This is a genomic window from Pseudidiomarina sp. WS423, from assembly GCF_050750165.1.
In the GTDB taxonomy this organism is placed as follows: Bacteria; Pseudomonadota; Gammaproteobacteria; order Enterobacterales; family Alteromonadaceae; genus Pseudidiomarina; species Pseudidiomarina fusca.
On sequence record NZ_JBOJLN010000006.1, the window covers coordinates 1 to 55,257 of the forward strand.

At 49.2% G+C, this 55,257-nt stretch carries 60 protein-coding genes and 1 other RNA gene (1 of these 61 only partly in view); 43 read left to right on the top strand and 18 right to left on the bottom strand.

Annotated features, from left to right (window positions below; genetic code table 11):
- Nucleotides 1-99 precede the first annotated feature (99 nt).
- Nucleotides 100-1,767, bottom strand: a complete 1,668-nt coding sequence (gene ettA / locus ACQ661_RS06825) for an energy-dependent translational throttle protein EttA (RefSeq protein WP_153826708.1) — start codon at nt 1,765-1,767, stop codon at nt 100-102.
- Between the two features lie 148 nt (nt 1,768-1,915).
- Here ettA and glyA point away from each other — a divergent pair, with 148 nt between their 5' ends.
- The 4 genes from glyA (at nt 1,916) to ribBA (ending at nt 5,953) form a co-directional block, all read left to right on the top strand.
- Nucleotides 1,916-3,172 carry a serine hydroxymethyltransferase gene (gene glyA / locus ACQ661_RS06830; protein ID WP_110074737.1) on the top strand — a complete coding sequence of 419 codons (1,257 nt, stop codon included), beginning with the start codon at nt 1,916-1,918 and terminating at the stop codon, nt 3,170-3,172.
- Between the two features lie 60 nt (nt 3,173-3,232).
- Nucleotides 3,233-3,682 carry a transcriptional regulator NrdR gene (gene nrdR, locus ACQ661_RS06835; protein ID WP_110074736.1) on the top strand — a complete coding sequence of 150 codons (450 nt, stop codon included), beginning with the start codon at nt 3,233-3,235 and terminating at the stop codon, nt 3,680-3,682.
- Nucleotides 3,675-4,808: a bifunctional diaminohydroxyphosphoribosylaminopyrimidine deaminase/5-amino-6-(5-phosphoribosylamino)uracil reductase RibD gene (gene ribD, locus ACQ661_RS06840; RefSeq protein WP_153826707.1), complete on the top strand. Its 1,134-nt coding sequence runs from the start codon at nt 3,675-3,677 to the stop codon at nt 4,806-4,808. The genes nrdR and ribD overlap by 8 nt, the downstream gene beginning before the upstream one ends.
- 71 nt (nt 4,809-4,879) lie before the next feature.
- Nucleotides 4,880-5,953: a bifunctional 3,4-dihydroxy-2-butanone-4-phosphate synthase/GTP cyclohydrolase II gene (ribBA, locus tag ACQ661_RS06845; protein ID WP_418055301.1), complete on the top strand. Its 1,074-nt coding sequence runs from the start codon at nt 4,880-4,882 to the stop codon at nt 5,951-5,953.
- Here the strand turns inward: ribBA and ACQ661_RS06850 are convergent.
- The 4 genes from ACQ661_RS06850 to ACQ661_RS06865 are packed head-to-tail and all read right to left on the bottom strand — an operon-like array spanning nt 5,925 to nt 9,958.
- Entirely contained in the window at nt 5,925-6,839 is a 915-nt protein-coding gene (locus tag ACQ661_RS06850; protein WP_431667998.1) for a ketopantoate reductase family protein, read from the bottom strand. The genes ribBA and ACQ661_RS06850 overlap by 29 nt on opposite strands.
- 1 nt (nt 6,840) lies before the next feature.
- Nucleotides 6,841-8,166: an AmpG family muropeptide MFS transporter gene (locus tag ACQ661_RS06855; protein WP_110074732.1), complete on the bottom strand. Its 1,326-nt coding sequence runs from the start codon at nt 8,164-8,166 to the stop codon at nt 6,841-6,843.
- Nucleotides 8,166-8,768, bottom strand: a complete 603-nt coding sequence (locus ACQ661_RS06860) for a peptidylprolyl isomerase (protein ID WP_110074731.1) — start codon at nt 8,766-8,768, stop codon at nt 8,166-8,168. The genes ACQ661_RS06855 and ACQ661_RS06860 overlap by 1 nt, the downstream gene beginning before the upstream one ends.
- A 2-nt stretch (nt 8,769-8,770) precedes the next feature.
- Nucleotides 8,771-9,958: a methyltransferase gene (locus ACQ661_RS06865; protein WP_431667999.1), complete on the bottom strand. Its 1,188-nt coding sequence runs from the start codon at nt 9,956-9,958 to the stop codon at nt 8,771-8,773.
- Between the two features lie 86 nt (nt 9,959-10,044).
- Between ACQ661_RS06865 and ACQ661_RS06870 the strand changes: the two genes are divergently transcribed.
- The 4 genes from ACQ661_RS06870 (at nt 10,045) to ACQ661_RS06885 (ending at nt 13,269) form a co-directional block, all read left to right on the top strand.
- Nucleotides 10,045-11,136 (top strand): ketoacyl-ACP synthase III, encoded by a 1,092-nt coding sequence (locus ACQ661_RS06870; protein WP_313932680.1) that lies wholly within the window; start codon nt 10,045-10,047, stop codon nt 11,134-11,136.
- A complete protein-coding gene (locus ACQ661_RS06875) occupies nt 11,129-11,887 on the top strand; it encodes an enoyl-CoA hydratase (RefSeq protein ID WP_431668000.1) in 759 nt (252 codons plus the stop codon). Before ACQ661_RS06870 ends, ACQ661_RS06875 begins: the two co-directional genes overlap by 8 nt.
- Nucleotides 11,888-11,975: 88 nt before the next feature.
- An RNA gene (gene ffs / locus ACQ661_RS06880) (signal recognition particle sRNA small type) lies at nt 11,976-12,073 on the top strand.
- A 92-nt stretch (nt 12,074-12,165) separates the two neighbouring features.
- Nucleotides 12,166-13,269: a tryptophan 2,3-dioxygenase family protein gene (locus ACQ661_RS06885; protein WP_431668076.1), complete on the top strand. Its 1,104-nt coding sequence runs from the start codon at nt 12,166-12,168 to the stop codon at nt 13,267-13,269.
- On the opposite strand, the gene priC is transcribed toward ACQ661_RS06885, so the two are convergent.
- Nucleotides 13,239-13,559 (bottom strand): primosomal replication protein PriC, encoded by a 321-nt coding sequence (gene priC / locus ACQ661_RS06890; protein WP_431668001.1) that lies wholly within the window; start codon nt 13,557-13,559, stop codon nt 13,239-13,241. The two genes, ACQ661_RS06885 and priC, sit on opposite strands and share 31 nt — an antisense overlap.
- Before the next feature lie 361 nt (nt 13,560-13,920).
- Between priC and ACQ661_RS06895 the strand changes: the two genes are divergently transcribed.
- From ACQ661_RS06895 to ACQ661_RS06995, 21 genes are all read left to right on the top strand, one after another.
- Complete coding sequence (locus ACQ661_RS06895) at nt 13,921-14,703, top strand: DUF3450 domain-containing protein (RefSeq protein WP_110074726.1); 783 nt, start codon at nt 13,921-13,923, stop codon at nt 14,701-14,703.
- The gene (locus ACQ661_RS06900) at nt 14,700-16,061 is read left to right on the top strand and encodes a MotA/TolQ/ExbB proton channel family protein (protein WP_110074725.1); all 1,362 of its coding nucleotides are present in this window, start codon (nt 14,700-14,702) and stop codon (nt 16,059-16,061) included. The genes ACQ661_RS06895 and ACQ661_RS06900 overlap by 4 nt, the downstream gene beginning before the upstream one ends.
- A gap of 4 nt (nt 16,062-16,065) precedes the next feature.
- A complete protein-coding gene (locus ACQ661_RS06905; RefSeq protein ID WP_110074724.1) occupies nt 16,066-16,590 on the top strand; it encodes a MotA/TolQ/ExbB proton channel family protein in 525 nt (174 codons plus the stop codon).
- A gap of 12 nt (nt 16,591-16,602) precedes the next feature.
- Complete coding sequence (locus ACQ661_RS06910) at nt 16,603-17,004, top strand: ExbD/TolR family protein (RefSeq protein WP_092855554.1); 402 nt, start codon at nt 16,603-16,605, stop codon at nt 17,002-17,004.
- A 2-nt stretch (nt 17,005-17,006) separates the two neighbouring features.
- On the top strand, nt 17,007-17,621 hold the full coding sequence (locus ACQ661_RS06915; RefSeq protein WP_431668002.1) for an energy transducer TonB: 615 nt from the start codon (nt 17,007-17,009) through the stop codon (nt 17,619-17,621).
- A gap of 2 nt (nt 17,622-17,623) precedes the next feature.
- Nucleotides 17,624-18,919, top strand: a complete 1,296-nt coding sequence (locus ACQ661_RS06920) for a hypothetical protein (protein WP_258306500.1) — start codon at nt 17,624-17,626, stop codon at nt 18,917-18,919.
- Between the two features lie 157 nt (nt 18,920-19,076).
- Nucleotides 19,077-19,475 (top strand): HvfA family oxazolone/thioamide-modified RiPP metallophore, encoded by a 399-nt coding sequence (locus tag ACQ661_RS06925; protein ID WP_313932677.1) that lies wholly within the window; start codon nt 19,077-19,079, stop codon nt 19,473-19,475.
- Nucleotides 19,442-20,308, top strand: coding sequence for an HvfB family MNIO-type RiPP peptide maturase (locus ACQ661_RS06930; RefSeq protein WP_431668003.1), 867 nt, complete (start codon nt 19,442-19,444; stop codon nt 20,306-20,308). The genes ACQ661_RS06925 and ACQ661_RS06930 overlap by 34 nt, the downstream gene beginning before the upstream one ends.
- Entirely contained in the window at nt 20,298-21,101 is an 804-nt protein-coding gene (locus ACQ661_RS06935; protein ID WP_431668004.1) for an HvfC family RiPP maturation protein, read from the top strand. Before ACQ661_RS06930 ends, ACQ661_RS06935 begins: the two co-directional genes overlap by 11 nt.
- Before the next feature lie 45 nt (nt 21,102-21,146).
- Entirely contained in the window at nt 21,147-21,272 is a 126-nt protein-coding gene (locus ACQ661_RS06940) for a hypothetical protein (protein ID WP_257119975.1), read from the top strand.
- 24 nt (nt 21,273-21,296) lie between these two features.
- Entirely contained in the window at nt 21,297-21,692 is a 396-nt protein-coding gene (locus ACQ661_RS06945) for a response regulator (RefSeq protein WP_431668005.1), read from the top strand.
- A gap of 57 nt (nt 21,693-21,749) precedes the next feature.
- The gene (apt, locus tag ACQ661_RS06950) at nt 21,750-22,268 is read left to right on the top strand and encodes an adenine phosphoribosyltransferase (protein WP_431668006.1); all 519 of its coding nucleotides are present in this window, start codon (nt 21,750-21,752) and stop codon (nt 22,266-22,268) included.
- A 57-nt stretch (nt 22,269-22,325) separates the two neighbouring features.
- Nucleotides 22,326-24,662, top strand: a complete 2,337-nt coding sequence (gene dnaX, locus ACQ661_RS06955; RefSeq protein ID WP_431668007.1) for a DNA polymerase III subunit gamma/tau — start codon at nt 22,326-22,328, stop codon at nt 24,660-24,662.
- Between the two features lie 18 nt (nt 24,663-24,680).
- On the top strand, nt 24,681-25,013 hold the full coding sequence (locus ACQ661_RS06960; protein ID WP_153826693.1) for a YbaB/EbfC family nucleoid-associated protein: 333 nt from the start codon (nt 24,681-24,683) through the stop codon (nt 25,011-25,013).
- Between the two features lie 15 nt (nt 25,014-25,028).
- Nucleotides 25,029-25,637 (top strand): recombination mediator RecR, encoded by a 609-nt coding sequence (recR, locus tag ACQ661_RS06965; RefSeq protein WP_431668008.1) that lies wholly within the window; start codon nt 25,029-25,031, stop codon nt 25,635-25,637.
- 77 nt (nt 25,638-25,714) lie between these two features.
- The gene (gene htpG, locus ACQ661_RS06970; protein ID WP_431668009.1) at nt 25,715-27,604 is read left to right on the top strand and encodes a molecular chaperone HtpG; all 1,890 of its coding nucleotides are present in this window, start codon (nt 25,715-25,717) and stop codon (nt 27,602-27,604) included.
- Nucleotides 27,605-27,729: 125 nt separating this feature from the next.
- Entirely contained in the window at nt 27,730-28,374 is a 645-nt protein-coding gene (gene adk, locus ACQ661_RS06975) for an adenylate kinase (RefSeq protein WP_110074712.1), read from the top strand.
- A 73-nt stretch (nt 28,375-28,447) separates the two neighbouring features.
- Nucleotides 28,448-28,852, top strand: coding sequence for an MAPEG family protein (locus tag ACQ661_RS06980; RefSeq protein WP_431668010.1), 405 nt, complete (start codon nt 28,448-28,450; stop codon nt 28,850-28,852).
- Nucleotides 28,849-29,643, top strand: coding sequence for an alpha/beta fold hydrolase (locus tag ACQ661_RS06985; RefSeq protein ID WP_431668011.1), 795 nt, complete (start codon nt 28,849-28,851; stop codon nt 29,641-29,643). Before ACQ661_RS06980 ends, ACQ661_RS06985 begins: the two co-directional genes overlap by 4 nt.
- A 6-nt stretch (nt 29,644-29,649) precedes the next feature.
- Nucleotides 29,650-30,849, top strand: coding sequence for an aminotransferase class V-fold PLP-dependent enzyme (locus tag ACQ661_RS06990; RefSeq protein ID WP_431668012.1), 1,200 nt, complete (start codon nt 29,650-29,652; stop codon nt 30,847-30,849).
- 66 nt (nt 30,850-30,915) lie between these two features.
- Entirely contained in the window at nt 30,916-32,322 is a 1,407-nt protein-coding gene (locus ACQ661_RS06995) for an MATE family efflux transporter (RefSeq protein WP_258306499.1), read from the top strand.
- Nucleotides 32,323-32,380: 58 nt separating this feature from the next.
- Here the strand turns inward: ACQ661_RS06995 and hisIE are convergent, their stop codons facing one another.
- Genes hisIE through hisG form a run of 8 tightly spaced genes read right to left on the bottom strand, consistent with a single transcriptional unit; the run spans nt 32,381 to nt 39,530 of the window.
- On the bottom strand, nt 32,381-33,013 hold the full coding sequence (hisIE, locus tag ACQ661_RS07000; RefSeq protein WP_431668013.1) for a bifunctional phosphoribosyl-AMP cyclohydrolase/phosphoribosyl-ATP diphosphatase HisIE: 633 nt from the start codon (nt 33,011-33,013) through the stop codon (nt 32,381-32,383).
- Nucleotides 33,014-33,053: 40 nt separating this feature from the next.
- On the bottom strand, nt 33,054-33,827 hold the full coding sequence (gene hisF / locus ACQ661_RS07005) for an imidazole glycerol phosphate synthase subunit HisF (RefSeq protein WP_110074707.1): 774 nt from the start codon (nt 33,825-33,827) through the stop codon (nt 33,054-33,056).
- Nucleotides 33,797-34,546: a 1-(5-phosphoribosyl)-5-[(5-phosphoribosylamino)methylideneamino]imidazole-4-carboxamide isomerase gene (gene hisA, locus ACQ661_RS07010; protein WP_431668014.1), complete on the bottom strand. Its 750-nt coding sequence runs from the start codon at nt 34,544-34,546 to the stop codon at nt 33,797-33,799. The genes hisF and hisA overlap by 31 nt, the downstream gene beginning before the upstream one ends.
- Complete coding sequence (gene hisH / locus ACQ661_RS07015) at nt 34,527-35,144, bottom strand: imidazole glycerol phosphate synthase subunit HisH (protein ID WP_431668015.1); 618 nt, start codon at nt 35,142-35,144, stop codon at nt 34,527-34,529. The genes hisA and hisH overlap by 20 nt, the downstream gene beginning before the upstream one ends.
- Nucleotides 35,141-36,223, bottom strand: coding sequence for a bifunctional histidinol-phosphatase/imidazoleglycerol-phosphate dehydratase HisB (gene hisB, locus ACQ661_RS07020; RefSeq protein WP_431668016.1), 1,083 nt, complete (start codon nt 36,221-36,223; stop codon nt 35,141-35,143). The genes hisH and hisB overlap by 4 nt, the downstream gene beginning before the upstream one ends.
- Nucleotides 36,220-37,314 carry a histidinol-phosphate transaminase gene (hisC, locus tag ACQ661_RS07025; protein WP_431668017.1) on the bottom strand — a complete coding sequence of 365 codons (1,095 nt, stop codon included), beginning with the start codon at nt 37,312-37,314 and terminating at the stop codon, nt 36,220-36,222. The genes hisB and hisC overlap by 4 nt, the downstream gene beginning before the upstream one ends.
- The gene (gene hisD / locus ACQ661_RS07030) at nt 37,311-38,618 is read right to left on the bottom strand and encodes a histidinol dehydrogenase (RefSeq protein WP_153826684.1); all 1,308 of its coding nucleotides are present in this window, start codon (nt 38,616-38,618) and stop codon (nt 37,311-37,313) included. The genes hisC and hisD overlap by 4 nt, the downstream gene beginning before the upstream one ends.
- Before the next feature lie 3 nt (nt 38,619-38,621).
- A complete protein-coding gene (hisG, locus tag ACQ661_RS07035) occupies nt 38,622-39,530 on the bottom strand; it encodes an ATP phosphoribosyltransferase (protein ID WP_153826683.1) in 909 nt (302 codons plus the stop codon).
- A 539-nt stretch (nt 39,531-40,069) separates the two neighbouring features.
- On the opposite strand from hisG, the gene ACQ661_RS07040 reads away from it, so the two are divergent.
- From ACQ661_RS07040 to ACQ661_RS07085, 10 genes are all read left to right on the top strand, one after another.
- Nucleotides 40,070-41,992 (top strand): ATP-dependent DNA helicase, encoded by a 1,923-nt coding sequence (locus ACQ661_RS07040; RefSeq protein ID WP_431668018.1) that lies wholly within the window; start codon nt 40,070-40,072, stop codon nt 41,990-41,992.
- Complete coding sequence (gene tsaB / locus ACQ661_RS07045) at nt 41,992-42,681, top strand: tRNA (adenosine(37)-N6)-threonylcarbamoyltransferase complex dimerization subunit type 1 TsaB (protein ID WP_431668019.1); 690 nt, start codon at nt 41,992-41,994, stop codon at nt 42,679-42,681. The genes ACQ661_RS07040 and tsaB overlap by 1 nt, the downstream gene beginning before the upstream one ends.
- A gap of 120 nt (nt 42,682-42,801) precedes the next feature.
- Entirely contained in the window at nt 42,802-43,389 is a 588-nt protein-coding gene (locus tag ACQ661_RS07050; RefSeq protein ID WP_431668020.1) for a Slp family lipoprotein, read from the top strand.
- Between the two features lie 2 nt (nt 43,390-43,391).
- Nucleotides 43,392-44,321, top strand: a complete 930-nt coding sequence (locus ACQ661_RS07055; RefSeq protein WP_431668021.1) for an alpha/beta fold hydrolase — start codon at nt 43,392-43,394, stop codon at nt 44,319-44,321.
- 73 nt (nt 44,322-44,394) lie between these two features.
- Nucleotides 44,395-46,071, top strand: a complete 1,677-nt coding sequence (gene fadD / locus ACQ661_RS07060) for a long-chain-fatty-acid--CoA ligase FadD (protein WP_431668022.1) — start codon at nt 44,395-44,397, stop codon at nt 46,069-46,071.
- A 3-nt stretch (nt 46,072-46,074) separates the two neighbouring features.
- Nucleotides 46,075-47,211 carry a ribonuclease D gene (gene rnd / locus ACQ661_RS07065; RefSeq protein WP_431668023.1) on the top strand — a complete coding sequence of 379 codons (1,137 nt, stop codon included), beginning with the start codon at nt 46,075-46,077 and terminating at the stop codon, nt 47,209-47,211.
- Nucleotides 47,212-47,231: 20 nt separating this feature from the next.
- Nucleotides 47,232-47,510, top strand: a complete 279-nt coding sequence (locus ACQ661_RS07070; protein WP_110074695.1) for a YcgL domain-containing protein — start codon at nt 47,232-47,234, stop codon at nt 47,508-47,510.
- Nucleotides 47,503-48,498 carry a lytic murein transglycosylase gene (locus ACQ661_RS07075; protein WP_418055300.1) on the top strand — a complete coding sequence of 332 codons (996 nt, stop codon included), beginning with the start codon at nt 47,503-47,505 and terminating at the stop codon, nt 48,496-48,498. The genes ACQ661_RS07070 and ACQ661_RS07075 overlap by 8 nt, the downstream gene beginning before the upstream one ends.
- A 5-nt stretch (nt 48,499-48,503) precedes the next feature.
- The gene (locus tag ACQ661_RS07080) at nt 48,504-49,178 is read left to right on the top strand and encodes a fumarylacetoacetate hydrolase family protein (protein ID WP_431668024.1); all 675 of its coding nucleotides are present in this window, start codon (nt 48,504-48,506) and stop codon (nt 49,176-49,178) included.
- Nucleotides 49,171-49,623 carry a YcgN family cysteine cluster protein gene (locus ACQ661_RS07085; RefSeq protein ID WP_431668025.1) on the top strand — a complete coding sequence of 151 codons (453 nt, stop codon included), beginning with the start codon at nt 49,171-49,173 and terminating at the stop codon, nt 49,621-49,623. Before ACQ661_RS07080 ends, ACQ661_RS07085 begins: the two co-directional genes overlap by 8 nt.
- 23 nt (nt 49,624-49,646) lie before the next feature.
- On the opposite strand, the gene dsbB is transcribed toward ACQ661_RS07085, so the two are convergent.
- On the bottom strand, nt 49,647-50,168 hold the full coding sequence (gene dsbB / locus ACQ661_RS07090; protein WP_110074691.1) for a disulfide bond formation protein DsbB: 522 nt from the start codon (nt 50,166-50,168) through the stop codon (nt 49,647-49,649).
- Between the two features lie 212 nt (nt 50,169-50,380).
- On the opposite strand from dsbB, the gene fadR reads away from it, so the two are divergent.
- Entirely contained in the window at nt 50,381-51,091 is a 711-nt protein-coding gene (gene fadR / locus ACQ661_RS07095) for a fatty acid metabolism transcriptional regulator FadR (RefSeq protein WP_431668077.1), read from the top strand.
- A 160-nt stretch (nt 51,092-51,251) separates the two neighbouring features.
- Here the strand turns inward: fadR and sodB are convergent, their stop codons facing one another.
- On the bottom strand, nt 51,252-51,833 hold the full coding sequence (gene sodB / locus ACQ661_RS07100) for a superoxide dismutase [Fe] (protein ID WP_110074689.1): 582 nt from the start codon (nt 51,831-51,833) through the stop codon (nt 51,252-51,254).
- Between the two features lie 242 nt (nt 51,834-52,075).
- Between sodB and ACQ661_RS07105 the strand changes: the two genes are divergently transcribed.
- Together ACQ661_RS07105 and ACQ661_RS07110 are read left to right on the top strand one after the other, a co-directional pair.
- The gene (locus ACQ661_RS07105; RefSeq protein ID WP_153826675.1) at nt 52,076-52,411 is read left to right on the top strand and encodes a Grx4 family monothiol glutaredoxin; all 336 of its coding nucleotides are present in this window, start codon (nt 52,076-52,078) and stop codon (nt 52,409-52,411) included.
- A gap of 26 nt (nt 52,412-52,437) precedes the next feature.
- Nucleotides 52,438-53,043, top strand: coding sequence for a peroxiredoxin (locus tag ACQ661_RS07110; protein ID WP_110074687.1), 606 nt, complete (start codon nt 52,438-52,440; stop codon nt 53,041-53,043).
- A gap of 107 nt (nt 53,044-53,150) precedes the next feature.
- Here the strand turns inward: ACQ661_RS07110 and dbpA are convergent, their stop codons facing one another.
- Complete coding sequence (gene dbpA, locus ACQ661_RS07115) at nt 53,151-54,560, bottom strand: ATP-dependent RNA helicase DbpA (protein ID WP_431668026.1); 1,410 nt, start codon at nt 54,558-54,560, stop codon at nt 53,151-53,153.
- Between the two features lie 118 nt (nt 54,561-54,678).
- Between dbpA and ACQ661_RS07120 the strand changes: the two genes are divergently transcribed.
- Nucleotides 54,679-55,116: a nucleoside deaminase gene (locus ACQ661_RS07120; protein WP_153826674.1), complete on the top strand. Its 438-nt coding sequence runs from the start codon at nt 54,679-54,681 to the stop codon at nt 55,114-55,116.
- On the opposite strand, the gene ACQ661_RS07125 is transcribed toward ACQ661_RS07120, so the two are convergent.
- Nucleotides 55,113-55,257, bottom strand: the final stretch of a protein-coding gene (locus ACQ661_RS07125) for a DUF2238 domain-containing protein (RefSeq protein WP_110074684.1). The gene runs 458 nt beyond the window's last position; only the last 145 of its 603 coding nucleotides appear in the window; the start codon falls outside the window, past its right edge — the gene reads right to left on this strand; the stop codon is at nt 55,113-55,115. The genes ACQ661_RS07120 and ACQ661_RS07125 overlap by 4 nt on opposite strands.

A 55,257-nucleotide genomic window follows, 5' to 3' on the forward strand; every position in this document is an offset into this window, starting at 1 on the left:
GGCTTACCCGTTTTAGTGATGGCTAGAAGCTTCTGAAAAAAACGCCCGCCAGTGTCATTCTGGCAGGCGTTGTGTTGGTTGAAGCTAACCTGATATAACTTACACCCCAATCGGCTTATAACGAGTACGATGCGGCTCCATAGCATGCTCACCATGGGTCTTTTTCATATACTCTTCGTAATCAGAATAGTTCCCTTCGTAGAAGTTCACCACGCCCTCATCACGATAATCAAGAATGTGGGTAGCTACCCGGTCTAAGAACCAACGGTCGTGCGAGATCACCATAGCTGAGCCAGGAAACTCTAATAAGGCTTCTTCTAGCGCACGTAGGGTTTCAACATCAAGGTCATTGGTCGGTTCGTCCAAGAGTAACAGGTTACCACCAGCTTTTAATAGCTTGGCTAAATGCACCCGATTACGTTCACCCCCTGATAACTCACCAATGTGTTTTTGTTGGTCGTTACCACGGAAGTTAAAGCGACCCACATAGGCGCGGCTATTAATTTCAAAATTACCGATGCGGAGAATATCTTGGCCATCGGAGATTTCTTTCCACACGGTATTTTTGTCATTCATGTCATCACGGAACTGATCGACACTGGCCAACTGCACGGTGTCACCTAATTCAAGGGTACCAGAATCGGGTTGCTCTTTACCGGTGATCATGCGGAATAGCGTTGATTTACCGGCACCGTTCGGACCTATGATGCCAACAATAGCCCCTTTAGGAACGCTAAAGCTTAAGTCATTGATCAGTACCCGACCATCGTAGGCCTTATGCAAGTGCTGAACTTCAAGTACCTTATCGCCCAAGCGTGGGCCTGGTGGAATAAATAGCTCGTTGGTTTCGTTGCGTTTTTGGTAATCACCGCTTTGCAGTTCTTCAAACCGAGCCATCCGCGCCTTGCTTTTTGCTTGACGCCCTTTAGGGTTTTGCCGCACCCACTCAAGTTCTTGTTTAATACTGCGTTGCCGAGCTTTTTCTTGTTTCTCTTCTTGCTCAAGACGTTGTTCTTTTTGTTCTAGCCAAGACGAGTAGTTGCCTTCCCAAGGGATGCCATAGCCACGGTCAAGCTCTAAAATCCAGCCCGCCACGTTATCTAAGAAATAACGGTCGTGGGTAATGGCAACCACGGTACCTTCGTAGTCGTGTAAGAAACGTTCTAACCAAGCGACCGATTCAGCATCCAAGTGGTTAGTTGGCTCATCTAATAGCAACATATCAGGTTTGCTCAGTAGCAAACGGCAAATGGCTACGCGGCGACGTTCACCACCCGATAATACTTTGATTTTGGTATCCCACGGCGGTAAGCGAAGCGAGTCAGCTGCACGCTCTAGCATATTGTCTAAGTTGTGACCGTCTTTAGCTTGCAGGATAGCCTCTAGCTGGCCTTGTTTTTTCGCTAAAGCATCAAAGTCAGCATCTTCTTCAGCGTAGGCTGCATAAACCTGATCGAGCTCAGCTAGCGCATTTTTCACGTCAGCCACGGCTTCTTCTACGGTTTCACGGACAGTTTTGTCTTCGTCTAATTGTGGTTCTTGTGGCAAATAGCCAATTTCAATACCAGCGAGCGGTCGGGCTTCGCCTTCAATTTCTTTATCGATACCTGCCATGATGCGTAACAGGGTGGATTTACCAGCGCCGTTTAAACCTAATACCCCAATCTTTGCGCCAGGAAAGAAAGATAACGAAATGTCTTTTAAAATCGTCTTTTTCGGCGGGACGACTTTACTGACCCGCGACATCGAATAGATATATTGTGCCATAACTGCCCATGTTCCTTGTGAGGGTGAAATCTTAATGGACTATTTTAACCCTTAAGTTGGCGCTAACCCAAGTATATTGGTAAACTAGCGCACAGATATTTCCAATAACCCGCTGTCACTCCGGCAGCTGCTGCAGTTAGGAGCCCTGATGTTAAAACATGAGATGAACATTGCTAGCTATGATGCTGAGTTGTGGCAAGCGATGACCGATGAAGTACAACGTCAAGAAGAGCATATCGAACTTATTGCGTCAGAAAATTACACCAGCCCACGCGTGTTACAAGCGCAAGGTTCGCAGTTAACCAATAAGTACGCAGAAGGCTATCCGCACAAACGTTACTACGGTGGTTGTGAATTTGTTGATGTGGTTGAAGATTTAGCCATTGAGCGAGCCAAGCAGTTGTTTGGCGCTTGCTATGCGAACGTGCAACCGCATGCTGGTTCACAGGCTAACTCAGCAGTGTTTTTAGCGCTCTTAAACGCTGGTGATACGGTATTGGGTATGAGCTTGGCCCATGGCGGCCACCTAACCCATGGTTCCCATGTGAACTTCTCTGGCAAACTCTACCATGCGGTGCAGTATGGTTTAGATGAAAGTACTGGCGAAATTAACTATGCCGAAGTGCGTGAGCTAGCCTTGCAGCACCAGCCTAAAATGATCGTGGCTGGTTTTTCTGCTTATTCAGGTATTGTCGATTGGGCTAAGTTCCGCGAAATTGCGGACGAAGTAGGCGCTTATTTGCTAGTGGATATGGCGCATGTGGCTGGGTTAGTGGCAGCAGGTCTCTATCCGAACCCGGTACCTTTTGCTGATGTAGTCACCACCACCACCCACAAAACCTTAGCTGGCCCGCGTAGTGGTTTGATTTTATCAGGTAAAGATGACCCTGAATTGCACAAAAAACTTAACGGTGGTGTGTTCCCAGGTAGCCAAGGTGGCCCTCTAATGCATGTGATTGCTGCTAAGGCAGTAGCGTTCAAAGAGGCGATGGAGCCAGAGTTTAAAGCGTACCAGCAGCAGGTGTTAACCAACGCCAATGCAATGGTGAAAGTGATGCAAGAACGCGGTTACAAGATTGTCTCTGGTGGCACCCAAAACCATTTGTTCTTAGTTGATTTAATTGATAAAGATATCACGGGTAAAGACGCTGATGCAGCTTTAGGTCGGGCCTATATTACGGTAAATAAAAACTCCGTACCCAACGACCCGCGTTCACCTTTTGTGACGTCAGGATTACGGCTAGGTACCCCAGCTATTACGCGTCGTGGCTTTAAGCAAGCAGAAGCTGAGCAAGTGGCACACTGGATTTGTGACGTGTTAGATAATATTAACGACGAAGCAGCCATCAGTGCCGTGCGTGACCAAGTAAAAGCCCTTTGTAAGCGCTTCCCGGTATACGGATAAGCAACTCTTTGGTCGAGAATTAGGGCGATGAGTTCATTAGGTTAGGCAAGGAAAGTTATTATGCATTGTCCTTTTTGTGGCACGCAAGATACCAAAGTCATCGATTCTCGGTTAGTTGCCGACGGCGCCTCAGTGCGGCGTCGGCGCGAATGCACCGAGTGTAAAGAGCGCTTTACGACGTTTGAGACGGCAGAGTTGATCATGCCTCGAGTTATAAAGTCCGATGGCACTCGCGAACCTTTTAACGAAGATAAATTGCGTAGTGGCTTATTACGCGCTTTAGAAAAACGTCCGGTTAGTCTCGAAGCCATTGAGCAAGCCATGCAGAATGTCAAATCGTCATTAAGGGCAACGGGCGAACGTGAAGTCACCAGCAAAATGATTGGTGGCTTAGTGATGGAAAACCTCAAAGCCTTGGATAAAGTCGCATACATCCGGTTTGCCTCGGTGTATCGCGCCTTTGATGATATTCGTGAATTTGGTGAAGAAATAGCTCGTCTCAATGACTAATACCCCAGTTAGGTGCCACCAATTCTATATGCAACGTGCCCTTGATTTAGCTGCGCAAGGGCGGTTTAGCGCTGCGCCAAATCCTATGGTGGGATGTGTGATTGTGCAGCACGGCCAGATCGTTGGCGAAGGCTGGCATCAACGAGCCGGTGAGCCTCATGCTGAAGTACATGCCTTAGCTGCCGCCGGCGCATCAGCCAAGCATGGCACTGCCTATGTGACGCTTGAACCATGTAGCCATTTCGGTCGTACTCCTCCATGCGCAGATGCACTCATCAAAGCCCAAGTGGCGCAAGTTGTGGTGGCGATGCAAGATCCGAATCCGCTGGTGAGTGGGCAAGGTATCGCACGTTTACGAGCAGCGGGTATTGAGGTGCTGGTTGGCGTGTTAGAAACCCAAGCGCGTGCCTTAAACTGCGGTTTTATCGCTCGGATGCAACGGCAACGGCCCTGGCTCAGACTGAAAATGGCAGCATCATTAGATGGCCAAACAGCCTTAGCAAATGGCGCCAGCCAATGGCTCACCAGCAGCGCAGCAAGAGCCGATGTGCATCGTTTTCGCGCCCAAAGTAGTGCCATTTTGAGTACTGCGACCACGGTGCTAGCTGACCAAGCCCGATTGACGGCGCGCGGCGAATGGGTACAACAACAGCCACTGCGCGTGATCATCGATAGTCAGGGAAAATTAAAGGGTGATGAGCCGCTCTTTACCGAAAGCACAGCAACCGCTGCGCCTATTTTATTGGTGCATAGTGCCGAACTGACGACGACCAGAACTTGGCCGGAGCAGGTAACAATTTTGCAGTTGCCAGTAACTAGCAGTGGCCAGATAGATTTAGCTGAGCTGTTACACCAGCTAGCCCAAACGTATCAGATTAATTCGGTTTGGACCGAATGTGGGGCGAACTTGGCCGGCGCATTGATTGCAGCCGGTTGGGTTGATGAACTTATTTTATATTTAGCCCCGAAATTATTAGGTGCAAGTGCGCAAGGTTTATTTGCTTTGCCGGTATGGCAGCAGCTCGCGCAAGCGCCCACCTTAACCTATCGAGATGTTCGCCAGGTGGGGGCCGATCTTCGTATTACCGCCACCATCAACGCGAACCAAGGAGACCTTTCATCGTGACCAGTTTGCCATCAACAACTAGCTCGTTACATAGTGCTGCCGATATTATTGCTGATATTAAGCAGGGTAAGATGGTTATTCTCATGGATGATGAAGACCGTGAAAACGAAGGGGATTTAATTCTGGCGGCAGAGTGTGTTACGCCAGCGGCAATCAATTTCATGGCACGTTACGGCAGGGGACTGATCTGCTTAACGCTGACCGAAGAACGCTGCGAGCAATTGCGTTTGCCGCTCATGGTGAATCAAAACAACGCCCCTTACGCCACTAATTTTACGGTCTCTATTGAAGCCGCAGAAGGGGTTACCACCGGGATTTCAGCGGCAGACCGAGCTCGTACGGTGCAAGCGGCGGTAGCAGCCGATGCTAAGCCAAGCGATTTGGTCATGCCAGGCCATATTTTCCCGTTGAAAGCCAAGCCAGGTGGGGTGCTGAATCGGGCTGGCCATACCGAAGCCGGCTGTGACTTAGCGAGATTGGCTGGGTTTGAGCCAGCGGCAGTGATCGTGGAAATCTTAAACGAAGATGGCAGCATGGCGCGGCGTCCTGACTTAGAAAAATTTGCCGCTGAGCATGATATCAAGATCGGTACTATTGCTGATCTCATTGAGTACCGCTCGTTAACCGAGAAAACCGTGCAGCGCCAGGCGCACTGTAAACTGCCCACCGCGTACGGTGAATTTGAGTTAATTGCGTATCAAGACACCATTGATAAACAAGCCCACTATGCCTTAGTTAAGGGTGACATTAATAGCTCTGAGCCGGTGAATGTACGAGTTCATTTGCAAGATACTTTTAATGACCTCTTTGCCACTGAGCGCGCTGCTAAGCGCAGCTGGCCGCTCGCTCATGCGATGGAATTTATTGGTGCCAACAGCGGTGTTCTAGTGGTTATTGGGCGGCATCAAGATAGTGCCGGCATGCTTGAGCAAATTGCTCATTTTGCGGCAGAAGATCGTGGCGAAAGAAAGCCAACGGCGGCCGCCTCTAATGCCTCTCGTAACGTCGGTATCGGATCACAAATCTTGGCTGATTTAGGCGTCCATCAAATGCGGTTGATGAGCTCTCCCAAGCGTTATTCAGCGCTGTCAGGGTTTGGCCTAGAAGTGGTTGATTTTATTGAAGACCCAAATAACCCTGCGTAATCTCTGTAAGTTGCTGCCACAGCTGGGTATTGGCTGGGGCAGCAAGACCTAACTGAGCACTTTGCTGAGCTACAAATCCATTCAAATAATCAATTTCAGTTGGTCGCTGTTGGCGCACATCACTGAGCATCGACGAGCGATTTGCCGCTGTTTTTTGCATCACTTGGCGCGCCTGTGCGAGTAGTTGCGGAGCATCGAGAGACACTTGTTCATGCTTAGCTAAGGCAACGATCTCAGTCGCCAGTTGCATTTGCAATTGCTGTACGGGTAGCTGTAAAAGATCGCCGTTCGGACAGTCGTAAATCACTGTCAACGCATTAATTAAACAGTTGGTGGCGAGCTTGTGCCAACGCACTAATTTAATCTCGTCACTCCAGGCTAATGGCGGCAAAGCAGCCGCTAATTGTTGTTGTATTTGCGGCACTAGCCAAGGGCTGGGGGGATTATTAGCCGTAGCCGCCTGCGGAACGCTGTAGCCCAGCCAGCTTTGCCCCACACCAGCGTGAACTAATAATGGCCCTTGCCGATAGGCGCCGTGAGTGGTGCTCCAAAAGAGACTATGCGCCGGTAACAACTGCTGTTCATGAGTGAGCATACCGTTATAACTTAAAATCAACGGGCAGCGCTCTAGCAATTGCGCTTGGGCTAACTGTACGAGTAGAGGCTGCACTTGATAGGCTTTTACTGCTGCAAAAATGCAGGTTCCAGGCTCAAGTTGCTCGAATGAAGTGGTCATTAACTGATAGTGCTGGTTTGAAAAACTCAGTTGCAGATGCCCAACAGCGGGTTGCTGGCGTGGGCACAGGCTCACTTGTAGCCCTTGTTGCTGGAGTTTGATGGCCACCAAACTACCCAGGGCACCGTTACCAACGACGGCCCAACGCATGTTAATTGGAATCCTGCTGGTAAGCTGCTTCTAAACGCAGTAATGGCTTACGGAGTGCTAATAGAATCAATAGGCTAGGAACCACCATCAAGGCGGTGAGCACAAAAAATAGCTGCCAATCTCCGTCAAGAGCATTTACCACGAAGCCACTGTAAGATGAGAGTAAGGTACGGCCAAGGTTACCCAGCGAGGCAAGCAGGGCGTATTGGGTAGCGGTGAAGGCGCGATTGCACAACAAGCTAATAAAGGCAACAAAGGCGACCGTAGACCAAGCTCCGGTAAAGCCATCGATGATTACCGCAGCTAACAGTAGGTTGGTATTAGGCCCCACCCCGGCTATCCATGCAAAGAGCAGATTAGAAGCGGCCATGGCTAAACCACCAATAAGGAGGCCGCGCACTATGCCAAGGCGTAAATTAACTAAGCTCCCCAAAATTGCGAAAACGATGGTGACCCACCAAGTGACTAATTTTGAGTAAATGGCAATGTCATCGTTGGTGAAACCGATTTCTTTATAGAACACAATCGACATTCGGCCTAAAAAGGCCTCGCCAATCTTAAACAAAAAGATAAAAGCCAACATGCTCAGGGCTAATCGCCAGCCGCTGCGTTTAAAAAATTCTGCAATGGGTGCAACCAGAGTATGGTGAAACCAACTTTGGCCAGCCTTTAATTGGGTGGTGACCGCTGAGTAGCGAGTGGAGTTTGGCGCCAGAATAACCCAAAAGATTTGCGCCACCACCACGAGGGTAAGCAGGCTGTAGGCTTGTTGCCAGTTCCAATGGGTGCCATCCACCAGAAAAAACGGAATGGCGCCAAGGCCGCTGTAACCAGTCCACCAACCAGCTGTCGCCATGGCGGCTCCAGCGGATTGGAGGCGCGCTTCGTGGGCACCGAAGCTTTCAATGCGGTAGGCATCAATAGCAATATCTTGGGTTGCTGATAAAAACGCGATAACCACAGCTAACAGTGCGATCCACCAAGTTTGTACAGTAACATCTAGCCAGCCCAAACCTGCGGTTGCTGCCAAAATACCCAGTAAACAGACCAGCAGCCAACTACGACGTTGTCCCAAGTGGCGGGCGAGCCAGGGTAGGCGTACTCGATCGATGAGAGGCGACCAAAGTGCATTGATGGAGTAAGCAATAAAGACAATACCAAATAAGCCGATATTGGCTCGATTTACTCCGGCTTCTTGCAGCCAAGCGGAGAGCATGGAGCCGATCAGCACCCACGGAAAACCACTGATCATGCCAAAACCAAAAATCACCCAGATCCTTGGCTCTCGGTAAACGGCGAAATCTTTATACCAAGGGGTAGCTGACATTAGAGCGCCGGCAGCACATCAATACGAATCAGCATGGGCGGCTCAAGCGGCACATCACCCCAACCGGTAGGCTCATGAAACACATGGGTCTCAGTTGCTGCTAGCTGCTCTAGCACCTCTTCACCTTCAACAACCCAGCCAAACACTGCGTAGCCCCAACGGCTGCTGCTCGGGTCCAGTTTCGTATTGTCGGCGACGTTAAAATAAAACTGGCGGGTTGCTGAGTGCGGGTCGCTCACTCGGGCCATGGCGATGGTGCCATAACTGTTGCTCAGCCCATTACCAGATTCATTGACAATAGCAGGGCGCTCTACTTTGGCTTTAAAGTCAGCATCGTAGCCACCACCTTGCACCACAAAACCGGGCACAATGCGGTGAAAAATTGTGTTGTTGTAACTCCCAATTTCAACGTACTCAAGAAAGTTTTTGACGGTGAGCGGGGCTTTAGCACGGTTTAATTCAACCACGATATCACCGGCACTGGTGACCATCTTCACTCGCGGAAACTGGTTGTTCGGTTGAATTTCTGCTGCTGCGGGCGCAAGCAAGGCGGTCAGCAGGAACGTACCTAAAATAAAATGAGAATAAAGCTGTTTCAGCATGATTAACCTCGAGCTCTCCAAATCACAAATTTGGCATTTTGTGCGTGTTGATCTACCTGTTTAAACAAACGCTTAAGGCTAGCATAATAAGGTAAGTGACGATTGGCGACCAGCCATAATTCACCGTTGGGTTGCAGTACACGCTTAGCATCACGGAACATCTGTCGGGCGATATGTTCGGTGACAGCATGTTCTTGATGGAATGGAGGATTACATAGAATCAAGTCAGCACTCGCACTTGGCTGTTGACTCAAACAATCGTCCACCCGAGTTTGATAAGCTTCAGAGTGAGGCAAATTCAAGTCGATATTGGTGCGGCAAGAAGCCATAGCCAAATAGGATTCATCGACCCAAGTCACTTGGCTGTGAGGCGATTGCTGTGCATAAACAATCCCCAGAATGCCATTACCGCAACCTAAATCGATAACCCGATTGGCGCCCGCAGCGGGCATGTGTTGCAGCATAAACCGAGCGCCAATATCAAGTGCATTACGGGCAAACACCCCTGCATGATGGCGCATTTCTAGGCCGTATTCAGGCAGTTGCCATGCATCAATAAAGTCGGCAGGTTCAGCGTCTGCAACCGCTTTCAGCTGCGCCTCTAAGGTGCGAGACTTTTTACTGGCAAGGGATACCGAGACATTATCGCAGTAACGTTCAAACAGTTGCCGCACGCTAGGAGTAAATAACTTACTTTTCGCCGCTGCTACTATGGGGGTGCCTGGTTTCAGTGTGGTAGCTAGCGTTGCTAATTGAAACTCCAGTAAGCTGATACTTTTCGGTATTTTCAAAAGCACAAGATCAATACTAGGTGGCAAGCTTTGCAGCGGCTGCAAGAGGTTTAAAGCCGATAGTTGCAGGTTCAGCTGATTTAGTTTGCTATTGTGTTGAAAGCCACGCTGGCTTACGTAAGAGTCGGTTAAGCTATGAACGACCGGTGGCGGAGTGAGTAACTCAGAGTGGCAAGCCATCAGTAGTGCACCAAAACTATCATTAATTAATAGCGGTGCCTGCCATTGCGGACGCTGCGTCGCTAGCCAACTATGTATAAGTTCATCAGCCGCATCCCAAGCCTGCAAAGGATCTTGCTTGCGCGCCGGAAAGCGTTGTAGGTGCCAACTACCAAGTTCGGTAGTGAAAGTGGTAGCAGCGCTAGGCGTGCCCGTACGTATTGATTGACGTGAGTTCATAAGCTGATTAAATGGTCGGACATTTCTCTTGTTAACAATCGTGCTATGATAGCGAAAAACGACAGGTGACTATAGGTTTATATAACGTGAAAATATACGCAGAAATTACCGGCTGGGGCAAATGCTTGCCGCCAGCTATTATGACCAACGACGATTTAGCTACTTTTTTAGATACCTCGGATGAGTGGATTCGCACCCGTACGGGTATTGAAGAACGTCGGGTAAGCTACGTCGGCACCTCCAAATTAGCCACAGTAGCGGCGCGCAATGCCCTGGCCGCAGCTGGCCTTGATGCCAATGATCTTGATTTAATCATTGTTGGTACCTGTACCCCAGACGAAATTATTCCCAATGTCGCCTCAGCCGTGCAGCGTGATTTGGGTGCCAAATATGCTGCGGCATTTGATCTTAATGCTGCCTGTAGCAGTTTTTTATATGGGATGCATTATGCAACGCAAGCGATTCGTACCGGCGCCCATAAAAAAGTACTGATCATTGGAGCTGAGCGCTTAACCCGCATTTTGGATTGGACCAAGCGTGAAAGCGCAGTGCTCTTTGGTGACGGCGCTGGTGCTATGGTGCTGGAAGCAACTACCGAAGAATGTGGCTTATTAGCCTCTCACGTCACTTGCGATGCTGATGCCCGCGATGTTCTGGCGTTAGAGTTTGGCATGAGTTTTGACCGCTTTGGCTTTGACGGCATCATGCCTTTTAACTTTGTTGGCCAAGAGATTTTCAAGCGGGCAGTGAAAGGCATGAACATGGCCGTTGAAAAGGTGTTTGCAGAAACCGGTTTGACGACCGATGACATAGACTCACTCATACCGCATCAGGCGAATAAGCGACTGATCGATTACTTGGCCAAGATGTGTCATGTGCCGGAAGAGAAAACCGTGATTAATATTCAAAAATACGGCAATACCTCTTCTGCTACCTTGCCTATCGCTTTTTGTGAAGCGGTTGAGCAGGGTATCGTTAAACCGGGTGATACTATTGTGTCAGCAGTTTTCGGTGGTGGCCTAACCTGTGGTGCCGGCATCATTAAATGGGGCCAACGAGTGACCCCAATTCGCGACAATAACGAAACGCTACCAAGTAATGGGCAAACCGCTTTAGATTTAATTTTGCCAGTGTACGAAGGCACGCGTAAAGCATGGGAAAAACGTGAACATGAGTAAGCACAGTTCAGGGTTTGTTAAACAAGAAGTAAAGCAAGGGGTGTTGTGGTTAACACTAACCCGAACCGATAAGAAGAATGCGTTAACGCAAACCATGTATCTTGAACTTAGCAAAGCGTTACAAGATGCTGATCGTGATAGCAGCATTTCAGCTGTGATCTTAACCGGTTCGGGCGACAGTTTTACTGCGGGCAATGACTTGCATGACTTCTTATCGATTGAAGATTTGGATGATAGCGCACCACCGTTTGAGTTTTTATACACCTTAAGTCGGCTTAGCGTGCCTTTGGTAGCCGGGGTTAATGGTTTATCCATTGGTATCGGAACCACCATTTTGCTGCATTGTGATTTGGTGTATGCCAGCGCTACCGCTACCTTTGCCCTACCTTTTATTAATTTAGGCTTGGTACCAGAGGCAGCATCGAGTTTGTTACTGCCTAAGTTAGTTGGGCACTTGCGTGCGTCTGAATTACTGTTATTAGGCGATAGCTTTGATGCTAGTGCGGCACTAGCTTATGGGCTGGTCAATAAAGTCGTAGCGCCAGAGCAACTAGCGGCCGAACTGGAGCAGGTTGCTGCAGCTTTGGCGAGTAAGCCTCGGGCTGGCTTACGCGCTGCCAAAAGATTGATCAAAGAACAGGATGAACCGGTAGCTGATAGAATTGAGCGCGAAGCCCATATCTTTATCAAAGCACTGAGTTCTGAAACAGCTCGTAAAGCCATTGCTGAGCGCTTACAGCGCAAAAAATAGTAAGGTTGCTGTAATAATAGGCAGTTGACACGGCAAGCCTTGCTACTCAACTGCCTTTGCGTAATAATGCGCGACGTTATGGTGGCCTCATTGGTCCCCCCGCAACACGAACTGGCGAACCCGGTCAGGCCCGGAAGGGAGCAGCCGTAGTTAGGGATGTGTGTGCCGGGGTGCTGGCTGGTGAGGCCGCCACCCAATAACAACAAAATCCTACTTGAGTTTCCCGCACGAAGAATTCACTATCTTAATTCACTTACAGTTAATGAATTGAGATGACCATGCCTAAAAATATCGAACCGGTTTATTACGGCGAGTATTTACAGCTCGATAAACTCCTAGATGCGCAAGCTCCGCATAGCCGCAAATACGGTGCAGAAGCACACGACGAAACCCTCTTTATTATTGTGCACCAAGTTTATGAGCTTTGGTTTAAACAAGTTCTGCACGAGTTGCGCTCTATTCATCAAGCTTTGCAAGCCGACCAATTAGATGACCGCACGCTCTATACGTTAGCCCACCGACTGAAACGTGTGCTGGCCATTCAAGACTTAATGAATGATCAGGTGGGGATTATCGAGACCATGACTCCGCAAGAGTTTTTGGCGTTTCGGGATTATTTGGTGCCAGCTTCTGGGTTCCAAAGTATTCAGTTCAAAGAACTGGAAATTCTGCTCGGGTTAACGCGCGGCCATCGTATCGCTTTTGATCAGCAATCCTTTTATAACCGCCTGAATGACACTGACCGTGCTTATCTTGAAGCGTTAGAACAGCAACCTAGTCTATTTGACCGAGTGGATGCTTGGTTGGCACGTATGCCTTTTTTAGAGTTTAACGACTTTAGTTTTTGGCAAACTTACCAACAAGCTGTGACTACTGCATTAGATCATGATGAAAAAATTATTCGTGAAACCGCGGCGACACCCGAGCAGTTGGCGACGGAACTGGCGTCATTACAGTCAAATCGGGATAATTTTGCCGCTCTTTTTGATAACAATCGTTATATTGAGTTGCAAAAAAATGGCCAGGTACGTCTATCGCAGCAGGCCATGTTAAGCGCTTTATTTATTACTCAGTACCGCGAAGAGCCAGCTTTTCACTTAGCACATCAGGTGATTACCGGATTAGCAGAAATGGACGAGAAGCTGACTATTTGGCGCTATAAGCACGCGATGATGGTGCAGCGTATGTTGGGGACTAAAATTGGTACCGGTGGTTCTTCTGGGCATGATTATCTGCGCCGCACCACGGAACAAAATCGGGTGTTCAAAGATTTCTTTGCGATGGCGACTTATTTGCTTCCTAAAGCCGCCTTGCCAGAGTTGCCAGCGCACGTGCAACAAGCGCTTGGCTTTTATTTCCGCTCAAACCATGCAACCGCTTGATGTAATGCTTGCAGTTGGTCGGCTATGCGCGCACTGAGCCACTCGGTGCGCTGTGGTTGGCGCTGTTGCACTAAGGCACGCAAATGCAGCCGTACTTCCGCCAAGTAGTCGGCGGGGCAGGTAGCATCGGCCCGAAACAATTGGGCGTCAAACCAATCGACGAATTGTTCTTCATCAATTTGCAAACGATCAATGCGTAATGCTAAAGCTGCTAATTGTTGCTCTACTTGGGATTGCAAATGAGCTAACTGATGCTTTAGTGTATGTACTGAGGATGCTGATGAGGCCATGCTCATTCCTTGCGCTGGTGGTTACTACCTAGATTGAGGTACTGTACTCCATCTGCAAGCCAAACCAAACCCTAAAATAGGGTAGTTTGGCGAGCCAGTGGAAGGCATTTACTAAAGTGCTTCATAGGCATCTGTTAAGATGCTGTAAACGTCATTATATAAGGTTTTGCTGTAAGCTATAACTGATATCGGTAGTTGACAGGATTACTTGTATCGTGGGAGTATTGAGTCATTATTACCTTAGTACTCCTAATGGTAATAGCTGCAAGTGTTGATTAAACTCTTTTCGTCACTCAAATAACTAGGAGGCTAACAGCATAAGGCTGTTACGCTTAAAGTTAAGTCAAATTGGTTGGGAACTATGACCAAAGTAATCAATAAAAGCAAAGTTGCTGCTGCCGTTATCGGTATGTTTGCAATTGCAGGTAGCGCGACAGTAGCTGCCCAAGACGTTTCTACGTTGCAAAACGAAGAAGCTAAAATCCACGCCGCAGATCAACGCTCTCAGCAAAAGATCAATTCTTTGTTTGAGCAAAGCCAAGATATGCTGTACGAATATCGCGGAATTGTAGACGAATATGAGAACTTAAAAGTCTACAACGACCACGTGCAACGTTTGGTTGATGACCAAAACGCATCACTGGCTTCTCTACAGCGCCAGATCGATGGCATCGAAGCAACGAAGCAAGGCGTTGTTCCTTTGATGTACAAAATGATCGACGCTTTGGAGCAGTTTGTGGAGCTGGACATTCCAATTCACAAAGAGCGCCGTTTGGCTCGAGTTGAACGTTTACGTGAAATCATGGGTGCATCTAACGTTGCTACCTCTGAGCAATTCCGTCAAATCACTGAAGCCTATCAAGCAGAAATGGACTACGGTTCAGGTCTGATTGCATACGAAGGCAAGTTGCAGTTCGAAGGTGAAGAAATCTCTGTAGACTTCTTCCACTTAGGCCGTGCAGCATTAATGGCACAATCGTTAGATTTGAAAAACGGTTGGATTTATAACGTCGAATCTGGCGCATGGGAAAAGCTTGATGATGCTTACTTAAGCTCATTAACCAAAGCTATTCGTATGGCGCGTAAGCAAACCGCCCCAGATCTGATCAAACTGCCAATTTATGCAGCGGAGCGTGCAGAATGAACAAACTAGTGAAATCTTTGCTGGTCGCAGCAGCATTCTCATTAACGGCTGGCGCAACTTCTGCTTATGCGCAAGAGCAAGCACAATCTCTTGAGCAGTTGCTTGAGCTGGTAAAACAAAACCGAGCTGCTTCACAGCAGATCAATAAAGAGCGTGAAGCTGAATTCACTGACGCTCGTGCTGATAAGCAAGCTTTATTAAACCGTGCGAAGAAACAATTAGCTGACGAGAAAGCTCGTGGCGAAAGTTTACAAACACAATTTGCTGAAAACGAAATTTCATTAGCTAACAAAGAGCAAGAGCTACAAAACGCCCTTGGTACTTTGGGTGAAATCGTGGGTGTTGCCCGTGGTGCAGCTAGTGAAACTATCGGTCGTATCGCCACTTCAATCGTAAGTGCACAGTATCCTGGTCGTGAAGACGTTCTAGAGTCTGTAGCTGAAGCGAAAGAAGTACCTACCATTGCTGAATTAGAAGAGCTTTGGTTGGCATGGTTAACCGAGATGCAACAGTCAGGTAAAGTTGTAACCTTCAACGCAGACGTTACTTTGCTTGATGGTTCTTCAGAAAACCGTGACGTTACTCGGATTGGTGTATTCAACCTGATCTCTAACGGTGAATACTTCAACTACAACGACTCAGCTGAAGAAATTCAACCCTTAGGTCGTCAGCCTGAAGGCTTCGTGTTATCTGCTGTTAGCGCATTTGAAAGTGCAACTACTGGCTACGAAGGTTTATACATTGACCCAGCTCGTGGTCAAATCTTGAACCTAGCTACCCAGAAAGCAACTCTTGAAGAGCGTTATCACCAAGGTGGCACCGTAGGTTACGTTATTACTGTAGCGTTAATCGTGGGCTTCTTGATTGCTATCTATAAGTTTGTAACCTTAGGCTTAGAAAGCGCGAAGATGCGTTCACAGTTGAAAAACACTGAGAATCCATCAAGCAAAAACGCCTTGGGCCGTATCTTGAAGGTTTATCAAGAGAACAAACACGCTGACACCGAAAACCTAGAATTGAAACTTGATGAAGCTATTCTGCGCGAGACTCCGAGCATTGAGAGCGGCGTTAACATCATCAAGATTTTGGCTGCGATTGCACCATTGCTAGGTCTATTAGGTACAGTTGTTGGTATGATCGGTACGTTCCAATCAATCACCTTGTTTGGTACCGGTGATCCGAAAATCATGGCAGGTGACATCTCAATGGCGTTGGTTACCACCGCATTGGGTCTGATTGCAGCATTGCCACTGATTCTTGTACATGCCATTGTGGCAGCGCGTGCTAAGTCTATTGTTCACGTATTAGACGAGCAAGCTGCAGGTATCGTCGCCGCTCACGCGGAGAAGAAGGAGTAATCCTATGGTATACCTGATGGAACTCTGGGAATCTATCAGGGATTTTCTGGGTACCGGTGGCGACGTCCTGTACGTCGTCATGGGAGCGCTCTTTCTCATGTGGGTACTCATGATAGAGCGCTACTGGTTCCTGACCGGTGTGTTTCCTAAAATCAAACAAGAAATTGTTGATAAATGGAACGCCCGAGAAGATACCACCTCGTGGTACGCTCATAAAATCCGTGAAGCATGGATTTCTGAAGCCGACGAAAAGCTAAACGCGCGCATTTTGTTGATTAAAACCTGCGTAGCGATTTGTCCGTTGATCGGACTACTAGGCACCGTAACCGGGATGATTGCAGTCTTTGAAATCATGGCGGTACAAGGTACTGGTAACCCACGTCTGATGGCGTCGGGTATTTCGATGGCTACCATCCCAACTATGGCGGGAATGGTTGCTGCATTGTCTGGTATGTTCTTCGCATCACGCTTAGAAGCGCGGGTACGTCGGGCCAAAGACAAGCTAATCGACAGTTTGCCACATCATTAAGAGAGAAGAATTATGGCACGTAAACGTTTTCGTGAAGAGGAAGATGCAGCGATCGATATGACGCCGATGCTAGACATCGTATTCATCATGTTGATCTTCTTCATCGTAACCACCTCTTTCGTTAAAGAAGCTGGTATTGACGTGAACAAGCCAGAAGCAAGTCAAGCAGAGAAAAAACCTTCTGCTAACATCTTTATCGCTATTCGTGCGAACGGCGAAGTATGGATGGACAAGCGTATGGTTGATGTTGAGCGTGTAGGCGCAAACATCGAGCGTCTTTTGGCCGAACAGCCAACTGATATCGTAGTGATTCAGGCGGACAAAGAAGCCAAACATGGCGTTGTCGTTAAGGTCATGGATCAAATCAAGGAAGCGGGTATTGACAAGATATCCATAGCCGCAGAGGACGATTAATTATGGTGCGCTTCATAGTATCAATACTATTAGGTGCTGCAGCTACGTTCCTTCTGTTCGCTTTCATGGCTTTTTTGATTAGCGGCGGTGAGGGACGTAACGAAGGTCCACCACCGACTGCACCGATTGAAATTGTGACGAATCCACCGGATTCGGATGTGGATCAGCGTCGTCGTACGCCTCCACCACCGCCTCCGCCGCCACAACAGCCGCCTGAGACGCCGCCTAACGAACCTGATACTTCAGATTCAGAAGGCTTAAATTTAGACTTAGGTTTTGATGTTGATGTTGGTGGTACGGATTCAGGTTTTGATGCCAGTGGTGCGATGATTCGCGATGGTGAAGCAACGCCGATTGTGCGAATCAACCCACGTTATCCGCCAGCGGCGCAACGTGATGGCATTGAAGGTTACGTAGTGCTTCGTTTCACTATCGATGAAACCGGTGGTGTGACTGATGTGGAGGTTATTGATTCGAACCCGCGTCGGGTATTCGATCAAGAAGCTCGCCGAGCACTATTACGCTGGAAGTACAAGCCGAAGGTAGTTGATGGTAAAGCTGTGCGTCAGCCTGGCCAAACTGTACAACTAGACTTCAATATGGGTGAGGAGGGATAACGATGATGCACAAGAAGCTCGTAGCCTTAGCTAGCGCTGGTGTATTGTTTGCGGCTTTAGCGGTAACCCCAGTTACTGCTTCAGCGCAAGACGTTAACTACAACTTGCCTACCGCTGAAGAAATTCAGAAACGCAAAGACTCGCGTCGTAACGAAGCGATTTCAGAGCGTATCGGTCGTCGCGTCATGGCGGCGGTTGAGTTGTACGAAGCAGGCGATGCCAATGGTGCGATTGCAGAACTTAAAGATTTATCGATTCGTTCTGATCTTGATCAAGCCTTTGTAAATCGCTTGTTAGGTAGCTTGTATGCGGGTAACGACCAGTTAGACGAAGCTCTGCCTTTGGTGAAAGCCGCGGCCGATGCTGATATCTTAGGCTGGAACGACCAAGCCACTGCATTAAAGCTAACAGCTGACTTGAGCCTGCAATTAGAGCAATACAACCAAGCGATTCAGTATTATGGCAAATGGTTGCAATTCTCTGGCGAAGCAGACCCGGATGTATTTTTACGTATTGCTAACGCTTACTACGAGATGAAGCAATTCGACAAAATCATTCAACCAGCTGATTTAGCTATTCGTAACTACGAAGAGCCTAATAAGAACCCTTATGTTCTTAAAGTAGCTTCTTATTACGAACGCAAAATGTACAGCGATGCAGTTAAAGTACTAGAAGCCGGTTTGAAAGTTATTCCTGACGAGAAAAACTGGTGGAATCAGTTAGGTATGATGTACTTGCTGGAAGAGAGAATCGACAAAGCTCTGCAAACTCTTGAGGTTGCATACTTAGCCGGTTATTTCGACAAAGAAAGCCAGTACAAAGCCTTGATTCAACTGTACGGTAACAACGAGATTCCATATAAAGCAGCAAGCTTAATGGAAAAACACCTAAACAATGGTGATCTCGAGCCGACTGCACGTTTGTGGCAAAATGCTGCGCAAAACTATGACCAAGCGCGTGAATATAAGCGTGCTGCGGCCCTATACGGTAAAGCGGCAGAGTTAGAAGAAACTAACGCTGACAAAGCAACCCAATATCGTCGCCAAGGTACTTCATATTTGCGTGCAGAAATGTACACTCAAGCAGCTGCTGCCTACAGTAAAGCATTAGACTTAGGCATTGAAGAACGCGGTGCTGTGTATATGTCATTAACTGAAGCTTATTTTTATCAGAATAAGTTCAGCCAAGCTTTGGCATCAGTTAAAGAAGCACAGAAGTTTGAAAACGAACGTCGCTCAGCACGTAGCTGGGAACAATACATTCGTTCTAAAGCCAGTAACCGTGGCGTTAAGCTGTAAGGCTTAAGCTTTCAGGTTCGTTAGATAATGAAAACCCCGCCTGGTGCGGGGTTTTTTTTGCTATGGCAATCTATTTCGAACTTTAACTCGCTATGCTAGTCTATACTCAGTAACAAGATTTTTTTTCAATCGTCATTAATCACTTGGAGTTATCCTTATGAAAGCACTACAAACGTCAGTTACTTTAGCTGTAGGAGCCTTGTTAGCAAGTGCTGCTGCACCCGCGGCGCAAGCTAATCCGTTTGGTTTTAGTGAATTGCCTAGTGGCTACCAGCAAGCAGCTCAGCAACAGCAAGAAATGCGTGGCGGTGGTAAAGACAAGGCTAATAAAAAAGCCGACAAAGAAATGAAATGCGGCGAAGGTAAATGTGGTGAAGCCGATCAAGAAAAGCGTGCTAAACATCAAGCTGAAGGTAAATGTGGTGAGGGCAAATGTGGCGAAGCCATGAGTGAGAAAATGCGCGAAAAAATGCGCGAAAAAATGGATGCCAAAAAGAAAGGTAAAACTGAGCAAGAAATGAAATGCGGCGAAGGCAAGTGCGGCGAGCAACGCTAACGCCTAACCCCATACCCTCCTTAGGATTAGGCTTACGGCGGGAATTTTTAGACCAGGTTTTGACGGAGCTACCCGCCGTGGCTCAATGGGAAATTGCACCAGAGAACTGGATGGGGCGCGGTAATTTGGCTGAATACCAGTTAGATTATCTGCGCGACCATTATCCCATCAGCAGCCATGGGTTATCGCTATCCATTGGCAGCCAAGATCCTTTAGATGAGACTTTTTTGCTGCGCCTCAAGGCGTTCTTAGATAGGTTTAGTATCAACCGCTACAGTGAACACCTGAGTTACTGCTCGGTCGGTGGCCATTTGTATGATCTGTTGCCGATCCCCTTTACCGAAGCCGCTGCCGAACACGTGATTGCGCGGGTGCGGCGGGTACAAGAAATTATTGAGCGACCGTTGGTACTCGAGAATATTTCGTATTACGCGAGTGCTGCTACGGAACTGGATGAATTGAGTTTTATTAAGCGCATTTTGCAAGGCGCAGATTGTGAGCTCTTGCTTGATGTTAACAACGTTTACGTTAATAGCATCAATCATGGTTACGATGCGCGCCAATTTATTCGTGGATTACCAAGCTCGCGCATTACCTATGGCCATATTGCCGGGCATCATGAAGAAGCTCCCGATTTACTCATAGATACCCACGGTGCTGCGGTAAAACCAGCAGTGGTGGAGTTATTGCAGTTAGCTCAGCAGGTTCATGGGCCGTTTGCGGTGGTACTAGAACGAGATTTCAATATTCCTCCCTTGGGAGAGCTTCTTAACGAGCTGTATGAGCTTGATCAACAGCTGCAACCCCTCGGTGAGGCGCTGCATGGCAACTAACAAACCGAGTCCTGATTGGCGTGAGCTGCAGCAACAGTGGGCGGCCGCTATTCGTGCTCCTAACCAAGGTAACCTTCCAGGCGTTGAACCTCGGCGTTTAGCTGTGTATCAGCGCTTGGTTTTTAATAACATAGATAGCTTTATCAGCCGTGGCTTCCCGGTATTGCGACAGTTGCACAATGAGCAGCAATGGCAACAGCTGATCTATCAGTTTATGCAGCAACACGCCGCGCAGTCGCCGCTGTTTGCCGATATCGGGCGTGAGTTTGTGGCGTTTGCGCAGCAAACGTTACCCGCGGTGTGGGCCCAGTTAGCGCAGTATGAGCGGATGGAAGTAGACGCTTTGTACGCCCAGGTGGATTATGAGGCGTTGCACCTTATTAACGCCCCGGCCGAACCTGCACCGAGCGCAAATGAGTTACTCGATAGAGTGCAATTCCGGGTGAATCCAAGTGTCCAATTGGGCGTGTTCCAGTACCCTGTGCAACAAGTGAGTGCGGCTAATCCACAACCGCCTGCCGCAGCTGAACCTGTGTGCTTGGTGGTTTATCGTGAGTTGACCTCGCAGCCTCATTGGCAGCAACACGAAGCTGTCAAATTTATGCAACTAACGCCGCTTACAATGGTGTTGTTGGAGACTCTCCAGCAGGCTAACGGCAGCACTTTGCGTGCTGCTTTGGCTAGCCTCCAGCCCTACGCCGTCGGCTATCAACCAGAGCAACTAGCGCAAGCCTTAGTGACAGTGGTTGAGGGGTTAATGCAGCGTTGTGTGTTGTTCCTCGCGCCCGAATGAAGTATGATCCGCCCCGCAAAATTTTAGTCAGTGAGGATGTATTTTATGGCACATAATGAAGATTTCCGAGACGAATCGGGCGTAAAAATGGGCTGGCTTGCGGTAATTACGTTTGTTGCCGTACCGGCTTTACCTGCGGTATTGGCGTGGTATAAATTTTTTGCAGCATAAGCTGTGACGATTGAAAGGCACGTTATGTCTCTTAAACTTTTGTTGGTTGAGGATAAACCAGCAACCCAGGCTCAGTTGCTACAGATTCTTGTACAGAGCCAATTCTCGGTGAGTTGCGCCAATGATGGCCTTGATGGGCTTAACCGAGTAAAGAATAAGCACTTTGACGTGATTTTAGTTGACCATAAAATGCCCCTCATGGATGGCATGGCGTTGATTAAAAATATTCGTCAACTTCCTGCCTATAAGCAAACCCCGGTGATCTTGATGACCACGCAAGATTTGAATCAGGTAGCCGGATTAGCTGAAAAAGCTGGGGCTAATTTGTGCTTGGCTAAACCGATCGCGGCTGACCGTTTATTGGGTTTATTGCAAGATTTAGCCAGTACCATCCACAACCCGAAACAGCTTACCGTATAAATTATCGCCTGCTAAGGCAGCATCAGCTGAGGGCAGGCGCATTAAGGGTAATTCACCATGCAATTAACCGATCACATTCGCGCCATCCCTGATTACCCTAAGCCGGGTATTGTGTTTCGTGACATCACGCCGTTATTGGCCGATGGGGCTGCATTCAAGCATACCGTAGATGCTTTGGTAGCACGTTATCGCGACCAAGGTATCACTAAGATTGTTGGGATTGAGGCTCGTGGCTTTATTTTTGCAACGGCGCTTGCCTATGCGCTGGGTGTTGGCTTTGTGCCTCTGCGTAAACCGGGCAAATTACCACGCCAAGTAGTGAGTCAGCGTTATGCGCTCGAATACGGTGAAGATGAGCTGCAACTGCACGCTGATGACATTACCGCTACCGACAAGGTGCTGATCATTGATGATTTGCTCGCCACGGGTGGTACCGTGCTAGCCGCGGTAGCCTTAGTGCAGGCCTTGGGAGCCGAAATTGTGGAATGTAGTTTCGTGATCACCCTGCACGATTTACCCGGTGCTGAACGGCTAAACCAAGCGCAGATTCCATACTATACCCTGTGCGAGTTTTAGGGTAACTTAGGGGCTTTAGTCATCGGCTTCTTTTAACCAGCGGACAAGCGAATAGACATGAGTTATCAGGTTTTAGCACGGAAATGGCGACCGCGTAATTTTGCTCAGGTAGTAGGGCAGCAGCATGTACTCAAACCCTTGTTTAACGCCCTTAAAACAGGGCGGTTGCACCATGCTTGGTTGTTAACCGGTACCCGTGGGGTAGGTAAAACAACCATAGCTCGTATTCTTGCCAAGAGTCTTAACTGCGAGCAAGGTATTACCGCTGAACCCTGCGGCACTTGTAGTGCTTGTGTGGCGATAGAACAAGGGCGTTTTGTCGATCTTCTAGAGATAGACGCGGCCTCACGTACCAAAGTTGAAGATACCCGCGAACTACTCGATAACGTGCAATATGCGCCTACTCAAGGGCGCTTTAAAGTGTACCTGATAGATGAAGTGCACATGCTCTCTCGGCATAGCTTTAATGCCTTGCTTAAAACCTTAGAAGAACCGCCTGAGCACGTGAAGTTTCTGCTTGCTACCACAGATCCGCAAAAGCTCCCCATTACGGTACTGTCACGTTGCCTGCAGTTTAACTTGAAGGCTTTGAGCCGCGATGAGATTGCCAACCATCTACAGCAGGTGCTTAGCGCCGAACAGATCCCGTTTGATGCCGATGCTATTCAAGCATTAGCGCGGGCTGCTCAAGGTAGTTTGCGTGATGCTCTTAGTTTAACTGACCAAGCTATAGCCCAGGGTGAACAAGCTGTTACTGTGGCTGGGGTACAACAAATGCTGGGTAGTGTGCCTGGCTATGAGGTGGCACAGCTGTTGCAACAAATAGTGGCGGGAGATGCTGCTGGGATGATGCAAACGCTAGATAATGTGGCCAGCCAAGTTCCAGACTTAGCCGGTTTACTGCCCGAATTACAGCAGACAGTGCAGCAAATGGCCCTGTTCCAAGTGGTACCTCATAGTGCTTGGGTCACCCAACTGGATGAACAAGCTCAGCAGCTCGCTGGGCAGCTAGCAGCTGAACTGCTGCAAGTTTTTTACGACATCCTCGTACAAGGGCGCCGTGATTTAGCACTCGCTGCCGATGTGCGCAGTGGTGTTGAAATGACCTTATTGCGGCTGCTAGCTTTTCGGCCGCAATCGTTAGAAGTGAATGAAACCCCAGCTGTGACGGGGGCTAGCGCGACTGTAAAAAAGCCCCAAGCGGCCAGCGCAACTGAGTCAGTGCAGGCTGATGCGGTGTATCAGCAAACGCCTCATGGTGCCGCCGATACCGAGCATCAAGTAACTGAAAGCGCCGCGCCGCCCGATAGCAAACCAGTCGCAGCTGAGCATCAGTCTGAGCAAACTCACGCGGCGCCGGTCACATCAGTTCAAGCGGCTGACGATGACGAGATACCAGCTTATTTAGGGGACGATGACGATGATGACGACGACCGTTTTGCTGATTTTGCGGAAGCGCCACGTGCAACTCATGCTGCAAACACAGCTGCAAGCAGTGCTACAAGCACAGCCCCGGTAGCAGCGCCATCAGTAGCAGCTGACGGCGCTACAGCGCAGCCAGCTGCGGGCCCTGCGGCAACGACGCCGGCAGCAACCAGCAAACCTGATTTAGCAGCTTTGATGGCCACTCGTGCGGCGCTGGTTGAAAAACAGCAAAGCTCTAAACAACCAGCGTCAGCCAGTGCAGCCGCGCCAGAGCTAGCGGCGCCAACCGAACTAGCCAGTGCAGCAGTAGAAGTACCAGCAACAGCGCCAGCAGAACAAGCCCGAGCAGTGGCGCCTGTAGCAACGCCAGCAGAACCAGCAACGCCAGCAGAATCAGCTCGTTCAGCAGCAGAAATACCAGCAGCAGAAGCGCTAGCAGCAGGAGCACCAGCGCCAGCACCAGAACCAGCAACGCCAACCGAACCCGTTACACCAGCGGCACCAGGACAACCAGCAAACACGAGTTTAGCGACGCCGGCTGTGAGTACCTTGCAATTAGATCAGCTGGAATTAGCGCCACAGGTGCGCTTGGCAGCTGAAATTGATGGTTGGGCGGCGATGATAGATCATTTAGAATTACATGGCTTGACCAGGCAGTTGGCTCGTAATGGTAATCTACAAAAGACCGCCCAAGGGCACGTGTTAGTTTGCCAGAAAAACTGGGCCTATCTCTTGAATGACGCAGCCATCGATACCATTAAACAGGGGATGTTGGCGCAATTTGATATTCAATTGTTAGATGTGGTGATTGGCGATACCCAGCAAGCTACGCCAGCAGAAATTCAACAGTACATAGATGCGCAGCGATTAGCGCGTGCAAAACAAACCTTGCAGCAAGATCCTGTAGCTCAACAATTAGCGCAAGTCTTTGGCGCAGAGTTACAAGAAGACTCGGTGCAACCCGAATAACCAAACGAAGAGGTAGTTATGTTTAAAGGTGGTGGTTTAGGAAACATGATGAAGCAGGCGCAGAAAATGCAAGAGCGCATGCAACAAGTGCAAGCTGAAATCGCGAGTATGGAAGTAGTAGGTGAAGCGGGCGCTGGTCTGGTTAAAGTAACCATGCTTGGCAATCATAACGTGCGCCGCGTTGCCATCGATCCTAGCTTGATGAGCGATGACGACCAAGAAATGTTGGAAGATCTGATTGCTGCGGCAGTAAACGACGCGGTGCGTCGGGTAGAGCAAACCAGCAAAGAAAAGATGGCTGAAGTAGCTGGCGGTATGAACTTGCCACCTGGCTTTAAGATGCCGTTTTAAGACACAGGTATTCAGATGCAATTAAGTCCGGCAATACAAGAGCTCATTCAAGCCTTAAAGGTGCTCCCTGGGGTCGGTCCGAAAAGTGCCCAGCGGATGGCGTTTCAGCTGTTGGAACGTCAACGCGAGGGTGCTCAGCGGTTGGCGCAAGCACTAACGCAGGCAGTCGAAAAAGTAGGTCATTGTAATGATTGTCGGACGTTAACAGAGTCGCCGCAGTGCGTGATTTGCGCCCACCCCGCACGGCAACAAAGTGGCATGTTATGCATTGTTGAAACCCCTGCCGATGTGCTGGCGATTGAGCAAACGGGGCAGTATCAAGGACGCTATTTTGTATTGATGGGACATTTGTCGCCGCTCGATGGGATTGGTCCGGAAGATATAGGTTTAGATGTGTTGGCACAACGGCTAAGTAGCGAATCCATCCAGGAAATCATTCTGGCGACAAATCCGACCGTCGAAGGTGAAGCTACAGCGCACTACATTGCTGAATTGGCGCGGCAAGCCCACATTAAGACGTCGCGCATCGCTCATGGGGTGCCGGTGGGTGGTGAACTTGAGTATGTTGACCAAGCTACCTTAGGTCATGCCTTTTCTGGGCGAAAAATTATCGAAGCAAACTAGCCAAAGGTGCTTGAAATCTCAAGCACCATCCCCATCTCTGCTGTAGTGTTTAACTAAATAGTGCAGGAGAAACCACTATGGCGGAGACCCGTCAAGCAGAAACCCACGGTTTTCAAACCGAAGTGAAGCAGTTGCTCCACTTAATGATTCATTCATTATATTCCAACAAAGAGATTTTTCTGCGGGAACTCGTTTCCAATGCATCGGATGCTGCGGATAAGTTGCGCTTTAAAGCGCTTAGCGATGGCAGCCTACTAGCCGACGACGGTGAGTTATGGGTGCGCGTGAGTGCCGACAAAGACGCAGGAACTATTACCATCAGCGATAACGGCATTGGCATGACTCGCGAAGAAGTGATGACCAATCTAGGCACCATTGCTAAATCTGGTACTGCAGACTTCTTCAGCCAATTATCTGGTGATCAAGCCAAAGATAGCCGCCTGATTGGGCAGTTTGGGGTAGGTTTCTACTCTGCTTTTATTGTCGCTGATAGCGTTACCGTACGGACCCGCGCAGCAGGCGCGAGCGCCGATGAAGGGGTGGAATGGACCTCGCGCGGTGAAGGCGAGTTTGATATTGCGGTTATCCAGAAAGCGAAACGCGGCACCGATATCATTTTGCATGTACGCGAAGATGCTAACGAGTTCTTAGACGAATGGCGGTTAAAGAGCATCATCACCAAATATTCAGATCATTTGAGTATTCCGGTGCAAATGCCGAAGCGCGATGATGACGATAAGCACACGGGTTGGGACAGCGTCAACTCGGGCCAAGCCTTATGGACTCGCGATAAAAGCGAGATCACTGACGACGAATACAAAGAGTTTTATAAAACCGTAGCCCACGACTTTGATGAGCCGCTACTCTGGAGTCATAACAAAGTTGAGGGTACCAGCGAGTACACCAGCTTACTTTATATTCCTAAGCGTGCGCCATGGGATTTATGGAACCGCGATCAGCAACATGGCATTAAGCTGTATGTGAAGCGGGTGTTCATCATGGACGACGCCAAGCAGTTGATGCCAACTTACTTGCGGTTTGTGCGTGGATTGATGGATTCAGCTGATTTGCCACTCAACGTGTCGCGTGAAATCCTACAAGACAATAAGATCACGCGCTCAATGCGTAACGGTAGCACCAAGAAAATCTTGAGCATGCTGAGCAAGTTAGCTAAAGACGAGCCAGACACTTATCAAGAGTTCTGGAATACCTTTGGTACTGTGCTCAAAGAAGGCCCGGCAGAAGACAGCGCGAACCAAGAAAAAATCGCAAGTTTACTGCGCTTTGCCTCGACCCATGAAGATCAGCGCGAGGCTCGAGTTAGCTTAGATGCCTACCTTGAGCGTATGTCTGAAAAGCAAGACAAGATCTACTACATTGTCGCCGATAGCTACGAAGCTGCGCGAGATAACCCAGCCCTTGAGATTTTCCGTCAAAAAGGGATTGAGGTGTTGTTGTTATCAGAGCGTATTGATGAGTGGTTAATGAGCCACATGAGCGAGTACAAAGAAAAACCGTTCCAATCAGTAACGCGCGGTGACTTAGACTTAGGTGAGTTAGATGACGCCGAGACCAAGCAAAAACATGAAGCTGCAGAAAAGTCGTTCAAACCGCAATTAGAGCGTTTTGAAAAGGCGCTTGGCGAACAGATTAAAACCGTTCGGGTGACCCATCGGTTAACTCAATCACCGGCTTGTATTGTCACTGATGACAACGACATGAGTACGCAAATGGCGAAGCTGATGGAAGCCGCAGGGCAACCGGTGCCAGAAACCAAGTATATTTTCGAAATCAATCCAGAGCATACGTTGGTACAGAGGATCACTGCGCTCACCGATGAGCAACGCTTTGCTGAATGGGCTCATTTATTGCTTGATCAAGCAACGTTAGCTGAGCGTGGCAGCCTGAAAGATCCTGCTCAGTTTGTGACCCGCTTAAATCGGTTGATGTTAGAACTAACCGAATAATAGCTGTGCAACCGAGCATTGTCCGACCAAAGTCGGCAATGCTCGGACTTGTAAAGGTGCGAGCCAGCAGGTAAAGTTCGCATTTATTCGTTGGCAAAACACACACAAGTTAAAAGAGGTTGTTCATGCGCATTATCTTGTTGGGCGCTCCAGGCGCAGGGAAAGGTACTCAAGCGCAGTTTCTGATGAAAACGTTTGGGATTCCACAGATCTCAACCGGAGACATGTTGCGAGCTGCAATTAAAGAAGGTACCCCACTAGGTCAACAAGCCAAGGCTATTATGGATGCTGGCAAGCTGGTATCTGATGATATTATGATTGGCTTAGTGAAAGAGCGAGTTGCCCAAGCTGATTGCGCCAACGGCTTCTTACTCGACGGTTTTCCGCGCACCATCCCGCAAGCTGATGGCATGCATGCTGCTGGTATTGATGTGGATGTGGTACTTGAGTTTGCAGTCCCAGATGAGGTCATTGTGGAACGCATGGGCGGCCGTCGAGTGCATCCAGGTTCTGGTCGGGTCTATCATGTGCAGTACAATCCACCGCAAGTAGCCGGAAAAGATGACGAAACCGGTGAAGATCTGGTGATTCGTGATGATGATAAAGAAGCCACGGTACGCAAACGCCTAGCAATTTATCATGAACAAACCGAGCCTTTGGTAGCATATTATCGTAAACTAGCCGAACAAGGTAAAACGGCCTTCCACAAAATTGATGGAACCCGTGATGTTGAGGTTATCAGTGCCGAGTTAGGTGAGCTGTTAAGTTAGCTTTAACCGGTCAATAATAATCAAAAAGCCCGCCTTGTGTGGGCTTTTTTTATAATAAAAATCAGGAGCCACCATGGACATAAACTTATCTGTAAGTCTGCTTTATGCGGGTTTACTAACCTTGCTTTATATCGTGCTAGCCATCGACATTATTCGCCTGCGTTGGCGTCATCGGGTGGGTATTGGTACCGGCAATGCACAAGATTTAGAAGTTGCGGTGCGTATTCATGGTAATTTTTCTGAGTACGTACCACTGAGCTTGCTGTTGTTAGTACTGATGGACTTAACCGGTGCGTCTGCGAGCTTATTACACGGGCTAGGAGCCTTGTTATTCGTGGCGCGAATTGGCCATGCCTTAGGGCTTAAATTGAGTATTGGAACCTCGTGGGCGCGCACTGTGGGTGTGCTTGGTACCTTTATTACCTTAATGCTGCAAGCTGGCTACATGATTGGTTATTTTGTTGGGCAGGTGCTATGAGCGAGTTAGCCGGAGTTTATCGTAATGGTACGGCTGGCCAGCCAGTACTAGTGTTACTGCATAGTTCACAGAGCAATAGTGGCCAATGGCGGGCGTTACAAACCCAATTACAAACAGAGTACGATATCATCGCCATCGACTTGCTGGGTTATGGACAAGCGCCTGCGGTTGCAACTGGGGTAGAGCCTGAAGCCTTTCGCTTTAGCGACGAAATACCGCGAGTGATAGAAGCCTTACAACACCATCAGATAACCCAACCGGTAACCTTAATTGGTCACTCTTATGGGGGGGCTTTGGCGTTAAAGTTAGCGTTAGAACAACCCTTTGTTGTTGACCGTGTGGTGCTGTTTGAGCCGGTGGCATTTCATGTCTTAGACCATCAAGACCCAGCGCGAGCTGAAATTGATGCCATTGCTGCACAAATGGACCAGTATGATGCGCAGGCAGCTACCCGTAATTTTGTCGATTATTGGAATGAGCCAGGCTACTTTGACGCTTTACCTGATAAAATTAAGCGCTTAATGGTTGCTCAAGCAAGTAAAGTCGCCATGGACTTTTCAGCGTTGATGGGCGAGCCCCATAAATTACAAGATTACCGCCACGTGCAGCAGCCGTTACTACTATTGCAAGGATCCAGTACTCAAGCTAGTGCGAAGCAAGTGGCGCAGCAACTCTTGCATGTGTTACCCCATGCCACTACGGTTACTTTACCCTGCGGACATATGGGGCCATTAACCCATGCTGCATTAGTTAACCAGCAGATCATCGAGTTTTTACAACAGACGAGTTAGAGTCAGGTGAGCTATCAACCGCCGTTACAGCAATTTGAGTTCTGTCAGCAACAACCAGAGCTGGCCTATTTTGATAGTGCTGCCAGTTGCCAAGTACCGCAATCGGTATTAGCTAAGCTACTGGATTATTATCAACACCAGCATGCCAATGTGCATCGCGCTAGTTATGCACGCGGGCGGACCGCTACCCAGTGCTATGAGCAAGCGCGACGAGATTGCGCCCAAGCGATTGGGGCAACGGCTGCACAGGTGAGCTTCCAGGCCTCCACCACCAGTGCCTTGAACGGTTTGGCGCAGCAGTTACCGGTAGCTTGGCAGGCGGGCGATGAAATTTTGCTAAGTAGTGCTGAGCATCATGCCAACATTTTGCCGTGGCAGCGCTTGGCTGCTCAACATGATTTACGACTGCGATTTATTAGCCTTGATAGAGCAAGCGGTGAGTTGGGTGAATGGCAACACTTATTGGGGCCGCGCACCAAGGTGGTCAGTCTTACCTTAGCTAGCAATATTACCGGAACTCGATTTGCGCTTGAGCCGGTTTTGGCGGCAGCCCAGCAGCAAGGGGCTTGGACCATTGTGGATGCGGCCCAAGCCGTTGCTCATGAGCAGCTGGCTGTAACGCAGTTGGGCGCCGATGCGGTGGTGTTCAGTGCGCATAAGGCCTACGGTGTCGCCGGCTGTGCGGTGTTGTGGTTAAGCCAAGCTTTACTTGCTGCCAGTGAACCTTTTACGGTGGGTGGTGGTATTGTCACTAGCGTAACTAAAAGCCACGCCAATTTGGTCACAGGTATTTATAAATTTGAAGCTGGCACCCCTAACGCGGGCGCAGCGGTTGCTGCTGCCAGTGGCTTAGCTTGGTTACAGCAACAGCAGCAATTGGGCCTGCATGATTATTTACAAGCGCTACGGCAGCAGTTGTGGCAACAGTTGCAGCAGCGTGCTTGGTTAACCTTATTACCCACGGGTAAACAGCATACCCCAGTGATTGCTTTTTACAGCGATGAGTTTCAGGCCCACGACATCGCCACTTGGTTAGATCAGCACCAGATTGCGGTACGTGCAGGGCACCATTGCGCGCAAATCTTATTGCAAGATTGGCAGTTACCAGCGGTAGTCAGGGTGTCTTTAGCAGCGTACAATACGCCCGCGCAAATTGAGCGGTTAGTAGCGGCACTCGATGCTGGTTGGCAATTATTTGCCGACTAAGCCGCCGCTGACGAACCTGCCAGTGCCTGCATGTTTTGCCTTTTTCTTTGTTAGGAGAGTAGTACCTTGAACCAGCAAGCCAGCCCGGTTGCGTCACACTGGTGGACAGAATCGAAAAAATTAGCTCGGTTAACGGGCCCTATCCTGATCGCTCAATTAACGCAGATGTTAATGAGCGTGGTGGATACCTTGATGGCGGGGCGGGTGAGTGCCACCGATTTAGCCGCGGTATCGGTTGGTGGAAGCATTTGGGTTCCTTCTACCCTCATTATTATGGGCATGGCGTTGGCGCTAGCCCCTATCATTTCGCATTTAGATGGTGGTGGTAAGCAGCGTAAAGTTGCCAATATGGTGCAGCAGGGTATTTACGCTGCCATGTTGGGTGGCGCTTTGTGCTTTATCGTGATCATGTGTGCACCTTTGATCCTCAATGCCATGAGTGTTGAAGATAATTTCCGCGATATCACCTTAGATTATCTGATGTATGTAGCCACAGCGATACCTGCCTTGGTGATCTACATGGTGTTGCGAAATTTCTGTGAAGGCTTGTCGCATACCATGCCCAGCTTAGTGGTGGGGATTATTGGTTTAATCGTGAATATTCCAGTTAACTACGTCTTTATTTACGGTGTAGGCGGTTTTCCTGAGCTTGGTGGTGCCGGTTGTGGCGTCGCTACCAGTATTGTGATTTGGGTGATGGCGCTAAGCATGGTGCTGTATGTAAGCTTAGCTAAGCGCTTCAAAAAAATCGGGGTGTTTAAGCGCTGGCATGCGCCAAACTGGGATGATGTTTGGTACATAGTGCGTATTGGCTTTCCGATTGCGACCTCGATGTTTTTTGAGGTGAGTCTGTTTGCCGCCGCAGCCTTAGTGATAGCACCCTTAGGTGCAACCGTGGTGGCCAGTCATCAGATCGCATTAAATATTTCGTCGTTGGTGTATATGGTGCCGCTGAGTTTATCCATGGCTGTTACCTTGCGGGTAGGCTTTGCGTTGGGCGCTGGTAATCCAGCAAACGCGATGCTCAGTCATAAGTTAGCCACCTTGTATGGGATGACCTTTGCCGCCGTCAATGGCTTGATTATGTACATTACCGGGGCTTGGTTAGCTGGGCTCTACACCGATGATCAAGCGGTGATCCAGTTGGCTGCAACCTTGATGGGGCTGGCTGCTATTTTTACCCTGTCGGACACCTTTCAAGCGATTGCAATAGGCACCTTGCGTGGCTACAAAGATACCAAAGTGGTGATGTTTATTACCTTTGTGTCGTACTGGCCACTAGGCTTAACCGTGGGTATCTTATTGTCATTAACGGATACCATAGTGCCTTCTATTGGTGCTGCTGGTATGTGGGTTGGCTTTATTGTGGGTTTATCGGTGGCAGCGGTGCTGCTAACTTGGCGCTTGCGGGTTGTGAGCCGCCGCTACAATGAGCAGCACGGGCTGAGTTTAACTCAGCATCCGCACGCTTAATTCAGTATCGGCATAGCAGCGCAAGGTTAGTATCAGCCTGCGCTGCTAGTGCCAGGCGCTATGATGAAGTAGAAGCCGGCTGATGCCGTTTTTGCAACACAGCTAACACATCATTCAAACTTAAATCGCGGGCGGCTAATACCACCAGCAGGTGATAGAGCAGATCGGCACTTTCATTGAGCAATTCGTGATTGTCACCGGCCGTGGCAGCAAGTGCTACTTCAACCCCTTCTTCTCCTACTTTCTGTGCCGCGCGTTTGATGCCAGCGGCAAACAAGCTGGCAGTATAACTGCTGCTCGGATCTGCATTGCGGCGCGAACTGATGGTATCCATCAGGGTTTGCAACATCGGCGTTGAATGCTCATCGCTAAAACAGCTGCGGCTACCTAGATGACAGGTAGGGCCGAGCGGTAGCGCCCGAATAAGCAAACTATCCTGATCACAATCGGTATGCACACTAACTACTTGCAAAAAGTGTTCAGAGCTTTCGCCTTTGGTCCATAGCCGCTGTTTGCTGCGGCTAAAAAAAGTCACTCGCTGGTGGCTTAGCGTGTGCGCTAAAGCCTCACTGTTCATGTAGCCTTGCATTAACACTTCGCCACTTAGGGGATGTTGTACCATGGCTGGTAACAACCCATCCGCAGCTTTACTAAAATTTACGACAGCTTGATTGGCTGGAGTAATAAGCATAACTCAGTATCCTTGTGCATGGGTACAAGCGGCGCTTGCGTTAGCGTCGTACCACAATCTCTTGCGTAGCTAAATAATCTTTTAACTCGCTAATTTCAATAATGTTCTTGTGAAAGACCGAGGCCGCCAAAGCGCCATCGACAGCAGCTTGCTGAAACACCTCAGCAAAGTGTTCTTTGGCACCCGCGCCACCCGATGCAATCAGTGGAATAGGGCAACTACGGCGTAGCGTTTGCAACTGGGCAATATCGTAACCTTTGCGCACGCCATCTTGGTTCATGCAGTTCAGCACCACTTCGCCAGCGCCTCGTGCGACCACTTCCGCTAACCAATCAGCCGTTTGCCACCGGGTTTTCTGAGTACGTTGCTCGTCACCAGTAAACTGATAAACCTGATAGGTTTGGCTTTCGCTGTCAAAAAAACTATCAATGCCAATCACAATACATTGTTGTCCAAACTCATCGACCAGTTGATTGATTAAGTCGGGATTTTGCAGTGCTGGCGAGTTAATCGATAGTTTATCAGCGCCCATAGCTAACAGCTGTTGCGCTTGCTCAATCGAGCTAATGCCACCGGCTACGGTAAAGGGGATATCGATCAGACGCGCCACCCGTTCTACCCAGGATTTATCAATCACGCGGGCATCGGCCGACGCGGTGATATCGTAAAAGACTAACTCGTCAGCTCCGGCCGCAGCATAGCGCTCGGCAAGTGGTTCGATAGCGCCAATAATTTCGTGATTACGAAATTGCACGCCTTTGACGACTTCGCCATTGCGCACGTCTAAACAGGGGATGATGCGTTTGGCCAGCATGCGAGCGCCTCCTTCAACGTAAATCGACCGGTGAGCAGCGCTTTACCAAGAATCGCGGCATCGCATTGGTTGGCTTGCAACTGCTCTAAATCGGTTAAATCAGCAATCCCCCCCGAGGCTTGAATCACTAGGCTAGGGTAGGCTTGTTTGAGCCGCTGATACAGCTCGACATTGGTGCCCGTTAACATGCCATCACGGCTGATGTCGGTGCACAACACATGACGCAACCCTACCGGTAAATACTGCTCAATCATTTGCTCCAAGGTTAGCTCGGATGATTGCTGCCAACCGTGGGTAGCGACCCAAGCTTGGCCGTCAGCGTCAATGTTCACATCCAATGCCAGCACAATGGCATCGCTGCCATAGTGGCTGAACCAGTGTTGCACCAAGGCTGGTTGTTTCACCGCCACCGAACCTAACACCACTCGCTGCACGCCACAAGCAAACAGTTGTTCAAGGTCGGCTTGGGTACGAATACCGCCACCTACTTGTACCGACATGGTGGTTGCAGCGGTGATTTTTTGCAATAGTTGCAACTGCCGTTGGGCGGGATCACGGGCACCATCTAAATCGACTAAATGCAACCATTGAGCACCGGCTGCTTGGTAATCAGCAACGATCGGCAGGGGATCACTAGCAAAGGTTGTTTGTCGAGCAAAATCACCTTGTTGTAAACGCACGACCTCGCCGTTAATTAAATCAAGTGCGGGTATCAGCATCAGTTAGCTCCAAAAAGTTCTTGAGGATGGTAGCACCCGCAGCTCCCGATCGTTCCGGGTGAAATTGGGCGCCAAAAAAGTTACTGCTTCTGACCATGGCAGCAAAGGTTTGGCCGTAGTGACAACTTGCGATGGTGTGGGCACTCACGGCCACCGCAAAACTGTGCACAAAATAAAAATAACTGGCATCCGGCAAACCTGCTAAGAGCGGGTTGTCGGCACGGCCATCCACGGTGTTCCAACCCATGTGCGGTAGCGGTAGATCTGCTGCTTGTAGGCGCTCGGTTCGAGTTGGAATAATGCCGAGGCAATCAACATTGCCTTCGGCTGATGCGGTGGTTAACAGCTGCATCCCCAAGCAGATACCCAACACCGGCTGTTGTAACTGGCGCAGGGTATCAACGAGTTCCAGTCGCTGTAAGTTGCGCATGGCGGCGGCGGCGGTGCCGACCCCCGGTAAAATCACCCGGTCAGCACTATTAATCAGCGCCGCATCGGCGGTTATCAGCGGGCTTACACCTAGGCGTTCAAATGCAAAGCGCACTGAGCTGATATTAGCACAGGCGGTATCTACGATGACTAGGCTTGGCTTACTCATGCCAGCATCCCCTTGCTTGAAGGTAAACTTTGTTCGCCCGTGCGCGCGATAGCAGCTCTTAGTGCGCGGCCAAACACTTTGAACAGACTTTCAACCTGATGATGACTGTTACCCTCGGTGGTGCTTAGGTGGAGTGATATCGCCATGGCATCGCTTAATGAGCGGAAGAAGTGACCGACCATTTCGGTCGATAATTCACCTACTTTGTCACGGCTAAAATCGGCCTCAAACTGCAGGTGAGGACGCCCAGAAAGATCGATCAGACATTCTGCCCGACACTCATCCATCGGCAAGGCAAAACCGAATCGGCCGATACCACGCTTGTCGCCCAGCGCTTGGCGTAACGCCTGGCCGAAAGCCAGAGCCGTATCTTCCACAGTGTGGTGCTCATCAATGTGCAAATCACCCTGTACCTGCAGGTTGAGGGCAAAACCAGCGTGGGTGGCTATTTGTTCCAACATGTGGTCAAAAAAGCCAATCCCAGTGCTGATGCTAATAGGCTGGCTGGCATCTAAATCGAGCTCAACTAAAATATCGGTTTCGCGGGTGGTGCGTTGTACCTTGGCTTGTCGTGGCTTGGCCAATAACTGGTGGGCGATAGTCGCCCATGAAGTTGTGGCTGGATCATATTTGATGCCTTGAATCCCCATATTTTCAGCCAGTTGCAGGTCGGTATCACGGTCTCCAATAACATATGACTGAGTGAAATCGACACGGCCTTGTTGCAGATAGTCTTTGACCAAGCCCAAGGCCGGCTTACGACAACTACAGGCCTGCTCCGCAAAGTGTGGACAAATCAAGACGTCGTCAAAACGTATGCCCTGTGAACTAAACACGTCCATCATTAAGTTGTGGGGCGCATCAAAATCCGCTTGTGGAAAGCTGTCGGTGCCTAAGCCATCCTGATTAGACACCATCACCAAACGATAGCCAGCTTGCTGTAATTGCAGTAAGGCCGGGATCACGCCAGCTTCAAATTTAAGCTTGGCTAAACTATCAAGTTGTTTATCAATCGGCGGCTCTTCTACTAAAGTGCCATCGCGGTCGATAAATAAAATTTTCTGGGCTGCTGAACTCATGGAAATACCTTCAATAATTGGTCCATTTCGGCGGCGCTGCCAATACTGATGCGCACACTGTTGGCTAGTCCTAATTGCTGCGACTGATTACGAATTAAAATACCCGCAGCGGCAAAGTGCGCTACGATCGCCGCCGCATCTGTTACTGTGAGCAACACAAAATTGGTACAGCTGGGCCAAATCTTAATCACCCAGCTGGCATCTGCTAGCGCTGCTAGCAATCGCTCGCGCTGGGTGTTGGTTGCTGCTACCTGTTGCTGCATGGCGTTGATGGCAGCATCAGATAATGCTTGCGTGGCGATAGTTACCGTCGTTTGTGGCAACGGATAAGGAGCAATCACCTTGCGTATCGCTTCAATGATATCGGCTGGCGCTAAGGCAAAACCGCAGCGAATACCGGCTAAACCAAAGGCTTTTGATAGCGTTCGCAACACCACCAATTGCGGGTACTGCTGCAACCATGAGCTTACTTCATTTAGAGCCTGTACAGAGCTTGCTGCGGCAAACTCAATGTAGGCTTCGTCAACCACTACAATAGCACGTTCGCCTACTTGCTGTAGCAACTGCTGCAACGAGTCTAGGGTTAAGTTATTGCCGAGCGGGTTAGAGGGATTGCAGACAAAAATAAGTTTTACGGTTTGCGCTGCCGTTTGTATTTGCTCAAGGATGGCCGGAACATCCAATTGTTGTTGTTGCAGCGGTACGCTAATTACCCCTGCACCGTGCGTTTGCGCACTGATGGCATACATACCGTAGGTGGGGGGGCAAATGACGATGCTATCGCGACCAGGTTCGCAAAAGGTACGAATCAGCAATTCAATGGCTTCATCGCTGCCACGACAACTGAGTACTTGCTCGGCGCTAACCCCAGCGTAACTGGCGTAAGCCTGATTGAGAGCTGCGCTTTGAAACGACGGGTAACGATTGAGATCGCTACCGCTCATGGCGTTATCAGCTACGGCGGCTAATGGGGTGCTGGGAGCTTCGTTAGCATTCAGCCACACATTGCCACCACTCATGCTGCGGCGTGCCGAGGCATAAGGCGTTAACTGGGCGAGGTGAGCTCGCTGTAATTTGCTGGCCAAACTCATACTGATTGCTCCAACCGAATACTAACCGCACGGGCATGGGCTGATAACCCTTCGGTTTCAGCAAGATCGATAATAGCGTTAGCAAGACCAGCTAAGCCGGCTTGGCTAACCCGTTGTAAGGTGTAGCGCCGATAAAAATCTAACAAACCAAGGCTACTGTAATTGCGCGCAAAGCCGTAAGTAGGTAACACGTGATTAGTACCGGTGGCATAATCGCCGCCAGACTCTGGCGTGTAATGGCCGACAAAAATCGACCCAGCATGGGTTAACTGCGCTAAATAATCTTCAGCACTATCTAACTGCACTGATAAGTGCTCAGGGGCATATTGCTGGCTAATGGCGATGGCTTCGGCAAGGTCGCTGACTTGAATGAGGGCGCTACCAGCAAGAGCTCGACGGGCAATGTCCGAGCGCGGTAACTGCTCTAATTGTTCGGATAAAGCCAGCGTGACTTGCTCCAATAACTGTGCCGATGGAGTTAGCAAAATCACCTGCGAATCAGCACCGTGCTCGGCTTGAGATAATAAATCAGCCGCCACAAAGGCCGGATTAGCGCTGTCATCGGCAATCACCAACAGCTCAGAAGGCCCTGCTGGCATATCAATTGCTGGGCCCCCCGGAATCTGGGCAACTAATTGTTTGGCAGCGGTAACATAGCTGTTGCCCGGGCCAAAAATTTTCGCCACCGGCGCCATGCTTTCGGTACCCAGCGCTAGCGCTGCGATAGCTTGTGCTCCGCCACAGCGATACACCTCGGTGATACCACATTTTTGCGCCACGTACATCAGAGCTGGAGACAGCTGACCGTTGCGATCCGGTGGGCTGACTAATACCCGGCGTGGATTATTTGCAAGTTGCGCCGGTACGCCTAACATTAATGCGGTAGATGGCAGTACAGCCGTGCCACCAGGAATATAAAGGCCAACTGCTTCTAACGCGTGATATTGTTGGGTGCAGCTCACCCCCGGGGCAGTTGTTACGGTAACCGCCTGCGGCTGTTGCGCTTGGTGAAACGCATAAATGGTCTGATAGGCCGTATCAATGGCTGCTTTAACTTGTGGCTCTACTAAGGCGGCTTGGGCAGCAATTGCCGCCTCGTCGTAACGCAGCTCAGTTAAGCTCGGGCAATCAAATTGTTGGGTGTACTTGAGCACCGCCGCATCGCCGTCATTGGCAACCGCATCAATGATCGCTTGCACCTGGCTAAGTAGCTCGGCTGATTGTGCTTGAGCAGGACGCGCCAGCAACTGACGTTGCTGGTCGGCCGTGAGCTGTTGCCAAATAACTTGTTGAAGTTGTGCCATAACTTAACCCATCATTTTTTCAATTGGTAAGACTAAAATGGAACTACAGCCGATGGCTTTAAGTTGTTCCATGGTTTCCCAGAATAAGGTTTCGGTGCTCACCACGTGCACTGCCACGAGTTCTTCGGTGTGGCTTAACGGCAGTACGGTAGGGCGCTCAGCACCAGGCAGTAACTGAACAACTTGCTCGAGTTGCGCAACCGGAGCGTGCAGCATGATGTACTTGCTTTCTTTCGCCATTTGCACGCCATCGATGCGCGGTAGCAATTGATCAACGATAGCTTGCTTGGCCGCAGGCAGGCTACCAGGGCGTTGAATTAACTGTGCTTGCGAGCGGAAGATGACTTCTTTTTCAATCAAGCCGTTGGCTTCTAAGGTGGCGCCGGTAGAGACTAAATCACAAATTGCATCGGCTAATCCGGCACGTGGAGCGACCTCAACACTACCGGTAAGAATAGCGTTGCTGGCGCTGATACCTTGTTGCTGTAAGTAATTTTGCAACAGATAGGGGTAGGTGGTGGCAATGCGTTTGCCCTGTAAATCCGCTAACCCTTGATAATTGTCTTCTTTGGGAACCGCAATGGATAATCGGCATTGGCCAAATTCTAGTGCCCGCAGGCGAGTAAAATCATAACTGATGTTGGTAGCTTTACGCTCTAAACGAACTTCTTCCAGCACATTTTCGCCGACCAAGCCAAGATCAACCACCCCATCCATCACTAAGCCCGGGATATCGTCATCACGTACGCGCAACAAATCAACCGGTTGGTTACTGCTGTGCGCGAGTAAACGGGCCTCGTGCAGACTGAAGCGAAAACCACAGGCTTGCAGTAGGGCAATGGATTCCGTGCTTAAACGACCTGATTTTTGAATGGCGATGGTTAATCGCTGTGAACTTTTATCTACAACCATAATATTCTCCAAATAAAAACCCCGCGAAGGATTGCCTTGCGGGGTTCTAGTTCGGAGAAGGCAATCCCAAATGAAATGAGTTAGCCTTCAGCACACAAAACTGGGCTAACGATATCTATGATGATGGTGGTGCCAGTTTTGCTTGGTCATAATGTACTCCATTAAATTACCAGTGTGTGCTCAATAATGTTGATGAAAGAGGTTTGAAGATTAAAAAGCAGGCATGTTATCGTCCTACTATGAAACCGTCTTTCTCATCAATTCGTGGCTTTATTGTATAGAAAAATATGACGCCATCAAGCCTAAATTTATTGGATGATTAAATTTCCTGTCTGCAAGTTGTATAACTTTGTTGTGGCGGTTAAATGAGCCGGTCTTGTTACTATAAATAGGCTTGTTGGGCACCACCGCCAATCTAAATGATTCAGCTTGGCAGACGCCTCGATAAAGGCATCATGGTGTTACTACCCAAGTGACTTTTTGCCAACCATCAGCCGAGTTTATGGTAGGCTTAAGTTTTCTCCTATACGATAGACTTTATGGCCAAGATCAGTTCCTATTTTGAAGCCGACAGTGTGCTGGCACAAGCGCTGCCGGGATTTGCACCGCGCGCTGCGCAAACCACCATGGCCACCGCTGTTGCCAGCACCTTAAAAAAGCGGCAGCAATTAGTGGTCGAGGCTGAAACCGGCACCGGTAAGACTTATGCTTATCTGGTACCGGCGCTGTTAAGTGATGGTAAGGCCATTATTTCTACGGGTACTAAAGCCTTGCAAGAGCAGTTGTTTCACCGCGATCTTCCCACCTTGCGTAAACTGTTGGCGCCGAGCAAAGTGGTGGCGCTCCTCAAAGGACGCGCTAATTACTTGTGCATACATAGGTTGCAAGCAGCCCAAGCTCATGCCAGTGAACTCACTAAAGTACAGCAACAGCAGTTACGTGAGGTGCAGATTTGGGCGCAGCGTACCCGCGATGGCGATGTTGGCGCGATCAGCGGACTCCCAGAAGATGCTGAGATTTTGCCGGTGGTAACAAGTACGGTGGACAATTGCTTGGGCCGTGATTGCCCTCTGTACGATGATTGTCACCTGGTGCTGGCCCGCAAAAAGGCCTTAGATGCTGATTTAGTGGTGGTAAATCATCACTTATTCTTTGCTGATATGGCACTGAAGGATGTTGGTTTTGGTGAATTGGTACCAGCTGCTGATGCAGTGATTTTTGATGAGGCGCATCAGTTGCCAGATATTGCTAGTCAGTATTTTGGCGAAGCTGTGTCTAGTCGTCAGCTGCAAGAATTGGCCCACGAAATTAAGGTACTGTACTTAACCGAGCTTAAAGATTTGCGCCAGTTAGAAAAAGCCGCTGATAAACTCTTGTTAAGCTTACGCGATTGGCGCTTGGTGTTTCCGACCGAGCCACAACGCGGCAACTGGCGACAGCATGCGGCGCAAGCAGAAGTACAACAAGCGGCGCAAGCGGTAGAAGATAGCCTGACGTTTTTAGTGCAGGTAATAAAGCAAGCGTTGGGGCGCAGCAAAGATTTAGATAATGCCTACGACCGCTGTATCGATGGCTTGGCGAAATGGCAGTTGTTGATGGATACCCAACGTACTGGCTACAGTTTTTGGTATGAAACCACCGTGCGGCAAGTGACCTTGCATCAGACTCCCTTAAGTGTCGCTGATAAGTTTGGGGGCTATTTAAACCGCTCCGACATGGCGTGGATTTTTACCTCAGCAACCCTAGCCGTGGGCGAAGATTTTACCCACTTTACCCACCAGTTGGGTTTATACAAAGCGGCAACCTTATGCTTACCAAGCCCTTTTAATTTTGCTGAGCAGGCGGTCTTGTGTATGCCTCGATACTTGCCGCAACCCCATGAGTTTAGCATGGCGGACAAGCTGGTAGAGATAGTCCTGCAGGTGCTTGAAGTCAATACCAGCGGCGGTACGTTTGTGCTGTTTACCAGCCATCGCATGTTGCAACGGGTGGCGACTTTATTGGCACCTTTAACCGAGCGCGAACTGCTGGTGCAAGGTAGCACCAGTAAACGGGAGTTGTTAGAGCAATTTATCGCCAACGGGCGGGCGGTGTTGCTAGGCACAGCCTCGTTTTGGGAAGGTGTGGATGTGCGCGGCGATGCGTTACGCTGCGTAATCATCGATAAGTTACCCTTTGCATCGCCCGACGACCCCTTGCTGCAAGCGCGAGTCGAGGATTGTCGTTTACGTGGAGTTGAGCCCTTTATGCGAGTACAATTGCCACCTGCGATTATCGCACTCAAGCAGGGTGCGGGGCGACTCATTCGTGATGCCCATGACCAAGGTGTGTTGATTGTCTGCGATCAACGGTTGGTGACTAAACCTTACGGTGGCTTGTTTTTGAAAAGCTTGCCAGCCATGCGTAGAACGCGCGAATTAAATGATGCCTTAGAATTTTTAAAAGCTTTGGAGACCAGTTAGTGAAGCACACTGTTTTAGCCTTAGATACTTCTACCGAGATGTGCTCGGTAGCTTTGCGTGTGGGCAACCAATGGGCCCAGCGCAGCATGTTGGCGCCGCGTGAACATTCACAGAAAATTCTAACCTTAATTGATGAGGTACTAGCTGAGTTTGAGCTTGGTCTAGCAGACGTGGAACAGCTGGTGGTAGGCCACGGGCCGGGTAGTTTTACTGGGGTGCGCATTGGCGTTTCAGTGGCGCAAGGGTTGGCCTTCAGTCAGAACCTCCCGGTAGTGGCCGTGAGTACTTTGGCGGCCTTGGCACAGCAAGCCATACGCTTACATGATGCGAAGACTATAGTGAGCGCCATTGATGCCCGAATGAATGAAGTTTACGTTGCGGTTTATCACCATCAAGCCGGGTTGGCGAAGCCGACCCTCGCGCCACAAATGGCCAGTCTAACGGCCTTAGCGCAACAACCTTGGTGGCCAGCAGGGCCAGTTACGGCAGTGGGCACGGGTTGGCAGGCTTATGGCGAGATCTTAGCGGCGGGCGCTAGCGTACAGATTCTGGATGATGTCACCTTGCCGCTGGCAGAAGATATGATTCGCCTTGCTGATGCCGGTTTACCTGCAGTTGATGCGGCCGATCTTGAACCGCTTTACGTGCGTAATGAAGTGACTTGGAAAAAGCTACCGGGACGTGCATAACGCCGGCCGTTAAAAAGCCTGCTTGATACATAATTTTACAAGATATTTGCGGGAACTAACTGGTAACAAGGCTTTTCTAAACTATGCTATACAGATGCATGCACGCAGAGGAGTAGACAAATGAAACAGTTATGGTTGATGGGTCTTGCGGCACTTTTTCTAGGCGCATGTTCGTCCGTTCCTGATGAACTCGAAGTAGTCGATGAAGCAAGTTTGGTGAGTTATAAGAATGCGCTCGAGCAGCCGGAGCAATATATCGGCCAGCCAGCGCGTTGGGGCGGTATGATTGCAGCGGTGCGTAACACTGATGCGGGTACCGAAATCGAAGTGGTTCACTTAGAACTGCAAGGTTGGGGACGTCCCGTTCCAAGCGATCAAAGCGATGGGCGGTTTCGTGCCAAACTGGCCGGCTTTGTGGACCCCATGGTTTACAAAGAAGGGCGCTATATTACCTTTACCGGGACCATAGCCGCAGCTGAAACGGGAATGATTGACGAATACAACTATTTGTTCCCGGTACTGAATGCCAGTGGCAAATATTTGTGGCCGATTCAAAAAGAAAAAACTCAAGTTGAGGTAGATTATAGTTCGTTATGGTATCGTCATTACTACTTCAGCCGTCCGCACTACCCAGGTCCGGTGATTATTCGCAATACCCAGGGTGCTAGCGAGGGCGGTTCGGGCCAGTCAGATAAAGGAAATAATTGATTGTGACGACAACGGCAATAGCACCGTCTACGCAACTGCGTTATCAACAGGCTCGGCATCATGCTGAGCCTGTTTCTTTTGATTTACCCTGGGGCACCATGCGTGGTTTGCAATGGGGGCCTACAGATGGTTACCCACTCTTGGCTCTGCATGGCTGGCTGGATAATTGTCACAGCTTTTTGCCTCTTGCCGAAGAATTTTTGCAGTCGGATCTAGCCGGTGACTATCGTTTGATAGCACTGGATTGGGCTGGGCATGGGCATTCTGACCATCGACCGGCGGGCAATTATTATCCCTTTATCGATTATGTCTACGATATCTGGAGCTTGTGCCAGCAACAGCAATGGCCTCAGGTGGCTATTGTGGCTCATTCCATGGGGGCCTATGCGGCCAATATGTTGGCAGGCATTGCGCCAGAGTTAGTGAGCGAACTATTGGCAATAGAGGCCTTCGGTTTGATTGCCACCGCTGCGGATAAAACCACAACCGAGCTTCGCCAAGGCTTTCGTAGTCGTTGGCAGCAACAGCAAAAACAACCGCCACGCTATCCCAATCTTGATTTAGCCATCAGCGCCCGCGCTCAAGCTGGTGATTTTAGTCGTGAACTAGCGGCGCTTTTAGTTGAACGCGGCATTGAGCAATTCGGCCCCGAACATTATCAGTTTCGCGCTGATGGGCAACTGCGGGTAAGTTCTGCAGTGCGCTTAACTGCGGCTCAGATTGGTGATGTGCTAGCCCACATTGAATGTCCTTTTACCGTGCTGTTGGGTAGCCACGGACATCAGCGTCTAAAAACGGCCTTACAAGACTGGCGTGAGCAAGTTCCGCACCTACGGGTACACGAAGTTGAAGGCGGTCATCATGTTCATATGGAGCGCCCGGATGCGATTATTGGTTATTTATCACAGATAATTCGGCATCATAACGGCTAGGCAACACTGGTCGGATATGCGATGATTGCGTGTTAGTAAATTTTAATTAAAAGTATTCAGGAGCATGAAGCGCGTGGATAAAATTTGGCTAAAACGCTATCCAGCAGGGGTTCCGGAGACCATTGACCCGGATCACTTTAACTCGTTAATTGATATTTTTGAGCAAAGTGTAAAAACGTACGGCGATAAAGTTGCGTTTGTAAACATGGACACTGAGCTGACGTTTAATGAGTTAGATACGCTCAGTAGAGATTTTGCTGCTTACCTGCAACAGCAAGGTTTGCAAAAGGGCGATGCCGTCGCTTTGATGATGCCAAACTTACTGCAATATCCTATTGCGTTGTTTGGTGTATTGCGAGCTGGGATGACCGTGGTTAACGTGAACCCGCTATACACTGCCCGCGAATTAAAGCATCAGTTAAGTGATGCCAATGCGCAGGCCATTGTTATTTTGGATAACTTTGCGCACACCCTAGCGAAAGTGATTACTGAGGTACCGGTCAAGAAAGTGATCCTGACCAGTATTGGTGACATGTTACCAGCACCGAAGCGTTGGATTGTTAACTTCGTAGTTAAATACGTGAAAAAGATGGTGCCAGCCTATTCGTTGCAGCATACGACGCAGTTCAAACAAGTACTAGCGCAAGGCGCCAAAGCTAAGTATCAACGACCGCAAATAAGTGGTGATGATCTGGCTTTCTTGCAATATACCGGCGGTACTACCGGATTAGCTAAAGGTGCCATGTTGTCGCATCGCAATATGGTCGCGAACCTAGAAATGGTATCGGCGTTGGTCGCACCTTTGGTAGTCGATGGCGAAGAAACCGTGATCACGGCGTTGCCGCTGTATCATATCTTTGCGCTTACGGCCAACTGCTTGACCTTTATGAAGCACGGTGGACGCAATATTCTGATTACCAATCCGCGCGATATGCCAGGCTTCGTAAAAGAATTAAGCAAATACCCGTTCTCTATCATTTCTGGTGTGAACACCTTGTTTAATGGGTTATTACATGCCGATGGCTTTAAAGATTTAGATTTTTCCCATCTTAAGATCGCTTTAGGTGGCGGTATGGCAGTGCAACGCGCCGTTGCCGAGCACTGGGAGCGAGTGACTAAATCGCGCTTACTAGAAGGCTACGGCTTAACTGAATGTTCACCGATAGTGACCGTTAATCCTACGGATATAGAGCATTACAACGGTACCATAGGGTTGCCATTACCATCTACTGAAGTGCGTATCGTTGATGTCGATACTGGCGAGGTGTTACCACAAGGCGAAGCCGGCGAATTACAAGTGCGTGGCCCGCAAGTGATGGTAGGTTATCTGAACCGTCCTGATGAAACCGCCAAAGTGATGATTGATGGCTGGTTTGCCACAGGTGATATCGGTTTGATGGATGAGCAAGGCTTCTTCAAAATTGTGGACCGCAAAAAAGACATGATCTTAGTGTCAGGCTTTAATGTGTATCCTAACGAAATAGAAGACGTGATTGCTGAACATCCGAAAGTTCTTGAAGTTGCCGCAGTAGGGGTACCTCACGACAGTTCGGGTGAGCAAGTCAAAATCTTTGTGGTACGCAAGGATAAGTCGCTCACTGAAAAAGAATTGATTGCGTATTCACGTGAAAATATGACCGGTTATAAAGTGCCAAAATTAGTGGAGTTCCGTGAGGAGCTACCAAAAACTAATGTCGGGAAAATTTTACGGCGTGAGTTACGTGACGAAGAAGAGGCCAAAGCGAAATAATTAATGCTTCCTTTTAATCTGATCACCACTGCAGAGCAGCTTGCTGGGTTTTGCCAACAAGCTGATTCTGCAAGTTTTTTAGCGGTAGACACGGAATTTGTCCGTACCCGCACCTATTATGCCAAATTAGGTTTAATCCAGGTTCGCGCCGATGACTTGCTGGTGTTGATTGACCCACTTGCAGTGACGGATTTAACGCCACTGTGGCAGTTGTTCGCCAATCAACAACAACCCCTCGTTATTCATGCCGGTGGCGAAGACTATGAGATCTTGTCCCAGCACATGGGGCAGGTGGTGACTGGCGTGTTTGATACCCAAATTGCGGCAGCGGTAGCTGGTCATGGCGATGCGTTAGGCTACGCTGCCCTAGTGGCTCATTATAACCAAGTAGAGCTGGACAAATCCCAATCAAGAACCGATTGGCTGCAACGGCCTTTGGCAACTGAGCAGCTTGATTATGCCGCGGCTGATGTGTTTTATTTGCATCAAATTTACCCGCAGCTGTTGGCCGAGTTAAGCCCTGAGCAGCTAGCTATTGTGTTAGAAGAAACGGCGCTGCAAGTACAAAAGCGTGCCCATCAAGACCCACCACATTGGCTTTATTTGAGTTTTGGTAATGCTTGGCAGTGCAATCGCCAACAGCTGGCGGTATTGCGTGAGTTATTGCAATGGCGCTTACAGCGGGCACAGAAATCTGATATTCCACTGAGCTTTGTGGCTAAAGATCACACCTTGCTTGAGCTGGCACGACGCATGCCAAGCAGTATTCATCATCTACGTGGGGTGACCGACTTATCTCCGGTGACAGTACGCTACGCTGGTGAAGCCCTGCTACAAGCAGTTAGCAAGGGTGCAGATGCTAGTGACCAGCCAGCGAGTTTAGAACGCTTAACGGATATGCGCGGCTATAAAGTGGTGTTCAATGAGTTGAAGAAGCGCGTTAACGAGGTTGCTGCTGAACTGCAGTTACAGCCCAGTTTGGTCGCCTCACGGCGTCAAATTAACGATGTGATTCATTGGTTTTGGCAAGTACCAGCTGCTGCTCAAGCAGAATTAATGACGCCAGACTTGTTAACAGGTTGGCGCGGGGCTAAGCTGAAAGCATTCGCTGAAAAGTTATTATCTCAGCATCACTCATAAATGAAAGAGAGCGCCTGACCATGTTGTGTGCGATTTATCGCAGTCCGCGCCGCGCGGATACCTATTTATATATGCCGCATCCTGCCGACTTTACAAAACTTCCTGAACCTTTGCAGCAAAGTTTCGGTCAACCTATTCATGTGATGACGCTCGCCTTAACTGAATCGCGCTCGTTAGCGCGGTTGAGTGTGGCAGAGTTAAAGCAACACTTAACTGAGCCTGGGTTCTATTTACAACTACCCGAGCCACAGGAAAACCTATTAAAAACATTGAAACCAAAGGAGTCTTTCAATGATTAAAGCATGTTGTTCGGTTGCCGTAGCACTGTTAATGGGGCTAAGCGCTACTGTGGCTCAGGCCAATGAGAACGAAATTAGTGCTGATGGTTTCGCTGCTTATGTGGCCAAACTTAAACAAGAAGCCTTGGCCGATGGTTACGCCCAAAGTACCTTAGACACAGCTTTTGCTGAGGTGAAACTGTACCAACGATCGGTTAAAGCCGATCGTAATCAACCGGAATTCAAACTCACGCTGGATACTTACTTACCGCGAGCTGTCCCTGAGTGGAAAGCCAAAAAGGCAGTAGAGAAATACCAGGAGCACCGCGATTTATTAGAGCAAATTGGCGCTGAATATGGCGTACAACCGCGATTTATCGTGGCGCTGTGGGGCATTGAAACCAATTTTGGTAGCTTTACTGGCGGCCAAGACGTGATTTCAGCACTCACCACCATGGCTTACGAAGGGCGTCGTGAAGCCTTTTTTAAGAAAGAATTATGGCACGCACTCACCATCGTAGAAGAACAGCATATTCCGATTGAACAAATGCGCGGCTCGTGGGCAGGCGCTATGGGACAAACCCAGTTTATGCCAAGTTCATTCATGCAGTACGCAGTGGACTATGATGGCGATGGTCGTAAAGATATCTGGGGCTCGATGGGCGATGTCTTTGCCTCGGCGGCCAACTACCTTAAATCTGTGGGCTGGCGGGATGATGTTACTTGGGGTCGCCAAGTGCAACTACCAGACTCTTTTGATACCAGTTTAGCTTCGTTGAAAACCAAGAAAACTCTAGCTGAATGGCAACAATTGGGCGTGCGTCGAATGGACGGGAGTGATTTACCGCAACGGGACGATATTGAAGCCTCTGTGGTGATCCCTGATGACCAGCAGGGCCGCGTTTATCTCGCATATGCCAACTACGATGCCTTGATGCGTTGGAACCGTTCGCACTATTTTGTGGCAGCGGTGGGTTATTTGTCGGATCGTATTCGGTTTCCGCGGTAATTGGTATGTATCAAGCGGACCAACTTGCTTTACCGCAACCGTCGAAAATCGTGTGTGTGGGCCGCAATTATGCGGCCCATGCAGCTGAGTTAGGTAATGAGGTGCCGGCGGCACCGTTATTGTTTATGAAGCCCCCCTCGAGCATTACCTATTTACCCAAGGTGATGATTCCAACCCAGCAAGGCGAATGCCAACATGAAGTTGAACTCGCGGTGCTGATCGGTCAGCCCTTGACCGCAGCCACCCCAGCCAGCGCACAAACGGCAATTGCCGCCGTAGGGGTGGCGTTAGATTTAACCCTGCGTGAGGTGCAAAGCCAGCTCAAAGCGCAAGGGCAGCCATGGGAACGTGCCAAAGCCTTCGATGGCGCCTGTGTGCTATCTAGTTGGCTCACAAGCGCAGAACTGGCGCTGGATCAACCCTTGCAGTTTGGCCTAGAGGTAAATGGCCAACCGCGGCAACAGGGGGATTCTCGGCTGATGATCTTTCCGATTGCAGAACTCTTAGCTGAAGTGAGTCAGTCTTTTAGCTTAGTCCCTGGCGATGTGGTGTTAACCGGGACTCCTGCTGGGGTGGCCGGGTTAGCGGTTGGTGATGAGTTACAGCTGTGGTTGCAGCCGGCTGATAGTGGCTCTAGCGCGTGGCAATGGCAGGGCCAGGTGGAGGCCGGACGTGGCTAAACCATTTTGGCAAACTACGCCATTAGCTGAGATGACGACCGAGCAGTGGGAGTCACTCTGTGATGGCTGTGGCAAGTGCTGCTTACATAAGCTGGTGGATGATGACACCGATGAGCTCTATTTTACCGATGTCAGTTGCCAACTACTTTGCGCTGAGAGCGGCAGTTGTAAGCAGTATGCGACGCGCTTCGATATCGTTCCTGATTGTGTAGTGATAAGCCAAGACAACTTGCAGCAGTTGTATTATTTACCTAACAGCTGTGCTTATCGCCGCCTTGCCGAAGGGCGTTCGTTGCCAAGTTGGCATCCGTTACGTCATCAAGGTAGTAAAGATGCCATGGTGGCAGCGGGGATAAGCGTGGTGGGCCGAATTATCAATGAACGCGACTTTGCGGCCGAATTAGAAGACCGCATCGTGACTTGGCCGCTGCAAGATACCCCTTGAAAGCTTTTTAACCCTTACCCCTTTTATAGAGCACGCTGCACTAGTAAACGAATCAGCATGACCGCCACGGCTACGATGGCATAACCAGCAAAAATGATTTGCATCCACATCGGCATACTTAAGCCGGCAAATTGCCAGTCAATATCGCCACATAGGCCGGGTGCACCAAAGAGATTAGGCAGCAACTCGTGCAAGGGTAACCAGCTAGGAAAGTTAGGAAAGGCCTCGCAGACAATAAAAAAGGAGTTTTCTGCTTGCTGTAGCTGCACGTGTTCGGCCGCGATAACATAGCCCCAAACTGCCGCCACCAGCCAAGCCAACCAAGCTAAACTGCGCAACAGTAGCTGTTGTGGTCTTAGGAGGCCAACAAAGGCAGCCAAGCCAATGGCGATGATGGCGGTTCGTTGGTAAATACACTTAACGCAAGGTTCAATGCCCAAACCATGTTGGACATAAAGCGCAAAGCTAAGTAAAGCTAAAACGCTCAACAATAATAACAACCACGGCAAACGTTGCGTTGGTAGCTTGGCTAGATGTTTTAACATACTGAGTCTCTTCACAATGATGTACTGCGGGCACCTTACCTTAGCAGCTTAAAATTGTCGATAATAATGATGTACTGACCAGCGCAATCAAGATCTCGGTAAATATTTTCGCAAAACTTGTCCGACCATTGAAAAGGCTGGTAGAATCAGCCCTCACTATGACAAATATCAGCAGTAAGCAGGCACCCGTTATTCAAACTACAGGGCATTTCATGATCATCAAAGCAAAGAGTCCAGCAGGTTTTGCCGAGGAATATATCGTAAAATCTATATGGAACGGGCATTTTGCGCCAGGTACTATTCTTCCCGCAGAACGCGAGCTGTCCGAGTTGATTGGGGTAACCCGCACCACCTTACGTGAAGTTTTGCAGCGGCTGGCCCGTGACGGTTGGTTAACCATTCAACATGGTAAGCCGACGCGGGTGAATAACTTCTGGGAAACTTCAGGCCTTAACATTCTCGAAACCTTAGCTAGGTTAGATGAAGATGGTATGCCTGAATTGGTGGATCAATTGTTGTCTGCACGTACGAATATCAGTGCCATTTACATTCGCCAAGCGGTTCGAAATGCACCAGAACGAGTAGCCGAATTACTAACCGCTGCGGCTACCTTAGAAGATAGTGCCGAAGCCTTCAGTCAATATGATTATCAATTGAATCATGACTTAGCCATGGCCTCTGGCAATCCTATTTATGTGTTGGTACTGAACGGCTTTAAAGGCTTGTATTCACGGATTGGTAATTTTTACTTCTCAAATCCACAAGCTCGGCAATTAGCTCGCAAATACTACGCGGATTTAAAAACCATGGCGGCAGATTCGCGCCGTGACGATGCGGTATTATTAGTACGCGAATACGGTTATCAATCGGGCCGTATCTGGCATAGCATGCGTGGTGAGATCCCTGATAACTTAGTTGAGTAAGTATTGGTTGAGTAAGTACTGGTTGAGTAAGTATTGGTTGAGTAAGTATTGGTTGAGTAAGTACTCATCGTATATAAAAAAACTCCAGTTACTGTAAGCACAGTACTGGAGTTTTTTTATGGGCACCGAGTGCATGCACTCGGGCCATGAGCGAAACCGATTAAGCGAAGTTTTTCGCTACGAAATCCCAGTTCACTAAGTTCCAAAATGCATTTAAGTAGTTTGGACGGGCATTACGGTAATCGATGTAGTAGGCGTGTTCCCACACATCAACAGTTAAAATAGGGGTTACTGAAGCATCGGTTAACGGGGTTTCAGCGTTGCTGGTGTTTACGATAGCAACCGAACCATCCGCCTTTTTAACTAGCCAAGTCCAACCAGAACCGAAGTTGCCAGCTGCTTGGGCACTAAATTCTTCTTTGAACTTAGCGAATGAACCAAACGCCGCATTAATGGCGTCCGCTACCGCACCGGTTGGCTCGCCGCCGCCATTTGGGCTTAAGCAGTGCCAGTAGAAAGTGTGGTTCCACACTTGTGCTGCGTTATTGAACACGCCACCTTTGCTAGACTTGATGATGTCTTCTAGCGATTGGCTTTCTAAGTCAGTACCAGCTACCGCATCATTTAATTTGGTAACATAAGTCTGATGGTGCTTACCGTAGTGGTATTCAATGGTTTCAGCTGAAATGTGTGGCTCTAGTGCATCTTTTGCATAAGGCAATGCTGGTAATTCAAATGCCATGTCGACTCTCCGTTATTATTTGCGTATGGATTTTGAAACATTCTAGTTTCTCATGCCAATGCATTCTAGCATTGAAATAAGATCCTGCAGTCACTATATAGTTAGATTGTGGCATAAAAGTTTATTTCAAGGGGGCTAGCTGGGTTTATTTAACCTAACTACTTACTTTGGGAGTGCTGATAAGGCAGGCTCGATATGCTAAACTAATGGCCATTTTAAAACGCTCTACATCTGAGGTATGCATGGAAACTGTTGAAAAGATCAAACAGCAAATTGCTGAAAACCCTATTCTGTTATACATGAAAGGGTCACCTAAATTACCAAGCTGTGGATTTTCTGCGCAAGCATCGCAAGCATTAATGAGCTGTGGTCAGCCATTTGCTTACGTTGATATTTTGCAAAACCCAGATATTCGTGCAGAATTACCCGCTTACGCTGATTGGCCAACCTTTCCACAATTGTGGATTGAAGGCGAATTAGTGGGTGGTTGTGACATCATTTTGGAAATGTTCCAAAAAGGTGAATTGCAGGCTTTAATTGCAGAAGTTGCTGAGCGCCATCCGGCCCCAGCAGAATAAGTAAACCTAGAAAACGGAGATATAACATGGGTGTATTAGTAGGTCGTAAGGCTCCTAACTTCACTGCTGCAGCGGTATTAGGAAACGGTGAAATTGTTGATAGCTTTAACTTATACGAGCAAATTAAAGGTAAGAAAGCGGTTGTTTTCTTTTACCCATTAGATTTCACCTTCGTATGTCCTTCTGAGTTGATCGCATTTGACCACCGTTTAGAAGAATTCAAAAAACGTGGTGTAGAAGTTATCGGTGTGTCTATCGATTCACAATTCACGCACAACGCATGGCGTAACACCGCTGAAGCAGACGGCGGCATTGGTGCGGTTAAATATCCATTAGTAGCCGACGTTAAGCATTCAATTTGCCGTGCTTACGATGTTGAGCATCCAACTGACGGCGTGGCTTTCCGTGCGTCATTCTTGATCGATGAAGAAGGCGTGGTACGCCATCAAATCGTGAACGACTTGCCATTAGGCCGCAACATCGACGAAATGATTCGTTTGGTTGACGCGTTAAACTTCCACCAGAAACACGGTGACGTGTGCCCAGCTGGTTGGAAAGAAGGCGACGAAGGCATGAAAGCAGACCCTAAAGGGGTAGCAGACTACTTGTCGAAAAACGCTGGCAAACTGTAATAGCCTAAACTTTTAGACTAATTCAAAGAATAAGCCCCAGCTACTGGTTTCAGTGCTGGGGCTTTTTTTGTGGCCTTTTACGGCATGCGGCATGGCGACAAGAGACGTTAGAGCGCTCGTGCGCGAAAGCGCTTCCCTTTGATTTTGTCGTTATTGAGAATGGCCAGTGCCGCTTTCACCTGAGCTTTGCGGACCGTCACAAAAGACCACTGGCTAAGCACTTTGATTTTACCTATCGCGTCTACTTTAAGCTGATTATCTTTGGTGAGGGCGCCAACAATGTCACCTGGGCGCAGTTTATCTTTCTTGCCCCCAGTGATTTGCAGCGTACTCCACAGTGCGGGCAAGCTAAGATTAGCGGCAGCCGCAGCCTGTGCTGGGAGCGCTAACAGCTGAATAGGTTTATCGAGTTGGTCTTCTAGCAGATGCCTTTGATAGTTATCCTGTGCCCCTAGCAGCGTAATAGCTAGGCCAGCACTGCCAGCCCGCCCAGTACGGCCAATGCGATGGGTGTGGGTATCAAGGTCATGGGCCATATGCACGTTAATCACCAAGGGTAATTGATCCACATCCACGCCCCGCGCGGCGACATCCGTTGCAACTAACACGCGGACACTACCATGGAGAAATTGAATCATTGCTTGATCGCGCTGTTTTTGGTCAAGATCACCATTTAAGGCGGTGGCGCTAATGCCTTGGCCGAGCAAGTGGGTCACAATGTTTTGCGTCTCAGCTTTGGTATTACAGAACACCATACAGCTGGGTGGCTGTAATTGGAGCAGAAGATTTGCCACTGCGTTAGCGGCAGTGTCGGTTAACTCATAAAAACGTTGGGTAATAGCCGCTGGTACTGCAACATCTTCAGTCTGAATATATTTGGCCTGTTGGCTTACCTGTTGCGCAAGTTGGGCGATAGTGGCTGGGTAGGTGGCACTAAACAATAACGTTTGGCGCTGGCCCGGTAGCGTCTTCACAATAGCCTTAAGATCATCGATAAAGCCCATTTCTAGCATGCGATCCGCTTCATCCAAGACCAACGTGTGGATGGCTGCTGTGCTGAAAGCTTGCTGCTGCAGCAAATCTAGAATACGCCCTGGCGTACCCACCAGAATGTTTGCACCGTGCTGCAAGGACTCACGCTGGCCTCGCGCTGGCACCCCACCACAAAGTGTCAGTACTTTCACATCGCCGATGGCTTTGGCAAGACTACGAATGACTTCGGCTACTTGTTCGGCCAGCTCACGCGTCGGGCACATCACTAGTGCTTGAGGCGCTTGCTGAGCCGGCACCAGCTTGGTTAACAAGCCTAGCGCAAAGGCTGCGGTTTTTCCGGAGCCGGTTGGAGCCTGTACCACCACATCTTGGCCCGCTAAAATCACCGGCAAACTGCCTGCTTGAACGGGGGTCATGGTGCTGTAGCCAAGCTCGGCCACGCGTTGCAACAAATTGGCTGCTAACGGAAGCTGACTGAATTGGTTGAGAGGAGGTTGGGTGGTTGGCATTGCGTCAGTGCTCATGATAGATGTGCTAACTTATACGTGATGAATAGACGGTTCATAATAGCAGAATTTGGGCTATGCTGGATATCAGAGAAAGTATTTATGGTGAATCTGCAAAACATCAGGAGCGCAAACAATGGATGAATTTATGCAAGCGGCTATCGCTGAAGCAAAACAAGGCTTGGCAGAGGGTGGAGTGCCCATAGGTTCGGTACTGGTGCACCAAGGCAAGATCATCGGTCGTGGCCATAATCGAAGGGTGCAAAGTGGCAGCCCTATTTTGCATGGCGAAATGGATGCCTTAGAAAATGCCGGCAGGCAACCGGCGAAAGTTTATCGGGAATGCACCATTTACACCACCTTATCCCCTTGTTGCATGTGCGCAGGAGCAATTGAGCTCTATGGCATCAAAAAGGTAGTTATTGGTGAAAATCAGACCTTTATGGGCGCTGAACAGCGCTTGCTTGAGGCCGGAATTGAGGTTGAGGTAAGGCAGGATGCTAGCTGTATCGAATTAATGCAAAACTTTATTCAGCAGCATCCGCAGTTATGGCATGAAGACATTGGGGTTTAGTCTTTAGCAGGCTTAACCCAACGCGAGAAATAGAACAACACTAGTGCGGCAATGGCTCCGAGCGTATCGGCCAGCATGTCTTTTTGGGCATCCCAGGGGTCACCTTGTGAGCCCAAAAACTCGATGCCGGCATTGCCGCCT

Excerpts from the sequence above, each read along its gene's own strand:
- ettA (WP_153826708.1), bottom strand. The coding sequence starts at position 1,767 with ATGGCACAATATATCTATTCGATGTCGCGGGTCAGTAAAGTCGTCCCG.
- glyA (WP_110074737.1), top strand. The coding sequence starts at position 1,916 with ATGTTAAAACATGAGATGAACATTGCTAGCTATGATGCTGAGTTGTGG.
- nrdR (WP_110074736.1), top strand. The coding sequence starts at position 3,233 with ATGCATTGTCCTTTTTGTGGCACGCAAGATACCAAAGTCATCGATTCT.
- ribD (WP_153826707.1), top strand. The coding sequence starts at position 3,675 with ATGACTAATACCCCAGTTAGGTGCCACCAATTCTATATGCAACGTGCC.
- ribBA (WP_418055301.1), top strand. The coding sequence starts at position 4,880 with ATGGTTATTCTCATGGATGATGAAGACCGTGAAAACGAAGGGGATTTA.
- ACQ661_RS06850 (WP_431667998.1), bottom strand. The coding sequence starts at position 6,839 with ATGCGTTGGGCCGTCGTTGGTAACGGTGCCCTGGGTAGTTTGGTGGCC.
- ACQ661_RS06855 (WP_110074732.1), bottom strand. The coding sequence starts at position 8,166 with ATGTCAGCTACCCCTTGGTATAAAGATTTCGCCGTTTACCGAGAGCCA.
- ACQ661_RS06860 (WP_110074731.1), bottom strand. The coding sequence starts at position 8,768 with ATGCTGAAACAGCTTTATTCTCATTTTATTTTAGGTACGTTCCTGCTG.
- ACQ661_RS06865 (WP_431667999.1), bottom strand. The coding sequence starts at position 9,958 with ATGAACTCACGTCAATCAATACGTACGGGCACGCCTAGCGCTGCTACC.
- ACQ661_RS06875 (WP_431668000.1), top strand. The coding sequence starts at position 11,129 with ATGAGTAAGCACAGTTCAGGGTTTGTTAAACAAGAAGTAAAGCAAGGG.
- ACQ661_RS06885 (WP_431668076.1), top strand. The coding sequence starts at position 12,166 with ATGCCTAAAAATATCGAACCGGTTTATTACGGCGAGTATTTACAGCTC.
- priC (WP_431668001.1), bottom strand. The coding sequence starts at position 13,559 with ATGGCCTCATCAGCATCCTCAGTACATACACTAAAGCATCAGTTAGCT.
- ACQ661_RS06895 (WP_110074726.1), top strand. The coding sequence starts at position 13,921 with ATGACCAAAGTAATCAATAAAAGCAAAGTTGCTGCTGCCGTTATCGGT.
- ACQ661_RS06900 (WP_110074725.1), top strand. The coding sequence starts at position 14,700 with ATGAACAAACTAGTGAAATCTTTGCTGGTCGCAGCAGCATTCTCATTA.
- ACQ661_RS06905 (WP_110074724.1), top strand. The coding sequence starts at position 16,066 with ATGGTATACCTGATGGAACTCTGGGAATCTATCAGGGATTTTCTGGGT.
- ACQ661_RS06910 (WP_092855554.1), top strand. The coding sequence starts at position 16,603 with ATGGCACGTAAACGTTTTCGTGAAGAGGAAGATGCAGCGATCGATATG.
- ACQ661_RS06915 (WP_431668002.1), top strand. The coding sequence starts at position 17,007 with ATGGTGCGCTTCATAGTATCAATACTATTAGGTGCTGCAGCTACGTTC.
- ACQ661_RS06920 (WP_258306500.1), top strand. The coding sequence starts at position 17,624 with ATGATGCACAAGAAGCTCGTAGCCTTAGCTAGCGCTGGTGTATTGTTT.
- ACQ661_RS06925 (WP_313932677.1), top strand. The coding sequence starts at position 19,077 with ATGAAAGCACTACAAACGTCAGTTACTTTAGCTGTAGGAGCCTTGTTA.
- ACQ661_RS06930 (WP_431668003.1), top strand. The coding sequence starts at position 19,442 with ATGCGGCGAAGGCAAGTGCGGCGAGCAACGCTAACGCCTAACCCCATA.
- ACQ661_RS06935 (WP_431668004.1), top strand. The coding sequence starts at position 20,298 with ATGGCAACTAACAAACCGAGTCCTGATTGGCGTGAGCTGCAGCAACAG.
- ACQ661_RS06940 (WP_257119975.1), top strand. The coding sequence starts at position 21,147 with ATGGCACATAATGAAGATTTCCGAGACGAATCGGGCGTAAAAATGGGC.
- ACQ661_RS06945 (WP_431668005.1), top strand. The coding sequence starts at position 21,297 with ATGTCTCTTAAACTTTTGTTGGTTGAGGATAAACCAGCAACCCAGGCT.
- apt (WP_431668006.1), top strand. The coding sequence starts at position 21,750 with ATGCAATTAACCGATCACATTCGCGCCATCCCTGATTACCCTAAGCCG.
- dnaX (WP_431668007.1), top strand. The coding sequence starts at position 22,326 with ATGAGTTATCAGGTTTTAGCACGGAAATGGCGACCGCGTAATTTTGCT.
- ACQ661_RS06960 (WP_153826693.1), top strand. The coding sequence starts at position 24,681 with ATGTTTAAAGGTGGTGGTTTAGGAAACATGATGAAGCAGGCGCAGAAA.
- recR (WP_431668008.1), top strand. The coding sequence starts at position 25,029 with ATGCAATTAAGTCCGGCAATACAAGAGCTCATTCAAGCCTTAAAGGTG.
- htpG (WP_431668009.1), top strand. The coding sequence starts at position 25,715 with ATGGCGGAGACCCGTCAAGCAGAAACCCACGGTTTTCAAACCGAAGTG.
- adk (WP_110074712.1), top strand. The coding sequence starts at position 27,730 with ATGCGCATTATCTTGTTGGGCGCTCCAGGCGCAGGGAAAGGTACTCAA.
- ACQ661_RS06980 (WP_431668010.1), top strand. The coding sequence starts at position 28,448 with ATGGACATAAACTTATCTGTAAGTCTGCTTTATGCGGGTTTACTAACC.
- ACQ661_RS06985 (WP_431668011.1), top strand. The coding sequence starts at position 28,849 with ATGAGCGAGTTAGCCGGAGTTTATCGTAATGGTACGGCTGGCCAGCCA.
- hisIE (WP_431668013.1), bottom strand. The coding sequence starts at position 33,013 with ATGCTTATTACTCCAGCCAATCAAGCTGTCGTAAATTTTAGTAAAGCT.
- hisF (WP_110074707.1), bottom strand. The coding sequence starts at position 33,827 with ATGCTGGCCAAACGCATCATCCCCTGTTTAGACGTGCGCAATGGCGAA.
- hisA (WP_431668014.1), bottom strand. The coding sequence starts at position 34,546 with ATGCTGATACCCGCACTTGATTTAATTAACGGCGAGGTCGTGCGTTTA.
- hisH (WP_431668015.1), bottom strand. The coding sequence starts at position 35,144 with ATGAGTAAGCCAAGCCTAGTCATCGTAGATACCGCCTGTGCTAATATC.
- hisB (WP_431668016.1), bottom strand. The coding sequence starts at position 36,223 with ATGAGTTCAGCAGCCCAGAAAATTTTATTTATCGACCGCGATGGCACT.
- hisC (WP_431668017.1), bottom strand. The coding sequence starts at position 37,314 with ATGAGTTTGGCCAGCAAATTACAGCGAGCTCACCTCGCCCAGTTAACG.
- hisD (WP_153826684.1), bottom strand. The coding sequence starts at position 38,618 with ATGGCACAACTTCAACAAGTTATTTGGCAACAGCTCACGGCCGACCAG.
- hisG (WP_153826683.1), bottom strand. The coding sequence starts at position 39,530 with ATGGTTGTAGATAAAAGTTCACAGCGATTAACCATCGCCATTCAAAAA.
- ACQ661_RS07040 (WP_431668018.1), top strand. The coding sequence starts at position 40,070 with ATGGCCAAGATCAGTTCCTATTTTGAAGCCGACAGTGTGCTGGCACAA.
- ACQ661_RS07050 (WP_431668020.1), top strand. The coding sequence starts at position 42,802 with ATGAAACAGTTATGGTTGATGGGTCTTGCGGCACTTTTTCTAGGCGCA.
- rnd (WP_431668023.1), top strand. The coding sequence starts at position 46,075 with ATGCTTCCTTTTAATCTGATCACCACTGCAGAGCAGCTTGCTGGGTTT.
- ACQ661_RS07070 (WP_110074695.1), top strand. The coding sequence starts at position 47,232 with ATGTTGTGTGCGATTTATCGCAGTCCGCGCCGCGCGGATACCTATTTA.
- ACQ661_RS07075 (WP_418055300.1), top strand. The coding sequence starts at position 47,503 with ATGATTAAAGCATGTTGTTCGGTTGCCGTAGCACTGTTAATGGGGCTA.
- ACQ661_RS07080 (WP_431668024.1), top strand. The coding sequence starts at position 48,504 with ATGTATCAAGCGGACCAACTTGCTTTACCGCAACCGTCGAAAATCGTG.
- dsbB (WP_110074691.1), bottom strand. The coding sequence starts at position 50,168 with ATGTTAAAACATCTAGCCAAGCTACCAACGCAACGTTTGCCGTGGTTG.
- fadR (WP_431668077.1), top strand. The coding sequence starts at position 50,381 with ATGATCATCAAAGCAAAGAGTCCAGCAGGTTTTGCCGAGGAATATATC.
- sodB (WP_110074689.1), bottom strand. The coding sequence starts at position 51,833 with ATGGCATTTGAATTACCAGCATTGCCTTATGCAAAAGATGCACTAGAG.
- ACQ661_RS07105 (WP_153826675.1), top strand. The coding sequence starts at position 52,076 with ATGGAAACTGTTGAAAAGATCAAACAGCAAATTGCTGAAAACCCTATT.
- ACQ661_RS07110 (WP_110074687.1), top strand. The coding sequence starts at position 52,438 with ATGGGTGTATTAGTAGGTCGTAAGGCTCCTAACTTCACTGCTGCAGCG.
- dbpA (WP_431668026.1), bottom strand. The coding sequence starts at position 54,560 with ATGAGCACTGACGCAATGCCAACCACCCAACCTCCTCTCAACCAATTC.
- ACQ661_RS07120 (WP_153826674.1), top strand. The coding sequence starts at position 54,679 with ATGGATGAATTTATGCAAGCGGCTATCGCTGAAGCAAAACAAGGCTTG.